51 protein-coding genes, 1 other RNA gene and 1 pseudogene (1 of these 53 running past the window's edge) are annotated in these 57,671 nt (G+C 63.5%); 8 read left to right on the forward strand and 45 right to left on the reverse strand.

Translation table 11 applies throughout. The features are described 5' to 3' along the window. The first annotated feature begins 69 nt into the window (after positions 1-69). From D002_RS13285 to D002_RS0102960, 3 genes are all read left to right on the forward strand, one after another. Positions 70-1,247 (forward strand): IS3 family transposase gene (locus D002_RS13285; protein ID WP_155996075.1). Its coding sequence is split into 2 segments (ribosomal slippage): positions 70-337 and positions 337-1,247, totalling 1,179 coding nucleotides; the frame shifts between segments, so codons are not numbered across the junction. 252 nt (positions 1,248-1,499) lie between these two features. Further along, positions 1,500-4,970 (forward strand): transcription-repair coupling factor, encoded by a 3,471-nt coding sequence (gene mfd, locus D002_RS0102955; RefSeq protein WP_018140421.1) that lies wholly within the window; start codon positions 1,500-1,502, stop codon positions 4,968-4,970. Further along, positions 4,971-5,660 carry a CsiV family protein gene (locus D002_RS0102960; protein WP_018140422.1) on the forward strand — a complete coding sequence of 230 codons (690 nt, stop codon included), beginning with the start codon at positions 4,971-4,973 and terminating at the stop codon, positions 5,658-5,660. Positions 5,661-5,712: 52 nt separating this feature from the next. Here the strand turns inward: D002_RS0102960 and D002_RS0102965 are convergent, their stop codons facing one another. The 3 genes from D002_RS0102965 to D002_RS0102975 are packed head-to-tail and all read right to left on the reverse strand — an operon-like array spanning position 5,713 to position 8,361. Beyond that, positions 5,713-6,678 (reverse strand): S49 family peptidase, encoded by a 966-nt coding sequence (locus D002_RS0102965; RefSeq protein WP_018140423.1) that lies wholly within the window; start codon positions 6,676-6,678, stop codon positions 5,713-5,715. A gap of 10 nt (positions 6,679-6,688) precedes the next feature. Then, positions 6,689-7,387, reverse strand: a complete 699-nt coding sequence (locus D002_RS0102970; protein ID WP_018140424.1) for an HAD-IA family hydrolase — start codon at positions 7,385-7,387, stop codon at positions 6,689-6,691. After that, positions 7,384-8,361 carry an RluA family pseudouridine synthase gene (locus D002_RS0102975; protein ID WP_026181475.1) on the reverse strand — a complete coding sequence of 326 codons (978 nt, stop codon included), beginning with the start codon at positions 8,359-8,361 and terminating at the stop codon, positions 7,384-7,386. The genes D002_RS0102970 and D002_RS0102975 overlap by 4 nt, the downstream gene beginning before the upstream one ends. A 435-nt stretch (positions 8,362-8,796) precedes the next feature. Between D002_RS0102975 and D002_RS0102980 the strand changes: the two genes are divergently transcribed. After that, positions 8,797-11,754 (forward strand): Rne/Rng family ribonuclease, encoded by a 2,958-nt coding sequence (locus D002_RS0102980; protein WP_018140426.1) that lies wholly within the window; start codon positions 8,797-8,799, stop codon positions 11,752-11,754. Positions 11,755-11,889: 135 nt separating this feature from the next. Here the strand turns inward: D002_RS0102980 and D002_RS0102985 are convergent, their stop codons facing one another. Further along, complete coding sequence (locus D002_RS0102985) at positions 11,890-12,381, reverse strand: low molecular weight protein-tyrosine-phosphatase (RefSeq protein WP_026181476.1); 492 nt, start codon at positions 12,379-12,381, stop codon at positions 11,890-11,892. Positions 12,382-12,503: 122 nt separating this feature from the next. Here D002_RS0102985 and D002_RS0102990 point away from each other — a divergent pair, with 122 nt between their 5' ends. Both D002_RS0102990 and D002_RS13025 read left to right on the forward strand, forming a co-directional pair. Beyond that, positions 12,504-13,775 carry a flagellar hook-length control protein FliK gene (locus D002_RS0102990; RefSeq protein WP_018140428.1) on the forward strand — a complete coding sequence of 424 codons (1,272 nt, stop codon included), beginning with the start codon at positions 12,504-12,506 and terminating at the stop codon, positions 13,773-13,775. Positions 13,776-13,779: 4 nt separating this feature from the next. After that, positions 13,780-14,136: an EscU/YscU/HrcU family type III secretion system export apparatus switch protein gene (locus tag D002_RS13025; protein ID WP_018140429.1), complete on the forward strand. Its 357-nt coding sequence runs from the start codon at positions 13,780-13,782 to the stop codon at positions 14,134-14,136. On the opposite strand, the gene D002_RS0103000 is transcribed toward D002_RS13025, so the two are convergent. The 34 genes and pseudogenes from D002_RS0103000 to purL all read right to left on the reverse strand — a co-directional run bounded on the left by D002_RS0103000 (position 14,131) and on the right by purL (position 48,632). After that, entirely contained in the window at positions 14,131-14,568 is a 438-nt protein-coding gene (locus D002_RS0103000; RefSeq protein ID WP_018140430.1) for a DUF2802 domain-containing protein, read from the reverse strand. The genes D002_RS13025 and D002_RS0103000 overlap by 6 nt on opposite strands. A gap of 135 nt (positions 14,569-14,703) precedes the next feature. Beyond that, on the reverse strand, positions 14,704-14,892 hold the full coding sequence (locus tag D002_RS13290) for a hypothetical protein (protein WP_081610804.1): 189 nt from the start codon (positions 14,890-14,892) through the stop codon (positions 14,704-14,706). A 58-nt stretch (positions 14,893-14,950) separates the two neighbouring features. Further along, positions 14,951-15,409: a chemotaxis protein CheW gene (locus D002_RS0103005; protein WP_155996102.1), complete on the reverse strand. Its 459-nt coding sequence runs from the start codon at positions 15,407-15,409 to the stop codon at positions 14,951-14,953. A 138-nt stretch (positions 15,410-15,547) separates the two neighbouring features. Beyond that, positions 15,548-16,234, reverse strand: coding sequence for a chemotaxis protein CheW (locus tag D002_RS0103010; protein ID WP_018140432.1), 687 nt, complete (start codon positions 16,232-16,234; stop codon positions 15,548-15,550). Further along, positions 16,231-17,031: a ParA family protein gene (locus D002_RS0103015; protein ID WP_018140433.1), complete on the reverse strand. Its 801-nt coding sequence runs from the start codon at positions 17,029-17,031 to the stop codon at positions 16,231-16,233. Before D002_RS0103015 ends, D002_RS0103010 begins: the two co-directional genes overlap by 4 nt. Further along, the gene (motD, locus tag D002_RS0103020; protein ID WP_018140434.1) at positions 17,028-17,930 is read right to left on the reverse strand and encodes a flagellar motor protein MotD; all 903 of its coding nucleotides are present in this window, start codon (positions 17,928-17,930) and stop codon (positions 17,028-17,030) included. The genes D002_RS0103015 and motD overlap by 4 nt, the downstream gene beginning before the upstream one ends. A gap of 7 nt (positions 17,931-17,937) precedes the next feature. Further along, on the reverse strand, positions 17,938-18,681 hold the full coding sequence (locus D002_RS0103025) for a flagellar motor protein (protein ID WP_018140435.1): 744 nt from the start codon (positions 18,679-18,681) through the stop codon (positions 17,938-17,940). A 1-nt stretch (position 18,682) separates the two neighbouring features. Further along, complete coding sequence (locus D002_RS0103030; protein ID WP_018140436.1) at positions 18,683-19,795, reverse strand: chemotaxis response regulator protein-glutamate methylesterase; 1,113 nt, start codon at positions 19,793-19,795, stop codon at positions 18,683-18,685. Positions 19,796-19,797: 2 nt separating this feature from the next. Then, positions 19,798-21,888, reverse strand: a complete 2,091-nt coding sequence (locus D002_RS0103035) for a chemotaxis protein CheA (RefSeq protein WP_018140437.1) — start codon at positions 21,886-21,888, stop codon at positions 19,798-19,800. A gap of 44 nt (positions 21,889-21,932) precedes the next feature. Next, on the reverse strand, positions 21,933-22,709 hold the full coding sequence (locus tag D002_RS0103040) for a protein phosphatase CheZ (RefSeq protein WP_018140438.1): 777 nt from the start codon (positions 22,707-22,709) through the stop codon (positions 21,933-21,935). Between the two features lie 110 nt (positions 22,710-22,819). After that, positions 22,820-23,200, reverse strand: a complete 381-nt coding sequence (gene cheY, locus D002_RS0103045) for a chemotaxis response regulator CheY (protein ID WP_018145741.1) — start codon at positions 23,198-23,200, stop codon at positions 22,820-22,822. Positions 23,201-23,241: 41 nt separating this feature from the next. After that, positions 23,242-24,009, reverse strand: coding sequence for an RNA polymerase sigma factor FliA (locus D002_RS0103050; RefSeq protein WP_018140440.1), 768 nt, complete (start codon positions 24,007-24,009; stop codon positions 23,242-23,244). Next, on the reverse strand, positions 24,006-24,830 hold the full coding sequence (locus D002_RS0103055; RefSeq protein WP_018140441.1) for a MinD/ParA family protein: 825 nt from the start codon (positions 24,828-24,830) through the stop codon (positions 24,006-24,008). Before D002_RS0103055 ends, D002_RS0103050 begins: the two co-directional genes overlap by 4 nt. A 168-nt stretch (positions 24,831-24,998) precedes the next feature. Then, positions 24,999-26,064 (reverse strand): annotated as a pseudogene (gene flhF / locus D002_RS0103060) (flagellar biosynthesis protein FlhF); the annotation flags it as partial. A 105-nt stretch (positions 26,065-26,169) separates the two neighbouring features. Then, entirely contained in the window at positions 26,170-28,272 is a 2,103-nt protein-coding gene (gene flhA, locus D002_RS0103065; protein WP_018140443.1) for a flagellar biosynthesis protein FlhA, read from the reverse strand. Further along, positions 28,272-29,423, reverse strand: a complete 1,152-nt coding sequence (gene flhB, locus D002_RS0103070) for a flagellar biosynthesis protein FlhB (RefSeq protein WP_018140444.1) — start codon at positions 29,421-29,423, stop codon at positions 28,272-28,274. Before flhB ends, flhA begins: the two co-directional genes overlap by 1 nt. Before the next feature lies 1 nt (position 29,424). Beyond that, entirely contained in the window at positions 29,425-30,198 is a 774-nt protein-coding gene (gene fliR / locus D002_RS0103075; RefSeq protein ID WP_018140445.1) for a flagellar biosynthetic protein FliR, read from the reverse strand. After that, complete coding sequence (gene fliQ, locus D002_RS0103080) at positions 30,199-30,468, reverse strand: flagellar biosynthesis protein FliQ (protein ID WP_018140446.1); 270 nt, start codon at positions 30,466-30,468, stop codon at positions 30,199-30,201. Between the two features lie 9 nt (positions 30,469-30,477). Further along, positions 30,478-31,230: a flagellar type III secretion system pore protein FliP gene (gene fliP, locus D002_RS0103085; RefSeq protein WP_018140447.1), complete on the reverse strand. Its 753-nt coding sequence runs from the start codon at positions 31,228-31,230 to the stop codon at positions 30,478-30,480. Next, positions 31,230-31,673: a flagellar biosynthetic protein FliO gene (gene fliO, locus D002_RS0103090; RefSeq protein ID WP_018140448.1), complete on the reverse strand. Its 444-nt coding sequence runs from the start codon at positions 31,671-31,673 to the stop codon at positions 31,230-31,232. The genes fliP and fliO overlap by 1 nt, the downstream gene beginning before the upstream one ends. A 2-nt stretch (positions 31,674-31,675) precedes the next feature. Then, entirely contained in the window at positions 31,676-32,287 is a 612-nt protein-coding gene (gene fliN / locus D002_RS0103095) for a flagellar motor switch protein FliN (RefSeq protein WP_018140449.1), read from the reverse strand. A gap of 11 nt (positions 32,288-32,298) precedes the next feature. After that, positions 32,299-33,273: a flagellar motor switch protein FliM gene (gene fliM / locus D002_RS0103100; RefSeq protein WP_018140450.1), complete on the reverse strand. Its 975-nt coding sequence runs from the start codon at positions 33,271-33,273 to the stop codon at positions 32,299-32,301. 10 nt (positions 33,274-33,283) lie between these two features. Beyond that, positions 33,284-33,778 carry a flagellar basal body-associated protein FliL gene (gene fliL / locus D002_RS0103105; protein ID WP_018140451.1) on the reverse strand — a complete coding sequence of 165 codons (495 nt, stop codon included), beginning with the start codon at positions 33,776-33,778 and terminating at the stop codon, positions 33,284-33,286. Between the two features lie 288 nt (positions 33,779-34,066). Next, on the reverse strand, positions 34,067-35,161 hold the full coding sequence (locus tag D002_RS0103110) for a flagellar hook-length control protein FliK (RefSeq protein WP_026181480.1): 1,095 nt from the start codon (positions 35,159-35,161) through the stop codon (positions 34,067-34,069). A 65-nt stretch (positions 35,162-35,226) separates the two neighbouring features. Continuing rightward, on the reverse strand, positions 35,227-35,700 hold the full coding sequence (gene fliJ, locus D002_RS0103115) for a flagellar export protein FliJ (RefSeq protein WP_018140453.1): 474 nt from the start codon (positions 35,698-35,700) through the stop codon (positions 35,227-35,229). After that, a complete protein-coding gene (locus D002_RS0103120; protein WP_018140454.1) occupies positions 35,697-37,076 on the reverse strand; it encodes a FliI/YscN family ATPase in 1,380 nt (459 codons plus the stop codon). The genes fliJ and D002_RS0103120 overlap by 4 nt, the downstream gene beginning before the upstream one ends. Next, entirely contained in the window at positions 37,073-37,786 is a 714-nt protein-coding gene (locus D002_RS0103125; RefSeq protein WP_018140455.1) for a FliH/SctL family protein, read from the reverse strand. The genes D002_RS0103120 and D002_RS0103125 overlap by 4 nt, the downstream gene beginning before the upstream one ends. Then, positions 37,783-38,793, reverse strand: a complete 1,011-nt coding sequence (gene fliG / locus D002_RS0103130) for a flagellar motor switch protein FliG (protein WP_018874743.1) — start codon at positions 38,791-38,793, stop codon at positions 37,783-37,785. The genes D002_RS0103125 and fliG overlap by 4 nt, the downstream gene beginning before the upstream one ends. After that, positions 38,783-40,447, reverse strand: coding sequence for a flagellar basal-body MS-ring/collar protein FliF (fliF, locus tag D002_RS0103135; protein WP_018140457.1), 1,665 nt, complete (start codon positions 40,445-40,447; stop codon positions 38,783-38,785). The genes fliG and fliF overlap by 11 nt, the downstream gene beginning before the upstream one ends. A gap of 32 nt (positions 40,448-40,479) precedes the next feature. Further along, the gene (fliE, locus tag D002_RS0103140; RefSeq protein WP_018140458.1) at positions 40,480-40,818 is read right to left on the reverse strand and encodes a flagellar hook-basal body complex protein FliE; all 339 of its coding nucleotides are present in this window, start codon (positions 40,816-40,818) and stop codon (positions 40,480-40,482) included. A 112-nt stretch (positions 40,819-40,930) separates the two neighbouring features. Beyond that, complete coding sequence (locus tag D002_RS0103145) at positions 40,931-42,301, reverse strand: sigma-54 dependent transcriptional regulator (protein WP_018140459.1); 1,371 nt, start codon at positions 42,299-42,301, stop codon at positions 40,931-40,933. A gap of 378 nt (positions 42,302-42,679) precedes the next feature. Next, positions 42,680-44,056, reverse strand: a complete 1,377-nt coding sequence (locus tag D002_RS0103150) for a sigma-54-dependent Fis family transcriptional regulator (RefSeq protein WP_018140460.1) — start codon at positions 44,054-44,056, stop codon at positions 42,680-42,682. 79 nt (positions 44,057-44,135) lie between these two features. Further along, positions 44,136-44,672 carry a PilZ domain-containing protein gene (locus D002_RS0103155; protein ID WP_018140461.1) on the reverse strand — a complete coding sequence of 179 codons (537 nt, stop codon included), beginning with the start codon at positions 44,670-44,672 and terminating at the stop codon, positions 44,136-44,138. An 84-nt stretch (positions 44,673-44,756) separates the two neighbouring features. Next, positions 44,757-48,632, reverse strand: a complete 3,876-nt coding sequence (purL, locus tag D002_RS0103160; RefSeq protein ID WP_018140462.1) for a phosphoribosylformylglycinamidine synthase — start codon at positions 48,630-48,632, stop codon at positions 44,757-44,759. 402 nt (positions 48,633-49,034) lie between these two features. Here purL and ssrA point away from each other — a divergent pair. Continuing rightward, positions 49,035-49,395, forward strand: a transfer-messenger RNA (tmRNA) gene (ssrA, locus tag D002_RS13295). A gap of 59 nt (positions 49,396-49,454) precedes the next feature. After that, positions 49,455-49,874: a secondary thiamine-phosphate synthase enzyme YjbQ gene (locus D002_RS0103170; protein ID WP_018140464.1), complete on the forward strand. Its 420-nt coding sequence runs from the start codon at positions 49,455-49,457 to the stop codon at positions 49,872-49,874. Between the two features lie 8 nt (positions 49,875-49,882). On the opposite strand, the gene rlmM is transcribed toward D002_RS0103170, so the two are convergent. From rlmM to D002_RS0103205, 7 genes are all read right to left on the reverse strand, one after another. Next, complete coding sequence (rlmM, locus tag D002_RS0103175; protein ID WP_018140465.1) at positions 49,883-50,959, reverse strand: 23S rRNA (cytidine(2498)-2'-O)-methyltransferase RlmM; 1,077 nt, start codon at positions 50,957-50,959, stop codon at positions 49,883-49,885. 118 nt (positions 50,960-51,077) lie between these two features. Continuing rightward, a complete protein-coding gene (gene soxB, locus D002_RS0103180) occupies positions 51,078-52,817 on the reverse strand; it encodes a thiosulfohydrolase SoxB (RefSeq protein ID WP_018140466.1) in 1,740 nt (579 codons plus the stop codon). 425 nt (positions 52,818-53,242) lie between these two features. Further along, positions 53,243-54,247, reverse strand: a complete 1,005-nt coding sequence (locus tag D002_RS0103185) for a class I fructose-bisphosphate aldolase (protein WP_018140467.1) — start codon at positions 54,245-54,247, stop codon at positions 53,243-53,245. Between the two features lie 158 nt (positions 54,248-54,405). Further along, positions 54,406-55,602 (reverse strand): NAD(P)/FAD-dependent oxidoreductase, encoded by a 1,197-nt coding sequence (locus D002_RS0103190; RefSeq protein WP_026181481.1) that lies wholly within the window; start codon positions 55,600-55,602, stop codon positions 54,406-54,408. A 55-nt stretch (positions 55,603-55,657) separates the two neighbouring features. Beyond that, complete coding sequence (locus D002_RS0103195; RefSeq protein WP_018140469.1) at positions 55,658-56,230, reverse strand: RDD family protein; 573 nt, start codon at positions 56,228-56,230, stop codon at positions 55,658-55,660. Between the two features lie 22 nt (positions 56,231-56,252). Beyond that, the gene (locus D002_RS0103200) at positions 56,253-56,732 is read right to left on the reverse strand and encodes an SgcJ/EcaC family oxidoreductase (RefSeq protein ID WP_018140470.1); all 480 of its coding nucleotides are present in this window, start codon (positions 56,730-56,732) and stop codon (positions 56,253-56,255) included. 349 nt (positions 56,733-57,081) lie between these two features. Continuing rightward, positions 57,082-57,671: the 3' end of a phospholipase D family protein gene (locus tag D002_RS0103205; protein ID WP_018140471.1), read on the reverse strand. The gene runs 976 nt beyond the window's last position; 590 of the gene's 1,566 nt are visible here — the last part of the coding sequence; the start codon falls outside the window, past its right edge; the stop codon is at positions 57,082-57,084.

Genomic DNA, 57,671 nt, shown 5'->3' on the forward strand with positions numbered 1-57,671 from the left:
GTGAGCTGGTCTAATTTCCGTGGACACCTCGTTAGGTGGGACGATACCCCCTGGACGAGGAGAACAACCATGGCACGCAAGCGCCGAAGTTTTTCAAGCGAATACAAGGAGCGCGTGGCCCGGATGGTGGTCGATGACGGTCTGGAGGTCTCGGTCGTATGCCGGGATCAGGATCTAGGCGAGACGGCCGTTCGCCGCTGGGTCGATCAGCTCAAGGCGGAGCGCAAGGGGCAACCGGGCGAGGGTCGGCCGCTGACGGCGGAACAACAACGGATCCGCCAGCTCGAGGAGGAGAACCGGCGGTTGAAGGAGGACAAGGAGCTGTTAAAAAAAGCGTCGGCCTTCTTCGCCCGGGAACTGAAGTGATGCATCGCTGCATCACGCGGTTGAGCGGAGAAGGCCCTGTCCATCGTCTTTGTCGGCTGCTGGGAGTGAGCCGGGCCGGCTATTACGCGGCGCGGGCGCGGGCCGAACGTCCAAGCGTGCCCTGCGCCGCTGGCGCTCACCTTGAGCGGGTGTTCGCGGCTTCCGGGCGAACCTACGGCAGCCGGCGTTTGGCAAAAGCCTTACAGGCGGATGGCACCGCCATGGGCCGTTACCGGGTGCGGACGCTGATGCGCGAGCGCGGCCTGCGGCCCGTCTGGCGGCGGCGCTTTGTGACCACCACGCAACGCGACGACCGGGCCCCTGTCGCCGAAAACCATCTCAACCGCGAGTTCACCCCGGCCGGACCGAACCAGGCGTGGGCGTCCGACATCACCTATATCCCAACCGCGACCGGCTGGAGCTACCTGGCGGTCATCCTCGACCTGTACTCGCGCAAGGTCATCGGTTGGGCCCTCGATCGGCAGATGCCGGCGAGCCTGACCTGCGAGGCGCTGCGCATGGCGCTGGAGCAGCGCCAACCGGAGCCGGGACTGCTGCTGCACTCCGACCAGGGTTGCCAATACACCAGCGCCGCCTGGCGGCGGCTACTGGCCCGGCACCAGATCCAGGCGAGCATGAGCCGCCGGGGTAACTGCTGGGACAATGCCGTCGTCGAGCGCTTCTTCCTGAGCCTCAAGACGGAACGCGTCTGGCAGCGCCGCTACGCGAACCACGGCGAGGCGCGGCGGGATATCGCGGACTACATCGCTCGGTTCTACAACACCGTTCGCATCCACTCGACGCTGGGCTACCTGCCTCCCAGCGTCTACGAGCAACCAACGGCAGCCAATCCACCTAACGCGGTGTCCGAAATCACTTGACCGCCACAGTGGAGGGCCGCATAGGTCTACTGCTGGCGCCGTGCATCCGCAGCGCTCACCCGCCAACTCTTCACCCTAAAACCCTTCCCGCCTTCCAAACTTCCTGTAAATCGCGGTTGACCTCGCCCTTCTCCGTGACCTCCGTGTCCTCTGTGGTGAATCACCCTTGACCTTCACATGGCCGATCGCGCACCTGTGGGGCGGAATCCGTATAATCTCGGCCCTTCTCCGCAGCCCCCAAGCACACGAAACATGTCCGATCCACGGCGAAATCCGCTCCATCCTGGTCGTTTGCCCGGCTCCGGCTTCGAGGTGTGGTCAGGCCTGAATCCCTCCGCGGCCACCCTGGCCCTTGCCCACAGCGCAGCCGAATTCAGCGGACCGATACTGGTCATCACCGCATCCAACGAGGCCGCCGATCGCTGGCAGGAAGAGTGGGAGTTCTTTGCCGGGCATCACGACCTTCCGCTGATGCGCCTGCCGGACTGGGAAACCCTGCCCTTCGATGTCTTTTCCCCGCACGAGGACATCATCTCCGAGCGCCTGCGCACCCTGTATCACCTACCGAGCCTGGAACGCGGGATCGTACTGATGCCGGTTTCCACGCTGATGCAGCGCCTGCCCCCACGAGACTGGCTGACCACCCAGGGGCTTTCGCTGCGCACCGCACAGCGTCTGGATCGCATGACCCTGCGCGAGAATCTTGCCAACGCCGGATACAGCGCCGTCCAGCAAGTGATCAGCCATGGTGAATTCGCGGCGCGAGGCGAGATCCTCGACCTGTTTCCGATGGGGGCCGACGAGCCCGTCCGGATCGAGTTCCTGGACGACGAGATCGACTCCCTGCGGCGCTTTGACACCGAATCCCAGCGTTCCACGGAACGGGTAGAACAGCTCGAAATCCTTCCCAGCCACGAATTTCCGCTGAACGATGAGTCCATCCGCGAGTTCCGAACCCGCTATCGGGCCCAGTTCGCCGGCGACCCCTCCAGCCACCCAATCTACCGTGACATTAGCGAGGGACTGGTCCCACCGGGTATCGAGGCCTACCTCCCCTTGTTCTTCGAACACATGGACACGGTTTTCGACTACTGCCCCAAGGCACAGGTCGTCCAGGTTGGAGACATTGCAGGCGCTGCGGAAGACTTCGCGCAGGAGATTCGGGACCGCTTTGAGCAACTCAGCCATCAGTACGACCGCCCCCTGCTGAATCCAGAGCGGCTGTATCTGGATACCAATGGGCTCGGAAGCGCCCTGCGCGAGTACGCCGGGATTGCCTTGGGCGATCCTGCAGCCCCCCTTCCGGCCGAGCGCGGCGCGAATATTCCATTCGATTGCACCCCACTTCCCGAGTTGGGGCTTCAGCAGGGCAAGGACGACGCGGCCCAGCGCCTGAAGTCGTTCGCCAGCGAGCAACCGCGCCTGCTGCTAACGGCCGAATCCGCCGGCCGCCGCGAGGCCCTGCTGACCTTACTGCGGGATCAGGGCGTTGCCCATCACTCCGTCGATGACTGGGCGCACTTCCTCACCGCCGAACCCGGTCTGTATGTCACCGTGGCGGCGCTAAGCGAGGGATTCGTACTGCCGGATGGCATCGCGGTCGCTCCAGAGGCCGCGCTGCTTGGAGAGCGGGCGCGCCAGACGCGCGGGCGTAACCGCAGCACCCGTGATGCCGATGCCGTCATCCAGAACCTCAGCGACCTGACCATGGGCGCACCGGTGGTCCACGAGGAACAAGGCGTCGGCCGTTACCTGGGACTGCAGACGCTCGATTTCAATGGCCAACCTGCGGAGTTCCTGACCCTCGAATACGCCGATGGTGCAAAGCTCTATGTCCCGGTTTCGTCCCTGCACCTGATCAGTCGTTACACCGGCGCGGACGCCGAGCATGCCCCCCTGCATCGACTGGGCAGCGAGCAATGGGACAAGGCCCGCAAGAAGGCTGCCGCGAAAGCACGCGATGTCGCCGCCGAGCTCCTGGACATTCATGCCCGACGCGCTGCCAAACAGGGAACGGTTTTCGCAACCGACACCTCCGAATATCACGCGTTTGCGGCCGGCTTCCCGTTCGAGGAGACCCTGGACCAGCAACAGGCAATCGACGCGGTTTTGGACGACATGGCCGACACCCGTCCGATGGACCGCGTCGTCTGCGGCGATGTGGGCTTCGGCAAGACCGAAGTGGCCATGCGCGCCGCCTTTGTCGCGGTACAAAACCAAAAGCAGGTCGCGGTACTGGTCCCCACCACGCTGCTCGCGCAACAACATCATCAAAATTTCACCGACCGGTTCGCGGACTGGCCGGTCGAGATCGAATCACTGTCGCGCTTTCGCAGCAGCAAGCAACAGGCAGCCGTGCTGGAGGGGCTCAAAGACGGCAAGGTCGATATCGTAATCGGCACCCACAAGCTGCTGCAGGCGAATCTGAATTTCTCCAACCTGGGTCTGGTGATCGTGGACGAAGAACAGCGCTTCGGGGTCCGTCACAAGGAAGCGCTCAAGAAACTGCGCGCCGAGGTCGACATGCTGACCCTGACCGCCACCCCGATCCCGCGCACCCTGAACATGGCGCTGGCCGGCCTGCGCGACCTGTCGGTGATCACCACACCGCCGCGCGAACGCCTGGCGATCAAGACCTTCGTCAATGAATGGAACGATGCGATCATCCAGGAGGCCTGCCTGCGCGAGATCCGCCGCGGGGGCCAGGTGTACTTCGTGCACAACGAGGTGAACACCATCGAACGCACCGCGCAGCGTATACAGGAATTGCTGCCAGGAGCCCGCGTGGGTATTGCACACGGGCAGATGCGCGAACGTGAGCTGGAACAGGTGATGCTCGATTTCTATCACCGACGCTACAACATCCTGGTGTGCACGACCATCATTGAGACCGGCATCGACGTTCCCACCGCCAACACCATTGTGATGAATCGGGCGGACAAGCTGGGGCTGGCCCAGATGCACCAGCTGCGCGGTCGCGTCGGACGCTCCCACCACCGCGCCTACGCTTACCTGGTTACGCCACCCGAAAAGGCGATGACCGCCGACGCGAAGAAGCGCTTGGAGGCCATCGCGTCACTTGAGGACCTCGGGGTGGGCTTCACCCTGGCCAGCCACGACCTGGAGATCCGCGGAGCCGGCGAACTACTGGGCGACGAGCAGAGTGGCCAGATTCACGAGGTCGGCTTTTCGATGTACAACGACTTGCTCAACCGCGCGGTGAACGCCCTGCGCTCCGGCAACATGCCGGAACTGGACGCGCCTGAGGCTACAGGGACCGAGGTCGAACTCGGATTGCCCGCCTTGCTGCCATCGGCGTATGTCCCCGACGTGCATACGCGCCTGATCCTCTACAAGCGGATCAGCTCGGCGGCCTCATCCGAAGCGCTGCGCGATCTGGAGATCGAACTGGTGGATCGTTTCGGGCTGTTGCCCGATGCCGCCAAGGCCTTGTTCGAGGCCGCGCGTCTGCGTCTGAAACTGACGCCGCTCGGCATCCGCAAGCTGGAGCTGGGCCCCGCCGGCGGACGCCTGGTTTTTGGTCCCAGTCCCAATCTCGACATCGCGGCCCTGATCCAACTGGTGCAATCCGATCCACAGGGGTACAAACTGGATGGCCAGAAGGCCTTCCGCTTCTTTGCCGAGATGGAGACCCTGGAGGCCCGGGCGCAGGCCGTACTGCGTCTTTTAAATACCATTAGCCCCGAACAACAGGCCGCCTGAATGTCCGACCACGCCCCGAACACCCCGAACCCTCTGCGCCGCCGCGTCCTCGCGGGCCTCACTGCCCTCCCCGTCGTCGGCTTGGGAAGCCCGGCGATGGCCCAGGCCGGTCGCGAATACCGTATCGAACTGGTGATCTTCGAACACCGCACCGATGAAAGCCGCCGGCTGCAGATGGAGCTGGCCGCTCCCCGGGAGCCCCGTTTCGGAGAATCCGAGCTCGGCGGTCGCGTCTACCGTACCTCGCGGCGGGGCTTCGAACTGCAACGGGCGGCGGGCCGAGTGGAGGATTCCGGCACGGGTCGCGTCCTCGCGCGTCTGGCTTGGGACCAGACCGGGCGCGACCACGCCTCGTCACCGTGGCTGCGTGTACAGGAAGGGCGTCGTCTGGGGGCACGCACATTCGTGCAAGACGAGCCCGGCCCTCTCACCCCACGCGCCCTGGTGGAGGACCAGCACGCTCGATTCGAGCTGGAGGGACGGTTGCGCATCTGGGTCGGACGTTTTCTGCACCTCGAAACCGACCTGATCTATCACGTCGATGAACCGCGCGACGATCAGCCACCACGCTCCGTCGTCGTGCGCGGCAGTCAGCGCATGAACTCCGGGGACGACCTCTTCTACCTGGACCACCCCATTATCGGCATGATTGCGCGCGTCACCCGTATCGACGAGGGGCGTCGCAGCTAATAGAAGCGAGCGATCCGCCCCGCTTTGGGGCGGCGTACCACTCGATGACGCGTCACCGCCACTGCGGCGTGGTTTCCCAGCTCATCCATTGCTGGAACGCGGCCATCCCCAGATCCTCAAACAACAGCTGCAAGGCAGTTCGCCGCGGCTTGAAGACCACCAGCTTCTCCACACCAACGACGTCTCGGGCCACACTGCGGTCCGTCCCCAGGCCGTCAATCAGCCCCAGCTCCAGCGAGCGATCCCCGGTCCAGATCAGGCCATTGAACAGGTTGTCGGACTCGTTCAGGCGGTCACCGCGACCACTGCGCACGACGTCCACGAATTGTTGGTGAACGCCCTGCAGGACACCGTCGAGGTGGTCCACATGGTCGGTGTCGAGCGGCAGAAATGGGTCCAGGAAGCCCTTGTTCTCGCCCGAGGTGAACAAGCGGCGCTCGACGCCGATATTCTCGATCAGGTCCACTAACCCAAAGCTATCCATGCGTACACCGATCGAGCCGACCATGCTGGCCTGGCTGGCGTAAATCTCGTCGGCCGCGACCGCGATGTAGTACGCCGCCGAGGCGCCCACGTCACCAATCACCGCATAGACCGGGATATCCGCGTGCTTCTCCTTCAGGCGCAGGATCTCGTCATGGATATTCGCAGCCTGGACCGGGCTACCACCGCCGCTGTTGATGCGCAGCATCACCGCCTGGGTGCCCTTGGCCTCGAAGGCCTCGTTCAGCACCTTGGAGATGTCTTCCGCATTGGCCGAGGCACTGGAGGCGATCAGCCCTTCGACCTCCACGACCGCCACATGGTCGCTCGGCTCACGATCGCTCTCGAACAGGCCGGCCAGGCCCATGTCGCCGCCGCGTACAAGAATCAGAAGCGCGACCAGATAAAAGAAAAACAACAGCTTGAAGAAGATCCCCCAGCGCCGTGCCCGACGCTGCTCGATCACCTGGGCCTGAACCAGCTTTTCAAGCGTTTCACGTTCCCAGCCCGGTTTGTTCTCGTTCGCCCAGCCCATCTTGATTCCTTTATTCGGTTTCGCCTTCGGCCTGCCGGAAGACGTCTAACAGGGATTCCAGATCCGGTTGCATTCCCAGCGGCGCTTCCTCGCGTAGCCGTTCCGGCGAATGCACCCCGTGGGTCACCGCCACTGCTGGCACCCCGGCATGACGCGCCATCTGCAGATCATAAACGCTATCACCGACCATGCGGGCTCGCGCACGGTCGACGCCCGCGCGATTCATCACATGTTCCAGCATCGCCGGGTTGGGCTTCGACGGGTGTTCGTCACCGGTCGCCGTCGCCACGAAGCGACGTGCCAGACCGGTTGCCTCCAATGCCTGATCCAACCCGCGGCGCGATTTGCTGGTCGCCACAGCCAACAGGACATCGCGCGCCTCCAGCCAGTCGAGGAGCGGCGCCACTCCCGGAAACAGCGGCGTCTCCGGCGCATCCTCGGCGCCCAGGTAACATTCGCGATAGGTCTCCGCGAACTGGCGCACGAAGGCATCATCCGCCTGTGGATAGAGCTCGCGTACGGCGGCGTCCACACCAAGGCCGATGATGTTGCGCAGCGCAGCTTCATCTCGCACGGGCGCCCCGATCTGCCCGGCAGCCCGCTGCAGGCAGTGGACGATCCGGCGGGGCGAATCCATCAGGGTCCCGTCCCAGTCGAACACCACCAGCCGCAGGGCATTCTCCGCTGGTGGCAGGAGAGGTGTATTCATGCGTCGTCGTCGCCCGCGTCCAGGCTCGCCAGAACCGCCACCAGCTCGTCCGGCAGCGGCGCCGAAAAGATATGTTGTTCGCCATCCGCTGACTGGTACCCCAATGCCTGGGCATGCAGAAACAGGCGCTTCAACCCGTGCCGCCGCAACAACCGATTGGCATCCGGGAGGCCGTAGTCGTGATCCCCTACCACCGGATGCCCGATCGCCTGACCATGCACGCGAATCTGGTGGGTACGTCCCGTGCCAATGCAAACCTCGGCCAGCTGGAACGCCCCATGGGTCTCCAGCGGCACAAAGACGCTTTGCGCCTCGCGTGGACGCCCGCCCTCGCCTTCAGGCTCGCCGGCGCTCATGCGGCGACGTCCGTCGTCCTGGCGGCCGCTGGTGATCGGGGCCGCACATTCGATCGGCTGGTCCTTGTCAAAACGGCCAACCAGCAACGCCAGGTAACGTTTCTCCACCCGCCCCTCGCGCAGCGCTGAGTGAAAGTCCTGCAGCGCCGCTCGGCGTTTCGCCAGCAGGAGACAGCCGCTGGTCTCCCGGTCCAGGCGATGGCCCAGCTCCAATTCGCAATCCGGCCGCAGCTGACGCATCGCCTCGATGATCCCAAAGGCCAGCCCACTGCCCCCGTGGACGGCGAGACCGGAGGGCTTGTCCAATACGAGAACATCGTCATCTTCAAAGATGATCGCCTGGCGCAGCCGTTCCAGCACCTTGGGCGGGATCTCGGCGGTGGCCGTTTCCGGCCGATCCAGATCGGGCACCTTCACCTCATTGCCCGCTACCAGCCGCTTGTGTGCCTTGGCACGGCGCCCATCCACCCGTACCGCCCCTTGGCGCACCAGGCGATAGATCAATCCTCGCGGCACGCCCTTCAGCTCGCGGAGCAGGAAATTGTCGAGCCGTTGCCCGTCACCCCGTTCGGTGACCTGCAAAGTACGAGGGCCGGAGGATTCACGCCTTGCATTCATGGCGCGGGATGCTACCCGAGCGGCGCGTCCCGGGCTACAACACACACCACACGCAATACCGAAAAAACTTGCCCATACGGGGGGTTATGCCCTACATTGGCGCACGGTACGTAGCCGCGTGAAGCGGGCCAAGTACCTCGAATCATCCGCCACTTCGACCCGCGAGCTGACAGCAGCTTCCGGTCGGAGGGCCATCGCCGAAAAGCGACACTGTGACACTATTTCTTCTAACCCAGTCCTGTCTCCCCGGCTTCGCCTCCCGCAGGCGACTAAACCCGTGGTTGCTGGTGAATACCTGGCTGGCGCGCTGGCTTGCGCTACGCGCCGCCGCTGCGAGCACGCGTGCGCAAGCGTTGCCGTGCCGCCGCTCCATCACCACTTCACGGGCTTTTGCTGTTACCGCCGGCTGGCAGGACGGCCTACCGAGTCCAATGCATGAAACGGATCCTGATCAATGCCACGCAGCCCGAAGAGCTGCGTGTCGCCATGGTCGACGGCCAGCGGCTGTACGACCTGGACATCGAACTGCCTTCGCGCGAGCGCAAAAAGGCGAACATCTACAAGGCCAAGATCACCCGCGTCGAACCGAGCCTCGAGGCTGCGTTCGTCAACTTTGGTGCTGATCGTCACGGCTTTCTACCGTTCAAGGAAATTGCCCATTCGGCGGTGGGTGGTCCCGCCGACAGCGACAAGCCGATCCGAGACTTCCTGAAGGAAGGCACCGAACTCCTCGTACAGGTCGAGAAGGAAGAACGCGGCAACAAGGGTGCCGCGCTCACCACCTATATCAGCCTGGCGGGCCGCTATCTGGTCCTGATGCCCAACAATCCCAAGGCCGGCGGCGTCTCGCGCCGCATCGAGGGGGAAGATCGTGCCTCCCTGCGTGACGCCCTCTCCGGCCTCAACATGCCCGAGGGCATGGGGGTGATCGCGCGCACGGCCGGGGTTGGCCGCAGCACCGAAGAACTCCAGTGGGACCTCGACTACATGACCGCCCTGTGGGCCGCCGTGACCGAGGCCGCCGAAAAGGCCAAGGCGCCGGCACTGATCCACCAGGAAAGCAACGTCATCATCCGCGCCCTGCGCGATCACATGCGCAACGACGTCGGCGAAGTCATCATTGATGACAACGACGTCTACCAGCAGGCCGAGGAATTCGTGAGCCTGGTGATGCCGAACAGCCTGCGCAAGCTCAAGCGCTACGACGACCCGGTCCCGCTGTTCAATCGCTATCAGATCGAGAGCCAGATCGAGAGCGCCTTCGATCGAGACGTCACCCTGCCCTCGGGTGGCGCCCTGGTGATCGATCACACCGAGGCCCTGATCTCCATCGACGTCAACTCCGCCCGCTCCACCAAGGGCGGCGATATCGAAGAGACCGCCTTCCACACCAACCTGGAAGCGGCCGAAGAGGTCGCCCGTCAGCTACGCATCCGCGATCTGGGCGGCCTGATCGTGATCGATTTCATCGATATGAACGCCAACAAGCACCAGCGCGAGGTGGAAAACCGGCTGCGCGAGGCGCTGGAGATGGACCGTGCACGGGTCCAGGTCGGTCGCATCAGCCGCTTCGGTCTGCTGGAGATGTCGCGCCAGCGCCTGCGCTCCTCGCTCGGTGAGTCCAGCCAGAACACCTGCCCCCGCTGCGAGGGCCATGGCCAGATCCGCAGCGTCGAATCTCTGGCTCTGTCGATCCTGCGCCTGATCGAAGAAGAGGCCATGAAGGACCGTACCGGTCTGGTCATGGGCCAGGTTCCGGTGGATGTCGGCACCTTCCTGCTCAACGAAAAGCGCGAATCGATTACCGATATCGAAGATCGCCACAAGGTCGACATCAGCATCATTCCCAATCCTCACTTCCTTACCCCTCGTTTCGAGGTCCGCAGGGTGCGGGGGGACGAGCGTGAGGAGGCCATCAGTGATCGCGGCTCCCACGAGCTGGTGGAAGCCGTCGAGGAAGAGACCACTCCGCACCACGAACGCCGTAGCAAGGTCGAAAAGCCGCTGGTGAAGGGTGTCAAGATGACGGGTCCCGCACCGGTCAGCGATTCCGCGACGGAAACGCCGGAACCGGAAGCGCGAGTACCCCAACCGGGCTTCTTTACCCGCATCTGGTCTTCTTTGTTCCCCAACGCCCGCCCAACCGAAGACGAACGCGAACCGGAAGCGTCCGGCAAAGCCGGTGGCCGACGCGGCGGTCCCAAGGGCGAAGGTGGCGGCGCCGGCAAATCGGGCGGCCGAGGGCGCGGTGGTAGCCAGAAAAAGGCAGCCGACAAGACCCAGGCTTCCAGCGAAGAGGCGGGCAATGCCAAAAAAGGTGCGTCCGACAAGCCTGAAGGTGGTGGCAAGGGGCGTTCTCGCCGCGGCAGCGGGGCGGCCAAGAAGGACACCAACGGCCGCAACGAGGCCGCAAAGGAGTCGCAGGACCGCAAGCCGGCTGCGAACGCCAAAGTCGACGACAAGTCCGCGGGCAAGCCAGCCGCACTTCAGGCCGACAACAAGTCGGCGGCGGAGCCCACAGGCGACAGCCCGTCCGAGCCCAATTCCAAGGGGCCGGAGAAGACCGAGGACGACGACGCCAACAAGGGCCGTACACGCAGCCGTCGGTCCCGTCGGGGCGGACGCCGTCGCGGCGGCCGGGGTCGTTCTGGGGGGGATCAATCCGGTGAAGCGGGGTCTGAGGCCGGGAATAGCAATCATCAGGACAACGATTCCGCGAATTCGCCGAATCAAGAGGCCCGCAAACCGGAATCCAACTCGGGCCCCGCTGCGACACCTGAAGCCACGAGCCCCAGCGACAACGCACCCGAGCCACGAGCCAAAACGAACGTGGCCGATAGTCCCGATCAGGCCTCTAGCCCCGAGGCATCGTCCGGCGAGCCCCCCAAGGGCGACGACACCGATGCGACGGGACCGGCCTCGCCGCGTCGAAGCCGAGGCGGCCGTAGCCGGAAGCCGGCGGCCGACAAGGCCCCAGCAGAAGCTCGCTCGGATGCGTCCGACACGTCTGCCGCGGCAGCGGACCCGGCTTCGGGCCAGAAAGCCGAACCCGCGTCCGTAACCGGAGCGGGTGCCGCGAGCGATCCGGCCTCGGAGAAGACGGGCAGCGCCGGCCCTGATGCCGCTGACACTCCAGCGAAGCCCCGCCGCTCACGGGCGAAGGCCCCGGCACGTGATGCCGATGCTAGTGCACCGTCGAACCAGTCCGAAGGCCAAACGCCGGGACCCAGCCAGCAGGCTGACCCTTCCGGCGATGCACCGAGCCCTTCTGGCCAGAAAGATCGTGATTTGGCGTCTACTACGGAGAGCAACGAGAAGCCCGCACAACGCGAGCCTCGCTCCGAACCGGCCGCCGAATCGTCCGATCCAGGGGAGCGCAAGGGCGGCGACTAAACGCCCGTCCAAAACGCAAAAGGGCCCGGCAATGTGGCGGGCCCTTTTGTTTTCTGAGCAGGTTCAATGACCACGAGTGGCGCCGCACTGCGCGGGCCGCGCAACCGTTCAAGCCCGGTTGTACACCCCCGTCCGTCAGGAAGCCTTCAGGGCACGATGGGTACGAATATGCTCCAGCAGGCCATCGGCCGCAGCCTCGACGAGATCCATCACGTGAACGAAGCCCTGATCGCCTCCATAGTACGGGTCCGGAACCTCGTGTTCGTCAAACTGCGGCGCAAAATCCAGAAAGCGCAAGAGCTCCGCACGCCCACCAGCGGGTCGAATATCTTCCGCATTCTGGTAGTTCGCATCGTCCATCGTCAGGATATAGTCGAACTCTTGAAAATCTTCGGGCTCAAGCTTGCGGGCCCGCAGATGCTCCAGGTCATAGCCTCGGGAGCGAGCCTCCTGGCGAGCTCGGGGGTCTGGCTTGGCCCCGATGTGATAACCCGCCGTACCGGCCGAGTCCACCTCGATGACATCCTCCAGGCCGTGTTCACGCACACGCGCCTCGAATACCCCATGCGCCATGGGTGACCGGCAGATATTGCCCAGACAAACCATCAATACGCGTATCTTCGCCATACATCCACACACCCGTCTCGAACGAGTGCTCAGGATAGCAAACCGACCGATCCCGAGTTCCCGTGCTTCTTGCACCACCCTTCTGTGTGCGATGCTGGAGTTTTCCATCGGCGGAGCATGCCATGGCCGACCTGAGCGGACCCCGTGTACCCGGCTGGATGGTGCCAGGCGCCAGCCCGGCAGGAACGGCGGCCAGCGAGCGGCTGAATCTGACCACCGGCACACGGGTTGAAGTCCGGGTGATTGAGGTGCTGGCTGATCGCGCGGTGCGGCTTCGGCTCGAGGCGCCCACGACACGCACGGGTCCTGGCACGCCATCAAAGCCCGTAGTCACTGCACAACTGGCGGCGGGCGCCCTACCTGACGCCCTGCTCAATCGAAGCGCGGCGGCGATACGCGCCCAGCCCATGCTGGCCGAGATCACCCGTACGGAACCCCGCCTGGAGGCACGCCTGATCCCGCTGGCCGCCGACCGGACCGAACCTCGGCCGAGCAGGAACGTAGCGGCGAATCCGGCCCAGCAATGGCTGGGCCAGGAGCTGCGCCATCAGTTGCCGGGCGCCCGCCCCTTGGCACAGGCCCTGCAAAGCCTGCTACCCAGCGCACTGGCGGCGGCGCGCCCCGATGGAGGCGCGGCGCCTGCTCAGCCCGCTCCACCCGCATTGCAGCGAATCCTTGAACAGCTCCCGGGCCCGGGGCAACTCGTGCAGCCGGACAAGCTCCGCCACCAGGTGCAACAGTCCGGTCTGTGGATGGAGGCGATGTTGGGACAGGCCGTACGCAGCACAGTCATCGCGCCCCAACTTGCCACCGATCTCAAGGTTCAACTCCTGCGTGCCGCCGATCAGCTGCGCCAGACACCGCCCCAGCCACGCATGGCAACGCCGACGGCTCCTGCAACACCCACGCCGGCAGTGACCACGACCCTGCCTTCCTTTACGGGGCTCCTGGAGGGATTGCTCAAGCGCGTGACGTCACTGCAACTCCAGTCGCTGCAGTCCTTTGCCAGTGATGAGCCCGGGAACAACCGCTGGTTCTTCGAACTTCCGTTTCGGGGCGAGCAAGGCATACACGGCATAATGGGCGAAATACGTGAGGGTTCCGGCGCCGAGCAGGAGAGCCAGAACCCCTGGTCCATCGTGCTGACCCTGGATCTGACCGAACTTGGTCCGACGCGGATCGCGGTCGCCTCACGCGAAGGGAATATGAACGTCCATTTCACGGCGAGCGAGCCCAACACGGTCGCGCGACTGCGCGAGCAGATGCCCGAACTCCGGGAACGCCTGGCTCAGAGGGAACTCAAGATTTCCGGGCTCTCGGTGCGCCAGGGCCCCGTCGACACCGACCCGAGACCGGCCTCCGGTGGGCCCCGCATGCTCGACGAACAGGCTTGAGGCCATGGAAGACAACGATTCACGCTCATCGGCCCAGGACTCATCAGGCAAGGGCTCAAACGCCGATCGCACCACCCGCGCAGTGGCCTTGGAATGGGACCGCCGAAAGGCACCACGCATTACCGCCGCCGGGTCGGGGCTGACGGCGGATGCGATCCTGAAGATCGCCGAAGAACACGGAATCCCCCTGCACCAGGACCCCGGTCTGAGCGAGGCCCTTGCGCAGATCCCGCTAGGCAGCGAGATTCCCGAAGAGCTCTATGTGGCCGTTGCGGAGATACTGGCGTTCGTGTTTCTGCTGGCCGGCATCACTCCCGACGACCGAGAAGATGGCTACCGCGGGCCCGGACCGCGATCATGAATACCCGCTTGACCCGCTCCCGGCGGCAGTTCCGGAACCGTGTAGGCTGAACAGGAGATCGAGTTCGGTGGTGGTGAGTCCGCAGCGGCGACGAACCTCTTCCCGCCCCTGCCCCTCCTGGATCAACCGAATCGCCTGCTCATAGGCGCCGCTGTCGCCATCGCGGGCCCGCAATTCGCTGTGCTGGTCATGCAGGCGCTCGAGGGCACGCTGAACCGAGGCCTGTGCCTGACCATGCGTCGCAACCCCCTCGGACAAGGCCTTCATCGCGCCCTGCAATGCCATCACCGAGGTTGCCTGGCGCTGGTAGTCCACGCGCAGCGCGGCCAGCTGCCGGCGCAACAAGATCACCACACCCACTGCGAAGCCAGCCACCACAGTGGCCAACAACGCAATCAATGCAGCCAGCCAGACCAGTAATCCCTCACCCATTTCGCACTCTCTCCTGGCACCCAGGGCTCGACGATTGTCGCGTGAATCATGCCCAAATGACCAGCCATACGGGCGATCGATACTCCACGGGGAATTTTTGGCGGTGAGGATCGGCTCTTACCAGGACAACACCGCTCAGGCGTAGTCGTCGATCAGGCCCCGCCTGGGGGGCGGACGCTCGTCCTTGCGCGGAGGGCGTTGCTGAGTCGGGCGCACAGCGGGCCGGAAGACGGGATCCCGATCATGGTCATCGCTCAGGCGCCGCCCGGGAACGGTTGTGTGAACCGGGCGCACGGTCCGGTCCGGCTGGAGTTCATCGACCATGATTCACCTCCCCGGCTAAACCCGATGGCCCCTATCCAGATGGACCCCGGGTATCGACCTAGAGTTCGCGCAACTGCGCCCACTCCTCGTCCGATAGCAAGCGGTTCAGGTCGACCAGGATGGTCAAACCTTCCTCCGTGCTGGTCACACCCTGAATGAAGCGGCTGCTATCGTCATTGCCGACCTCCGGCGCCGGCTCGACGGAGTCCGGCGAGATTCGTACAACCTCCGAGACCGAATCGACCAGGATGCCAACGTTCTGGTTGTCGACATCGATAATAACGATGCGCGAAGCCTCGTCGGATTCGCGATCATCCAAGCCCATCCGGCGGCGGGCGTCGATCACGGTCACCACGTTACCCCGCAGGTTAATGATCCCGAGGATGTAGTCCGGCACGCCAGGAACCGGCGCGATCTCCGTCACCTTGAGGACCTCCTGTACCTGAAGGACGTCAATGGCATAGGTCTCGCCCGCCAGACTGAACGTCACATACGGGGCGGTATCGGCATTGGCCATGGCTTGTACGTCTTGTGCGCTGCTCATGTCGTCCTCGTCATTCCGTACAGGTACAGACTGCCCTGTAATATCGTCCTGCCCAGTGTATCGGCCGCACATCCGGATGCTTGAACGGACATGACAATCGGCAGGCCTTGATCACTCCCAGGCCCCTTCATCCAGGGTCCGGTCGAGTGCCTCCAGATCCAGCAAAGTGGCCATCTTTTCGCGTTCCACGCCGGCCAACCAGGGAAGGCGCCGGCGGTGGCTGCGCCAGCGCAGCGAATCCGGCTGGATCACACGCGTGCCATGGACTGCGCGGCAGGCAAGGGCAAAACGCGAGCCCGCGACAAAGACCACCTGGCGGGCGGTGTCGGCCTCGTATTCACGATCCTCGGGGGTTACCACCGCCGCAAGATCAATCAGCTGCACCCGGCCCTGCTTCGTATCCGCGAGCCCAAGGTACCAGACCGAGTGATTCGGAGTGGGTCGCACCTCCAGACTGTCCAGCGGGGCAACACCCCCAAGCGCATGCAATGGCGCCAGCAAGGTCAAATTGCCGGCCTCGATCACCAGGGCCGAGAAGGACTGCTCGGGACGCGCGTACTCGCGCTCACCCGGCACGGTCGGTGGCGGAACCACTGGCGCCTCGGCGGCCACTCCGACCTCGCGCATCGTGGTTTCCACCTCCACGACAGGCTCCGCCACCACGGACCGCGGCTCCAGGATGTCCGGGCGCAAGAGGGGGCGAGCCGGTGCCGGATCGTCCAACAAGCTGCCGAAATAGTCGTCCAGCGCTTCCGGTTCCGCCTTCAGGGCGAGATTATCTGCCTTGGATGGGTTCATCCGCGTCGCCTCCGCTCATGGGGCTCGGACAGCCTTCCTCCGATCGCCTCCAGCAGGTCCGAATAGGCCAGCACACCACGGGCATCCGGGATCATAAAACAAAGCGGCTGCCCGGCACTGGATGCATCGCGAAATTTCGTGTCCACCGGGATCACGCCAGGCCAGACGTCATCGTCATACAGGCGACGCAACTCGGCCAGCGCCTCGTGCGCCGCACGCGTACGGCGGTCGAACAAGGTGGGGATAATCCGATACTTGAGTTCGGCCTTACGCGACTTCTGCACCATCTTCAGCGTGTTGATCATCCGTTCAAGCCCCTTCAGGGCGAGGAATTCGGTCTGCACCGGCACCAGCAACTCGTCGCAGGCCGCCAGTGCATTCACCATCAGTACCCCGAGCATCGGCGGGCAATCCAGCAGCACGTAGTCGTACTGGTCTTCGATCTTTTCCAGGGCCTGCCGCAAAACCAGACCCATGCCGCTGCGGGTACCCAGCTGACGATCCAAAGTCGCCAGCGCCGTACTGGCCGTCAGCAGATCCAGCCCGGGAAAACGACTCTCGCGGATCAGGCCCGTCGGGTCAGGCGCTTCGCCCTCCGCGCACTGGCTGAACAGCTCGTACACGCCTCGGGTAGCCGTCTCCGGATCGTGGCCAAAATAGGCGGTCAGCGAGCCATGCGGGTCGACATCCACCAACAGCACACGCTGCTCTGGTCCGGACAACAGGCCACCGAGGGTCACCGTCGTCGTGGTCTTCCCCACGCCCCCCTTCTGGTTTGCTACCGCCCAGACCTTCATGGTGTGTCTCCATCCGTTGAGAGCGGTGCGGGTGCCAAGTCGTCGCGCAGGCGCTCCGGCTCCTGTGCGCCTTCGGCACGTGGTCGTGCCCCAGGCAGCACCACGATCGAGACACGCCGATTCTCTGCCCGGCCGTCCGCCGTATCGTTGCTCGCCACCGGGCGATGTTCGCCATAGCCCAGAGCCACCAGGTTTTCGGGATCGACGCCGGCCACTTCAAACTCGTTCACTACGGCCGCCGCCCGCCCGGAAGAGAGCTCCCAGTTGGAAGGATAGACGGCGGTCTGGATCGGCACATTGTCCGTGTGCCCCTCTACATGGATGCGCGAGACACGCGGCGCAAGGATCACCCCGACTTCACGCAGCAACGCCGTTGCCTCCGCATTGAGCGTTGCGGACCCGGAAGGGAACAACAACCGGCTCGTGATCTCGATCTCCAGCCAATAGGCCTCACGGGTGACGCGCAGATCGCCGTCCTCGATCCACTGCGCCATAGCCTGTTCGATCTCCCTAGCCGTATCCGCCAGGTCGTCGAGGAAGGCCTGCATTCCATCAGCCTCGGGGGTATCGTCCATCAACCCGCTCAACGCCATATCGATCGGCTGCGGCCCATCCTCAACCAGCCCCGGTTGCACCTCGATCGGCACCAGGGCTCGCAGATCCTGTGGACTGCGCTCCCGAGCCACGGTCGGCTCCCCCACCTGGATCGGATCGGCTTGCATGGGTGCGCGGAACGCATCCACAAGCGACTCCGAGAGGACTCGGTATTTCCCGTCATCCACCGAGGAGATTGCGTACATCACCACAAAAAACGCGAGCAGCAGCGTAACCAGATCCCCGTAGGGAATGGCCCAGGCCTCGTGATTCTCGTGTTCCTCCGCCCGCTTGCGTCGTGCCATGGTGACCTCACTCGTGGATGAAGCCACTCAGCTTGCTTTCGATGTTCCGGGGGTTCTCGCCCTCGGCAATCGCAATCAGCCCTTCCATCAACATTTGTTGATGTTGCGAGCGATTCTGAATAATTGACTTTAATTTGTTTGCCACCGGAAGGAACAACAGGTTCGCCGATGCAATACCGTAGATCGTGGCCACGAACGCCGCCGCTATCCCCGCCCCCAACTTGCTCGGATCGGCGAGGTTCTGCATCACCGCCATCAACCCCATCACCGCACCCACAATGCCCAGAGTCGGGGCATAGATCCCCATACTCTCGAAGACCTTGGCCCCTTGCAGGTCAAAGTGCTCGCGGTTGTCCAGGTCGGCCTCCAGGATCTGTCGAATGGTTTGAGGCTCACTGCCATCAACCAGCAGCTGCAACCCCTTGCGCGCAAACTCGTCGCTTTCCTCGTCGGCCAACGTCTCGAGACCCAGCAGGCCCTCTTTGCGCGCGACATTCGACCACTCGACGATCTGCTCGACCATCGCCCGGTTATTGATCTTGGGTGGCTTGAAGGCCCAAGGCAGGATGCGCATCCCATGCAAAAACACCACCATCCGCGCCTGCACCAGGGTCGCCCCCAGGGTCCCCAGCACCACGATCACGAAGGCAGCGGCGTTCCACAGCGCACCCAGACCACTGCCCTTGGCAATACTTCCGCCCAAGACGGCCACCAGCCCCAGCGTGATCCCGACGAGGCTCAAGATATCCATGTCAGCAGATCCCCTTTACCAGGGCCGGTCCGATCTCGGGCAACGGATACACGTGGTCCGACAGCCCCGCCTCGGCAACCGCCGCGGGCATCCCGTACACCACACAGGTCGCGGCATCCTGCGACCACACCTGAGCACCAACCGCCTTCAGAGCACGGGCCCCTTCACGGCCATCCGCACCCATACCGGTCAGCACCACGGCCAGGACCTGCCCCCGCAGGGCATCAACGGCAGAAGTAAACGCCGCGTCCACGCTTGGCTTATAGATCGTCCCCAAAGGGCTCTCGGAAATACGAACTTGCGTCTGGCTTCCGCGCTCCAGGGTGGTTTGCATACCACCTGGCGCGAGAAGGGCCACACCCGGCTTCAGGACATCACCGTCCTTCGCCTGGCGCACCTCGATATTGCACATTGCATTCAGGCGCTCGGCGAAGGCCGGGGTAAAACTGGCCGGCATGTGCTGCACCAGCAGAATCGGGAGTGGAAAGCTCGCTGGCAGCGGCTTCAGAACTTCCTGCAAGGCGACTGGGCCACCGGTTGAGGTCCCAATCAGCACCGCGCGCATTTGCCGCAGCGGCGTCTTGGGACGCGTACTGACAACTGGGGGAGCCTGCTTGCGGGCGTCGGCCGCAACCCGGTCGGCCTCCTCCCGGCGCGCGTTGGGCCGGGCCTCGCGAGCAGGCGCACTACTGCCCGGTGCACTCACCGAGCGTGCCCGGCTGCGCGACAAGGAACGCACGCGCCGGCGCAACAGCATGCGCGCGCTGTCTTCGTCGCTGGCCATGTCGCTGAAACGCTTGGGCAGGAAATCAACCGCCCCCGCCTCCAGCGCATCCAGGGTCGCCTGCGCACCTTCGGTGGTCAGGCTGGAAAACATCAGGATCGGCCGCGGGTTCTCGGCCATGATCTTGCGTACAGCGGTGATGCCGTCCATTACCGGCATCTCGATATCCATCGTTACCACATCGGGATCCAGCTCCCGAACCTTGGCAATCGCCTGTTCACCATTCTCGGCTGAACCGACCACCTCGATGCCGGAATCGGAATCGAGAATCTCCGCAATTCTTCGACGAAAAAATCCGGAATCATCGACCACCAGGACCTTGATCGGCATCCTCAGCCCTCGCTCGACCGCACCGCGCGGCGCGGCCGACCGGACATCTGCAGTTGCCGCATCAAGATGGTCACCAGGTCCGAGACGTCGAGGATCAGCGCGATTCCACCATCCCCCGTAATGGTCGCCCCCGCGAGGCCCTTCACCCCCTGCAGATTCTGACCGAGAGGCTTAATCACCACCTCTTCCTGTCCCACCAGGTCGTCCACCACCAGCCCCACCTTACGGTCGGCAGTATGCACCACAACCACATGGGCTTCCTTGCTCGGCTCGGGCTCGTGGCTAGGCTTCAGCCAGCGCTTGAGGTAGTGAATCGGGAGCGCGTGCTTGCGCACGATGATGACCTCCTGGTCATCCACGTAGTGCGTCTTGGTCAGATCCAGGTCCAGGATCTCCGAAACCGAGGCCAGGGGGATCGCGAAACGGCGCCCATCCAGAATCACCATCAAGGCCGGCAAAATCGCCAGCGTCAGCGGCAGTTTGACGCGCAGCGTGGTCCCGACACCAATCTCGGACTCAATGTCGATCATGCCGTTGAGTTGCGAGATCTTGGTCTTGACCACGTCCATGCCGACCCCGCGGCCGGAGACATCGGAGATCTCCGTCTTGGTCGAGAAGCCGGCCATGAAGATCACGTTAAAGGCCTCGCGATCCGTCATGCGCTCAGCCATGGCGGGCTCCATCAGGCCTTTCTCCACAGCCTTGCGACGCAGGGCATCAGGATCCATGCCACCGCCGTCATCCTTGATCAGGAGTGCAATATGGTCGCCTTCCTGCGCCGCGCCCAGCACCACGGTGCCCTTGCGCGGTTTGCCGGCGGCCTCGCGCACCTCGGGGGTCTCGATACCATGGTCTACCGCATTTCGTACCAGGTGGACCAACGGATCGGAGAGCGCCTCGACCAGGTTTTTGTCGAGGTCAGTATCCTCACCGAAGATCTCCAGTTCGATCTCTTTCCCCAGATTGCGCGACAGGTCGCGAATGACTCGGGGAAAGCGATTGAAGACCTTCTTCACCGGCTGCATCCGCGTCTTCATCACCGAGGTCTGCAGGTCCGAAGTCACCAGCGCCAACGAACTGATCGCCTTGCCCAACTCGTCGTCGACATGCTGCGAGCGCAGCATACTCAGGCGATTGCGCACCAGCACCAGTTCGCCAACCAGATTCATGATCTCGTCCAGGCGCTCGGTGTCGACGCGGACGGAGGTTTCGCCCTGCGGGGCCGAGCGGCCTCCAGCCTCGCCGCCCCCGCCTGCGCGGGCAGCACCACCACCCTGCCCTCCAGAGCCGACCTCCGCTTTGGCAGGCTCTTCGGCCGGGGCACTGGGGACCGGCTCTGGCGTTGCGGGTTCGCGGGTTTCGCTTGTGGGCGTCGCCACAGGGCCTTCGCCCCGGGACTGCAATTCATCCAGCAGATTCTCGAATTCGTCGTCGCTGATCAGGTCGCCGCTCGCAGCGGTATCCACATCACCGTCCGTGGCACCGGCCGGATCGGACTCCGAATCCTTGGCCAAGGGTGCGGGCGCAGAGTCCCCATGCAGGGTATCCAGAAGCGCTTCGAACTCGTCGTCTGTGATCTCGTCACCAGCCCCCACCATTCCGTCCGCAGCCGAGTCCTTGGGCTCGGGTTCAGGCTCAGGCTCAGGCTCAGGTTCCGGTTCCGGTTCCGGTTCCGGAGGTGATGACGGAGCCGCGGCCACATCTTCGTTTCTGGCCATGCGGCGCAGATCTTCGACCAGATCCGCTTCTGCCGGCGTCGGATCGACACCGGAGCGCAGATCCCCGAACATGACGTTCAGGCTATCCAGCACCCGAAGCATGGTGTCCATCAGGTGGCTATCCACCCGACGCTCGCCATTGCGCAACAGATTGAAGACATCTTCGGCGTGGTGACATACGGTCACCAGCGCGTCCAGGCTCAGGAAGCCGGCACCGCCCTTGATCGTATGGAAGCTGCGAAAGACTGCATTCAGAAGCTCCCGGTCGTCCGGGTTCTGTTCCAGGTCAATGAGTTGCTCGTTGAGCCCCTCAAGAAGTTCCCCGGCCTCGATCAGGAAGTCCTGAAGGATTTCGTCGTTGGGGTCGATGGCCATTCAGTCTCTCCAATCCCGTGGCGCCAGTCGCATGAGGGGTGCTGTCAAAAGCCCAGGCTCGACAACAGATCGTCCACCTCGTCCTGTCCTTGAACGACATCTCCGCTGGAATCTTGAGTCTTTGGCACACTCGGGCCATGCCCTTTGCGGTCGGCTTCGCGGTCGTCCTTGCTCCGCTCGATGGAGGCCTCGGCCGCTTCCACCTGCTCCATGCGGCCACTGGACAGCCGGATCAGGGACACCAGGTTCTCCTCCAGGTCCGTCACCAGCTGGATCACACGACGAATGACCTGCCCCGTAATATCCTGATAACTCTGGGCCATCAGCACTTCGGAGAGCAGTCGCCGAAGTTCTTCCGTATCGGTACCAGCCTGGGCAAAGAAGCCATCCAGATCCCGCGCGAAATCCCGGAACTCATCCACCGATAGCTGGCGGTTACGAAACCGTGTCCATTTTTCGGTCAGCTCAGCGGCCTGCTGGCTGAAGGATTCGGCGATGGGAAGACTCGACTCGATCGCATTCATCGTGTCGTGTGCCGCCTGTTCGGTCATCGTGACCACGTAGTTCAGGCGTTCCTTCGCATCGGGGATCTCGGCCTGCGTCAGCTCGACCAGTCTCGAGTCGCCCCGGAAGCTCTGCAAGGCCTCGTGGAGGTCTCGAGTCAGTTTGCCCAGTTCATCGAAGAGCTCGCGGTCATAAGGACGCGCCAAGTCCTGGACCAACGCCCGGGCACCCGTGTCGTCACCGGCTTCCAGTCGCTCGACGAGCTTGCGGGCGAGATCGAGCTGACCGTCACGCGGCGGATGTTCCTGTTCAGTCATGAAAAGCCTCTTGCTGAAACCCCGCCGCCAGGATATGACTCCCGGCGGCGTTAACAGGCGAACCGGTCCACTTTGGCGCCAAGCCAAAATGGACCGCTATCGGCACCAAGTTATCCTTGCGCCTCAATACGTTCAAAGATCTTATCGATCTTTTCCTTTAGGGTTTCAGCGGTAAACGGCTTGACCACATAGCCATTCACACCTGCTTCCGCCGCCTCCACGATCTGGTCGCGCTTGGCCTCTGCCGTCACCATCAGCACCGGCATCGACTTCAGATTGGCATCCGCCCGGACGGCCTTGAGCAAATCGATGCCCGGCATGTTGGGCATATTCCAGTCCGTAATCAGGAAGTCGAAGTCACCGTTTTGCAACATCGGCAACGCGGTACTCCCATCGTCGGCTTCCTGGGTATTGTTAAAGCCGAGATCGCGCAAGAGGTTCTTGATAATGCGCCGCATCGTGGAAAAGTCGTCCACGATGAGAATTTTCATTCCCTTGTCCACACGTCACTCCGGGATTCGTAGGGTGGGTTTTAGAATAACTGCAAAGCCGTGCCGTCTTCGAGCCACGACCCCATGCGCGCGCGCAGGCGGATCACCGCCTGACTGCGGATTTGGCTGACACGCGACTCGGTCACGCCCAACACCGCACCGATCTCGCGCAAATTCAGTTCCTCGATGTAGTACAGCGAAAGCACCAGACGCTCGCGTTCTGGCAAGTCGCCCAATGCCTCGGCCAGTTCCTCGCGGAACTCGCCCGCTTCCATATTCCGCGCGGGCGAAACCTCCTGACCCTCGATCACCCGATCGGCGCCATCATCGCCGCCGCCGAGGTCGTCCAGCGCGAACAAATGGGCACCGGCGTGATCCTGAAGCATCTCGTAATACTGATCGATGGGCACTTCCAGTTCCGCCGCGACTTCGCTACCGCGTGCGGCCCGGCCTTCGCGCGCCTCGACCGCCTGAATCGCGGCGGCGATGCGGCGGCTATTGCGGTGCACCGAACGCGGCGTCCAGTCACTACGGCGCAATTCGTCAATCATCGCACCGCGAATACGGATCCCGGCATAGGTCGCGAAAGTGGCGCCCTGGCCGCCCTCAAACTGCCGCGCGGCCTCCAGCAAACCGATCATTCCCGCCTGAATCAGGTCATCCACCTGGACCGAGGACGGCAGGCGGGCCATCAAATGATGGGCGATCCGGTGCACCAGTTCGATGTGATCAGCAATCAGCTGTTCGTGCCCACCGGATGCAGTGGACGTTGTTTGGTAGCCGGAAAGTCGATTTCGGGTCGTCATCATGCACTCTGGAGCATTCGTTCCACGAAAAACCCGACGCCCCCGTGGTCACCCTTACCGACCGGCCAACGATCAACCGTCCGGGCCAGCTCGGCGAAGGCCTTGCCCGCCGGGCTGCCGGGATACTGCTGGACCACCGGCGCGCGCTTCTGCACCGCCTTGCGTAGGTGCTCGTCCATGGGAATATAGCCGGCCAGGTCCAGGACAACCTCCGGCAAATAGTTGCCGCAAACGGTATTCAGTTTCTGCATCAGGCGGTCGGCACCTTCGCGCCCGCTGACCATGTTGGTCACCATGCGGAAACGACGCATGCCGTGGTCCCGGTGCAGCACCTTGATCAGGGCGTAGGCATCGGTAATCGATGCCGGCTCGTCACAAACCACCACCAGGGTCTCTTGAACCGCGCGACAGAACGAGGTCACGGACTCCTGCAGCCCTGCTGCGGTATCCACGATCAACACATCCAACGGCTTGCTATAGGCGCTGAAGGCATGGATCAGCCCAGCATGTTCGGCCGGGGTTAGGTTCGCCATCGCGGCGATGCCGGAAGCCGATGGCACCACCTTCACTCCGTCCGGCCCCTGGACCAGCACATCCTCCAGGCTCTCCACCTCGCCGGTCACGAGGTCGTGCAGCGTTCGTTCCGGCCGCAGGCCAAGCAAGAGATCGACATTGGCGAGGCCTAGGTCCGCGTCGAACAGCATCACTTCGCGCCCCAGCCGAGCCAGGCCCACCGACAGGTTGACCGAGACATTGGTCTTGCCAACGCCACCCTTGCCGGAGGCGACTGCGATGACCTTCAAGGGTTTGTTAGTGCGTGGCATAACGGCCCTTTCCAACCGGGTGAATCAGTTCCAGGCTCGCGGGTTCGGCACTGGTGGCCGGACGCGGTTGCGAGCGCGCTCGGCGCGGCGGGTCCATCTCCGCCAGGCGCTCGGCGGCCCAGGTCTCGCGGGCGTTTGCTTTCGCCATTGAACCATCCGCGTCGTCATCCAGTGCCAGGTGGGTCAGATGGCCGGTATCCACGCGATGGAAGTCTTCCGCGACGCGCTGACCATCGCTGACGAATCCCAGCCCCAGATGTTGATCCAGCAGCACTGACAACACCTCGCCTAATTGTTCGGCCTCGTCCAGCTTGGTCAACACCAGCGCCGAAGGCTCTGCCTTGCGGAAGGCCTCGAGCACCCGCCGCAGGGTGTTGCCCTGAGTAGTGGCCGATACCACCAGCCAGCTCTCGGCGCGAATGCTCGGCGGCAGATGCGCAAACAACGACTCCTCTTCCACTGCGTTCGGAGCCTGCCCCGCCGTATCCACCAGGATCAGGTGTCCATCCTCCACCCGCCGGGCCAGGTCACGCAATTCGCGCGCATTTTGCAACGCACGGACCGAGACCCCCGCCATCTGGGCAAAGGCCTGCAGCTGCCGCGTCGCGCCGATCCTTTGTGAGTCCAATGTAACCAGCGTAACCGAATCCGGGCCCATGCGACGGATTTGGCGCAATGCGATCCGCGCGAGGGTGGTGGTCTTGCCGACACCTGTGGGTCCGACCATTGCCAGCAATCCGCCTTCGTCGAGGATGGTTGGGCGATGCGTCGCGATCGCCCCCGACAAGCGGGCACGCAGACGCTCCCATGCCTGCTCCGGGGAGCTGTCATCCAGAATGCTGCCCGCAAGACTCCGTGCCAGGGATTCACTGAAGCCCCGGTCCATCAGGCGCGCCTTGCACTCGGCTGCCAGCGGGTGGCGCGCAGCCCATCGGGCCTCTTCGCTCTCGGCGTACTGGCGATTCATCAGGCTGCGCAGGTCGCGGAGCTCCTGACGCATCGCCTTCAGCTCCGGATCGGCGGGCCAGGAAGGCGCCCCCTGCTCCGGGGCTCGTTCGGCGGACGGGCGCGCGGGGCTGCTGGAGCGTGTCCTTTCCGGCTCGTGCATCGGCTCGGAGGATTCACCGTCTTCCAGCGCGGCGACCACCTCCAGCCAACCATCGACGCGCCGGCTGGACAGAATCACCGCATCTTCGCCCTGCTGCTCGCGCACCTGACGCATCGCGTCACGCATGTCCCGGGCCCGATATCGTCTGACGTTCATGCTTTATCTCCTGTGCCGCTTGCGCGACGGAACCCTTTTGCTCGTTCTTCGGCGCTTGTTCTCAGGCGCTCACGTTCAGGCCGGCTGTTTCTGTGACTCTTCCTGGCCCACGGTCGCCACCACCCGAATCCGACGGTTGTCCGGGATCTCGGTGAAGGCCAGCACCGTCAGGCTACGAACCGCGCCGCGCAGCCACCCGGCAATCCAGGACCGGATCTCCGGTGCCACCACCAGGATCGCCGCTTGTCCGGCCATCTCCTGACGGCGGGCCGCATCGGCCACCGAACGCTGCAACCGTTCCGCCAGTCCGGGCTCCAATCCAACCGTCCCGCCCGAGCTGCCTTGCAGGGACTTATGCAAGAGCTGTTCCAGCGAGGGGTCCAGTGCGATCAATGGCAGCTCATCCTCCGGTCCTACAAGGTCCTGGACGATCGAACGCGACAATGCGACGCGCACGGCGGCAGTCAAAGTGCCGGGATCCTGACTCTTTACACCCTCGTCTGCCAGGGTTTCGGCGATCGTTCGCAGATCGCGAATCGAGACCTGTTCGGCCAGCAGGTTCTGCAACACCTTCAGCACGATCGACAGCGACAGCGTCTTGGGAACGAGGTTCTCCACCAGCTTCGGAGAATGCCGGGCCAGCTGGTCCAGCAGATGCTGAGCCTCTTCGTGGCCGATCAGGCGGTGAGCGTTCTCGCGGAACACCTGCGACAGGTGCGTGGCAATCACGGTCGAACAATCCACCACGGTATAGCCCGCCCCCTGGGCCTGGTCCCGATCCGCCGGATCGATCCACAGGGCGTCCAGGTTGAAGGTCGGATCCTTGGTGGGCGTACCCGGCACCGTTCCAAAGACCTCGCCCGGATTGATCGCCAACTCGCGATCGGGGAACACCTCGGCCTCGGCCACGGTGACTCCGAGCAGACTGATGCGATAGGCATTGGGGCTCAGTTCGAGGTTGTCGCGGATATGCACCGGCTGCAGCAGGAAACCCAGTTCCTGCGACAACTTGCGCCGAACCCCCTTGATGCGGCCCATCAACTGTCCGTCCTGGGTGCGATCCACCAGTGGAATCAGGCGGTAGCCGACCTCCAGGGACACCAGATCCACCGGTGGCACGTCTTCCCAGGTCAGATCGCGATCCTCCGAGCGGGTTGCAGACTCGGACTCCGGTGCGATGCGTTCAACCTCCACCTCTGCCTGGCGGCTCTGCCGCCTGAGCAGGTAGGCCCACCCAAAGATCAGCGCGGCCAGACCCAGAAACACCGCATTCGGCATACCCGGTACGACGCCCAGTGCGGCAATCACCCCACCCGCGACATACAACACGCGCGGATTGGAGAACATCTGGCCGTAGACCTGCTGGCCCATGTCCTGGCTGCTGGTCACGCGGGTCACGATGATTGCGGTGGCCGACGACAGGACCAGCGAGGGGATCTGGGCGACCAGGCCATCGCCAATGGTCAAAAGCACGTAGTTGGTGGCGGCGTCGCCAAGGGACATCCCGTGCTGCACCGCACCAATGGTCAGGCCACCGATGATGTTCACGAACAGGATCAGGATGCCCGCGATCGCATCCCCGCGAACGAACTTGGAGGCACCGTCCATCGAGCCGTAGAAATCCGCCTCGCTGGCGATCTCTTCGCGGCGCTTGCGCGCCTCTTCCTGGCTGAGGATGCCGGCATTCAGATCGGCATCGATCGCCATCTGCTTGCCAGGCATGGAATCCAGCGTGAAGCGCGCGCTGACCTCGGACACGCGCCCAGCCCCCTTCGTTACGACTACGAAGTTGATAATGATCAGAATCGCAAACACCACCAGGCCGACGGTGTAGTTCCCACCGACCACGAAATCACCAAAGGCCTGAATCACCTTGCCGGCGGCGTCCGTTCCGGTATGCCCTTCCAGCAGGATCACGCGCGTGGATGCGATGTTCAGCGCCAGGCGCAGCAGAGTGGCAACCAGCAAAACGGTTGGGAATACGGCGAATTCAAGCGGCCGCGGTGTGTACACCGCCACCATGATCACGACCAGCGACAACGCGATATTGAAGGTGAACAGTACGTCCAATGCCAACGGCGGCAATGGCAGTACCATCATCGAGAGCATCGCGACCAACAGGATCGGCGCGCCCAGCCCCCATTTGCCCACGTTCCCGAGGCGGTCGAAGAAGGCCATCAGCGATTCCTCCGATTACCGCGTTGCTTGTCGGGATCCAGGTAGTCCTCGGGTACCGGCAGGTCACCTGGCATTTCGGCATCCGCGTCGGCGCGCTTGAGCTGGTAGACGTAAGCGAGAATGCGCGCCACCGCCACAAACAGCCCGTTCGGGATCTCCTGATTCAGATCGGTGGTGAAGTAGATGGCTCGTGCCACGCGCGGGGCCTCGACACGGATGATCGCGTGCTCATCAGCCACCGCGCGGATCGAGGCCGCCACTTCATCCGCGCCCTTCGCCACGACCTTCGGCGCCGCCATGCGCGAGGCCTCGTAGACAATCGCCACCGCATAGTGGGTCGGGTTGGTGATCACGACGTCGGCCTTGGGCACCTCCTCCATCATCCGGCGCTGGGCCATCTCCTGCTGCAACTGACGGACCTTCTGCTTGACCTCGGGCTTGCCGTCGGTCTCCTTGTATTCGTCCTTGACCTCCTGGCGAGTCATGCGCAGCTGCTTTTGGTGGTTCCACATCTGGAACGGGGCATCGATCGCCGCCACCAAGATCAACGCCGCCGAGACCGCGATGAACGTTCCCAGGACCAACTGCGCGGCATGCGCAATCCCCTGATGGAGCGGCTCGTATCCCAGCATCAGCAGTCGATCCGAGAACGTGGCCAGCACCGCCACCGCCACGCTGGAGATCAACACGAACTTGGCAAAGGTCTTGCCGAACTCCATCAAGCCCTGCCAGGAGAAGATCCGCTTGAGGCCCTTCAGCGGATTCAGCTTAGAGGCCTTCGGTGCCGCCGCCTTCCACGAAAAGTTGGCCCCACCAATCACGATCGGCGCCAGCATCGCGGCGACAATGAGCACGCCAAACAACGGGAACAGCATGCGCAGCGTCCGAAAGATCTCCTCCGCCAAGTACGGCAGCAACAAGGAGGAGTCGTACACCATCTCGCGTTCAATATCGAAGCGGTTACCCGTCTGATCCGCGAGCTGCGCGCCCATGTGCGGACCGAACATCAACATGAAGCTCCCAGCCGCCATCAGCACCAGGAACGTGCTGAGTTCACGCGAGCGCGGTACCTGCCCCTTCTCCTTCGCCTCGCGCAGGCGTTTCGGAGTCGGCTCTTCACTTTTTTCTTGTCCGCTCTCGTTCTCGGCCATCTCAGAAACCCATCCGCGTCTGCATCAGGTGGAAGCCTTCGAACATCAACTCCCCGAAGCGCTCCGGCAGCCCGGGCAAGGTGAACATCAGCAGCACAAAACCCATCAGGATCATCATCGGGAAGCCCACCGCGAAGATGTTGAGCTGCGGCGATGCGCGGGTGATGACCCCCATGGAGATATTCACCAACAACAGCGACGCGACCGCCGGCAAGGCGACCAGTACCGCGCCGACAAACATCATGGAGCCGAACGCCGCCAACGCATGGAACGCCTCGGCATTCAGACCCGTCGGCGCAATGGGCATGGTCTCGAAGCTGGTTAGCATTAGTTCGAGGGCAATCAGGTGCCCGTTCATGGCCAGGAACAGCAAGGTCGAGAAGATTACGAAGATGGTCGACACCACCGGGACTTGCACCCCCTGGGCTGGATCCACGATGGACGCAAAACCAAGACCCATGCCCAGTGCGATCACCTCGCCCGCCTGGGTCACGGCCGAGAACACCATTTGCAGGATGAAACCCATGAACACACCAATCGCGATCTGATGCAGGGTGACGACGACCCCCTCCAGGCTGAGCGGGTCGATGTCCGGCAGCACCGGACCCTGCATCGCGACGAAAATCGACAGGAGGAGCGCCAGGCCCATGCGCACACGGACATTCACGGTATCGGCGCCAAAAATCGGCATGGCCACCAACATGGCGCCAATGCGCGCGAACGGCCACAGGACCGCCCCCACCCACAGCACCAGCTGTTCGGCCGCCAGGGTCACTTAGCCCACCATCCCCGGCGCGCCCTCGTAGAGCCGCTCGGTGTAGTCAATCAGCAACGCCAGCATCCAGTGGCCACTGATCAGCAGGGCCGCGAACATCGCCAATAGCTTCGGGATGAACGACAGCGTCATTTCCTGCACCTGGGTAGCCGCCTGCAACATGCCGATCGCCAGGCCCACAGCCAAGGCGGTTAGCAGCGGTGGCGCCGCCAACAGCACCACGATAGTCAGGGTCTCGCGCCCCACATCGACAACCAGTTCGGGTGTCATCTGGATCTCCTAAACAAAGAAACTGGTGGCGAGGGTGTTCATCATCAGGGCCCAGCCATCGACCAGAACGAACAACATCACCTTGAACGGCAGAGAGATGATCAGCGGTGACAGCATGACCATCCCCATCGACATCAGGACGGATGCGACCACCAGATCAATGATCAGAAAGGGAATCAGGATCAAAAAGCCGATCTGGAAGGCGGTCTTCAGCTCGCTGGTGATGAAAGCGGGTACCAACAGGCTCAAGGGGATGTCCTCGGCTTCCTCGAAGCCGTCGATCCCGTTGATCTCGGCGAACATCGCGATATCGCTTTCGCGCGTGTGCGCCAGCATGAACTCGCGCAGGGGCTGCACGCCCGCCTCCAGCACCTCTTCCGTACCCATCTCCTCGTTCACATAGGGCACGAACGCAGTCTCGTAGATCTCGTCGAACACCGGTGCCATCACGAACAAGGTCAGGAAGAACGCCAGGCCAATCAGGATCTGGTTGGATGGGGTCTGAGTCGTCCCCAGGCCCTGACGCAGGATCGCCAGCACCACCAGGATGCGGGTGAACGCGGTCATCATGATCAGGATCGACGGCAGCAGGGTCAGCAGCGTCATCAGCAGGATGATCTGCAGCGTGACCGAGTAGGTCTCGCCCCCATCCCCGTTGGTGGTCACGGTCAGGGCCTCGATGCCCTGTGCGACCTGAGCACCCGCCAGACCCGGCAAGGCCAACAGACCCAAGGCCATTGCGATTCGCATAACCCGCGACATCACGGATTTCCCCGTTCGCTGGCGGGCGCGCTACGGCGGCTCACGGCGCGCTTGAGTGCGCTGGAGAAATCCGGGGTCTCGCCCACCGCCGCCGTCACCGGCTCGTTCATTGTGTGCAGGGTGCGAATCCCGGAGGGCGCCACGCCGACCAGGACCTGCTCATTCCCGACCTGAACGAGCACCAGACGCTCTCGGGTCCCCACCGAGCGTGCCGCTACGATCTCGATCGCCTGCGATCCCCGGTTCAAGCCACCCTGTGTGCGACGAAGGACCCACCCCAACACCACGATGGCCCCAATCACGAGCACCAACCCGCCAATCAGTTGGGCCAGATAGCCCGCCGCACCACCACTGCCACTGTCGGCAAGGGCGTTGAGTGGCCAGAGGCTCCCCGTGACGGCCGCCAAAATGGTGGCCGATATGCGCGTATAACGTTGATTCATGGCTATTTAAGCTTTCGGATCCGCTCGCTGGGGCTAATCACGTCGGTCAGGCGGATACCAAACTTTTCGTTGACCACCACCACCTCGCCATGGGCGATGAGCGTGCCGTTTACCAGCACGTCCAACGGCTCACCGGCTAACCGGTCCAGCTCCACCACCGAACCCTGATTCAACTGCAGGAGGTTGCGGATCGGGATTCGGGTACGGCCGATCTCCATGGAGATGGTGACCGGCACGTCCAGCACCATCTCCAGATTCATCTCTTCGCCATCGCCCTGAACGACTCCCGACAGCTGTTCGGGCTGCAAAGCCTCGGCGCTTTCGTCAGGCTTGTGCTTGCGCTCTCGCTTCTCGACTTTCTCTGCTTTCTCGGCCTTCGGGGTATCCTCTGCCACCGCCTCGGCACTGCTGCCACCCTGTGCCTCGTTCAACAGGGCGTCCGGGTCGGCGGCGCCTTCGTCGTCCTCGTCCTTCTGTTGAGCCAGAGCCGCCGCCCATTCATCGGCCAGGGCTTGGTCATCGGAGCCACCTTCCGTCGAATCCGTGGCCTCGTTTTCCGTGGCCTCTTCATCCGGGGTTGGAGTGTCCTGTTTGGGATCGTCGGTGTCTGCCATGTTGCGGCCCTCTATCGTTTGATAATGCGTTCCGAAACCTGGAGCGCATTCATGCCATTGGATACGCCGAACTTCCCACGGAACATCGGGATGTCTTCGACCTGCAAGGTGATCGTGTCGGGGAGATCGACCGGGATAATGTCTCCGGGCTGGATATCCAGCAGTTCACGCACCGTGACCTCGGTCTCGGCGAGCATGGAGCTGATCTCGACCTCCGCGGTCTGAATCTCCTCCTGCAAGGCGTGCATCCAGCGCTGATCCACATCGGAACGGTCGGACTGGATACCGGTATCCAGCTGCTCGCGTATCGGCTCGATCATCGAGTACGGCAGGGTTACGTGCAGGTTGCCGCCCCCACCGTCGAGCTCGATGTGAAATTCGCTGATCACCACGATCTCGGTGGGCGAGACGATATTGGCGAACTGGGGATTCACCTCGGAGTTCAGAAACTCGAACTGGAGCTCCATCACCGGCTGCCAGGCCTTCTGCATGTCCTCGAAGGCACCCTGAAGCACCCCGTGTACGACCTTCATCTCCATCGGCGTGAAATCACGCCCCTCGATACGCGTGTAGTAACGCCCGTCCCCGCCAAAGAAGTTGTCGACCAGGATGAACACCAGCTTGGGATCGAACACGAACAGCCCCGTGCCATGCAGCGGGTGCGCGCGCACCAGGTTCAGGCTGGTAGGCACGAACAGCGAATGCATGTACTCGGAGAATTTGGTGATCCGGGTGCCCACCACCGAGATCTCGGCGGACCGCCGCAACACGTTGAACAGACGGACCCGGAGATGACGCGCAAAGCGCTCGTTGATCATCTCCAGCGTGGGCATGCGCCCACGGACGATCCGATCCTGGGTCGCGAAATTGAATTCCCGCGCCTGCCCATCACTGGGATACGGGTCTTCGACCTCGACTTCGCCCTCGTCTACACCGTGCAGGAGGGCATCGATCTCGTCCTGGCTGAGGATATCCGTCTGTGCCATGACGAGGCTCCTACTGCATCACCAGTTCGTTGAACAACACGGCCTCGACCGCGTTCGGGGCATCCCGCGAGCTCAGAATTTCCCGGATCGCCTCTTTCAGCTCCTCCGCAAGTGTCTCCTTGCCCGACCGTGTGTTCAGGTCTTCATAGCGCTGCTCGCCCAGGATGCCGAGGACGTCGTTGCGGATCGCCGGCATATGTCGCTCAAGCGCCGCGGTGACGTCCGCGTCGTGCGTCACCAAGCTCAACTCGGCCCGCAGGTAGCGAATCCGGCCTGGGGCCTCGATGTTCACAGTCATCGGCTCCAGGCTGGTGTAGAAGCGTTCCGGCGGGCCGGTTTCGACTTGCTCGTCATTGCCGTCTCCGGCGAGGAAGAACCAGGCCGCTCCCGCAGCCCCGCCGATCAATAGAACGGCAACCAGCAGCAGGACAATCAGTTTGCCCATGCCACCCTTCTTCGGGGCGCCGTCTTCACCGCCATCCAGATTGACTTCCTTCTCTGCCATTTCGCACCCACTGTCCGGTTAAACCAGGAATTCCCTCTTGGCCAGGACCATAGCAAGCTGGATGCCAGAGTTCGATTTTCTTCGAACTATCCGACGGTTATGACACAAATAAGGTATTGAAGAGGGCGCGGACGCGCCCCTGGAGACCGGATAACGTCAAGAATCGGCCGTCACAGCGCACCGAAAGACGGGATCTTGGCGCCCATCAGAAGGGCCGGCCAGAACGTCCAGAGGGACTCTGTACATCAAGGTAGAAAAGGGCCCAGGGCCACTGCCCGGGCCGGCAGTTCAGGCAAACAGGTCCAGGCGACGGTTCAGCATCGAAAGCGTGCTGCCTTCGTCGTCATCGTTGGCCTCATCCATGAGCTCCGCCTCGGCATCAGCCGCCGCCTGCTGCGCATCCTGCTCGGCCTGTTCTTCAGCCGCCTGATCGGACACGGTTGCATCCTCGAGCGTCAGCCCGCTCTCCGCCAGACTATCGCGCAAGCGGGGCATGGCGGCTTCGAGAACTTCGCGGGTCACTGGATTGGCACTGATGAACTGGATGCTGGTGCGATCACCATCCACCAGCACGCGCACATCCAGGCTCCCCAGCTGTGGGGGGTGCAGCTTGAGCTCGGTACGTCCACCCTGAGCCTGCGCGAGCATCCGGACCTGATCGGCCAGCTCCCGCGCACCGTTCGGCTGTTGCAACAAACGGGTCAAATCCAAGCGTGGCAGCGCTCGCGCCGACTCACTCGCTTCGGATTGCCCGGCCAGAGCCGGCAACACACCCTGCACCGTATCCGCTCGGGAGCGCCGGGCATCATCACCGCCCTGCGTCATCCATTGGGTCAGCACATCCAGCACATTCTCGCGAGTCAGGCCCACAGGTGCACCCAGCACCTCAGGTTTCAGGTTGGCCCCGCCCCCTGAGGCCTGGCTGGCTTCGATAAAGAGACGCATCACGGCCGCCGGCAACGGCTTGACCGGAAGCGCCTGCGCCTCGCCACCGGAACGGCCCGTTACCGGAGTCGTTTCGCTCCGTCCGGAGGCATTCGAGCCGGCATCCGATACTGCCGCCATCAAACCGGCGAGCGGCAAACCCTTGCCATCGGCCTCTTCCTGGCCGGCGAACTCCTGCCCGTCCAGCAGATCCTGCAAGCGTGAGAGCATCGCCTCCAGGTCCAGCCCTTCAAGCTCGTCCGCTGGGACCCCGAGATTCGCCAACAAGGCCTCCATCTGCGGTTCAAGCACCGCCAGGAAGCTTTCGCCACCCTCACCCTTCAAGCCCGGCAAGCCGCCTTCCATGCCCTTCAGGCCATCCAGGTCCTGCAGCGATCCACCGCCCAACAATTGCAGCAGCGGCAGCATCCCTTGGCCGGCGTTTTGTGTCGCGATCATGTTCGGATCCTCTTCGTGCCGGGGCATTCCCCGCGCGCTCGCCTCATTCGATACTCAGGGTCCATTCAAGAACCCTGCCAATCTGTACTTTCCGAATCCTGACTGCCTCCGGCCGCGCCCTCGCGGGCATGAGCCTGACGCGTCGCCCACATGTCCTGTTCGGTCTGTTGACGGCGCGCATCGGCCTGCGCAGCCTCGGCCCGCCGCCGCTCCACCAGCTTCTCCAGCGACAGGCAGTTGCGGTGTCGCTCCAGCCATGCCTGGCGGGCGGTCTCTACCTGTGACTCCGCGGCCTGAATCCGCAAATCCTGCTGTTCCAGAGCCGTACGCAACTGATCACGCATCCCGGCCAGCCATTTCAGGGCATTGGCATCATCGGGCAACGTCGCCTGCAGGTACTCGTGCTGATAGCTTTCAAGCCGATCGCGCTGGTCCGCGATCCCGTCGAGTTGTTGCAACCGCTCGCCCAGCTGCCGCGTGGCCTCGCTTTCCTCGATCCGGCGCAGCCGCAACAAGCGCTCCAGCCGCTTTGGATTCATGCGCCACCACCCACCAGGGCTAACAGGTCATCGCGGGCGCGATCAAAACCGATCGCCTCGTCACGCCCCTGCCCCAAGTACGCCTCCAGGCGCTCGTGCATCGCCACCGCCTCGTCCAGGTGCGGATCCGCCCCCTTGCGATAGGCGCCTACCGCAATCAGGTCGCGATTGCGCATATAGGTGGCGGCCAGGTCACGGAAGCGTCGCGCCGCGCGTTCGTGCTCCGGTCCAATCAGAGACGACATCACGCGCGAGACCGACGCGCCGACATCAATCGCCGGATACCGTCCGGTCTCCGCGATCTCGCGGGAAAGCACTACATGGCCGTCGAGGATGGCCCGCGCCGCATCCACGATCGGATCATTCTGGTCGTCCCCCTCGGCCAGCACGGTGTAGAAAGCCGTAATCGAGCCACCCCCGACATCGCCATTGCCCGCGCGCTCGACCAACTGTGGCAACCGCGCAAACACCGACGCCGCGTAGCCCTTGGAGGCTGGTGGCTCGCCAATCGCCATGGCGATCTCGCGGGCCCCCTGAGCAAAGCGGGTCAGAGAATCCATCAGCAGCAGTACATGCAGCCCCTGATCACGGAAATGCTCCGCGACCGCAGTGGCCACCCACGCGCCATGCTGGCGCAGCAGCGGCGACTGGTCGGCCGGCACCGCCACCACCACGGTCCGGGTCCGTGACTCCTCATCGAGGATCTCGTGGATAAACTCGTTTACCTCTCGCCCACGTTCACCAATCAGCCCCACCACGATCACATCCGCGGTCGTGTTTCGGGTCATCATCCCCAGCAACACACTCTTGCCGACCCCCGAGCCCGCGAACAGACCCAGACGCTGACCACGCCCCACGGACAACAAGCCATTGATGGCCCGGATCCCCACATCGAGTGGCTCGCGCACCGGGGCCCGCAGCAGCGGGTTGATCGGCCGACCGGCCAAGCCCCCAAATTGATGGGTCCGAATCGGCCCCTTCCCATCCAGCGGCTCGCCGTTGGCGTCGATCACCCGCCCTAACAGGCCGTCGCCCACCGGAATCTGGCGCTGATTATCCAGCGGTTCGATTCGCGAACCCGGGGTCAAACCCGCGGCCAGCTCTTCCGGCATCAGGAAGGTACGATCGTTCTGGAACCCCACCACCTCCGCCGGCACCGGCGGGCCGGTCTCACCGTGGATCAGAGCGCGCCCGCCAATCGGAAGCCGCAGGCCTTCGGCCTCCAGGGTCAGCCCCGTAAGGCGGGACAGATGCCCCTCTGCCTGCGGCAGATTGACCCGCTCCACGCGCCCGCGCGATTGCTGCAGCCGATCCAGGAGGCCGCTGCCAAGTCGTTCCCGCCCCTTGCGGCGGACCTCGTCGATTGGGGTGCTCACAAATCCTCCGGGCGCGCGCGATCATCCGCCTGTGCCGGGTCGACCGGCGCCGGCGAAACCTCGTCCGGATAGTCACCGTTCCACAACGCCTCCACCGCATGCTGCAGGCGTCGCTCCAGACTGGCATCAACCGTGGCCGCACCCGCCTCGACCCGACACCCGCCGCGTGCCAGCGCGGGGTCTGGAACCCAGGTGATACGGACATCTGAACGTTCGCCGTAGGCCTCGACCAGTGCTTGGTCCTCAGGGTGCAAGTGAACCCGAACCTCCTGGTTACGACCCGGAAGCTGGGCCAACGCCCCCTGGAGCACCGTCTTGATCTGCTCCGGACGGGCCTCCAGTTCGCTCTGAACCACCTTGCGCGCCAGCGCCGTCACCAGGGCCAGCAACTCGGGCTCCAGGGCATCCACCCCGTCTGCCAGCGGATCGGCCAGGCCTCCCGCGATGGTCTCCAGCTCGGCTACTGTCGCCCGCAGTTTCTTTTCCTCGCGGGCGCGCGCGGCCTTTTCGGCCTCCCGCTGGCCCAGTTCATGCCCTTCGGCATAACCACTCTCGAAACCATTCTTACGGGCCTCTTCTTCGATCGACTCGATCTCGGAGGCCGTGGGAAGCCGCCGCGGAGGATGCACACCATCGTCGCCGATCTCCGGGGGCTCCCAGAGCGACGCCGATGCGTCGGTGTACAACCGGGCCGCGGGGCCGTCGGTCACAGCATGGCCTCGCTACCACCACCGCCCAGCACAATGTCACCGCTTTCGGACAGACGCCGGGCAACCGTCAGGATCTCCTTCTGCGCGGCCTCAACCTCGCTCACACGCACCGGGCCCTTGGCCTCGAGGTCCTCGCGCAGCATCTCGCCCGCACGCTTGGACATGTTGCGGAAGATCTTGTCCTTGAGGTCGTCGTCCGCGCCCTTCATCGCCAGAACCAGCGATTCGGTCTGGATCTCGCGCATCAGGGTCTGGATGCCACGGTCGTCGATCTCCACCAGGTTCTCGAAGACGAACATCTCTTCTTCGATCTTCGAACCGAGGTCGGAGTCCGACTCCTTGATGGCTTCCATGATCTCCGCTTCGCGTGAGCCTTCCATCAGGTTCATGATGTTGGCCGCCGAGCGCACCCCACCCAACAGGGAAGTCTTGCTCGCCGCATTCCCGGACAGCTGGCGGTCCAGGATGTCGTCGAGTTCCTGCAGGGCCTGCGGCTGTACCCCATCCATGGTGGCAATACGCATGACGATATCGGACTGCACGCGGGACGGCAGATACTTCAGGGTATCCGACGCCTGATCCGAATCGAGATGGGACAACACAATGGCAACGATCTGGGGGTGTTCATTGCGCAGCATGTCCGCAATGGCACGCGGATCCAGCCACTTCAGTGCCTCGATCCCCTTGGAATTGCGCCCTAGAAGAATCCGGTCAATCAAGCCCGAAGCCTTGTCGCCCAAGGCGCTCTCCATCACGCTGCGGACATACTCGTCCGCGCCCACTCCCAGCGCCGTCTGCTCCTGCACATGGGAGGAAAATTCGTGCAAGGCGGCGTTCACGTCGCTACGCGAGATGCGATCCATGGAGGCCATCGCGGTGCCGATCTTTTGCACCTCCTTCGGTCCCATGTGACGCATAACCTCGGCGGCTGCATCTTCGCCAAGGCTCATCATGAACACGGCGGCGCGCTCGGCGCCTTCCAGCTTGGAGTTTTTTTCAGCGGCCATCATCACCCAACCACGTCTTCATCACCTGAGCCACCCGCTTCGGATCCTCGCGGACCATCTCGCGCACCGCCTCCAGATCCATCTCCTGTTGATCCGGACCCTTCGGACCCGTCAGGGCCGCTACCGCCGAACCCTCGCTCCCTTGGCCGAGGCCCATACCTGCCGCGCCGGATTCATCGGTCAACGCCTCCTGCTCTTCCCGTCGCGGCGGCGGCGGACGCTTCATCAACTGTTTCATCGCCGGGCGCACCACGGTTAGCAAGATCAGTAGCGCCAGCAGCAGGGCCGCGACGATTTTGACCACCTCAAGGAACCAGGGTTGCTCCCAGAACGCGATTTCCTCAGCCGGAAGCTCCTCGTCCACGGCCTCGAACGGGGCGGTCACCACATTGATCGTATCCCCCCGCGCGGCATTGAAGCCAACGGCCTCGCGGACTAGCGCCTCGATCCGCTCCAATTCCTCCGCATCCCGTGGCACCTGCACGGTCTCGCCGTCTTCGTTCACCTCCTGGCGGAAGTCCACGACCACGGCGGTGGAAACCCGTTGCACACCACCCGGCATCTCGCGGATGTGATTGATGCGACGATCCACTTCGTAATTGCGCGTCACGTTGGTACTGCGGCTGCCGGGCAACGGGGCGGGCTGAGCCACGCCTTCCTCGCCCTCCGCCCCAATGGCCCCGCCATCCGGCGGCTGATTGGTCAAGGCACCGGGCACCCCACCAGCGCCCCCATCAGCACCCGTGCGCTCTTCTTCGCGGGACTGTTCGGACCGCAGGGCGATCGTCTCGGGGTCATAGAGCTCCTCGGTACGCTCGACGCTCGAGAAATCGATATCGGCATTCACCTGCACTCGCACCTTGTCACGCCCCACGATCGGAACCAGCAGATCGCGGACACGGTCGGTGTAGCGGTTCTCCACATCGCGAGTGAAGCCCAGGCGATCCCCACTCCCGCCCATGCCGGCGGCGGCACCATCCTCTGTCAGCAGGGTCCCACGCTGATCAACGACGGTGACGCGGTCCGGGTCCAGGTCGGAAGTACTGGAAGCGACCAGATGCACGATGGCCCCCACCTGCGACTCGCTCAGGGAGCGGTTGCCGCGCAAGTGCACCACCACTGACGCGCTCGCCGGGCGTCGATCACGCACGAACACGGACTGTTCACCCTCGGCGATGTGCACGCGCGCCCGGTCGACCGCATCCAGCGAAGCCACGGTACGCGCCAATTCGCCCTCCATCGCTCGATGGTGACGCGCGCCTTCGATCATTCGGCTGGTGCCAATCCCGGTGTCTTCTTGCAGCAACTCGAACCCCATGTCGCCGGAGCGCGGCAGCCCCTCACCGGCAAGCTGCAGCCGGGCATTGGCCACGTCGCCCTGCGGAACCTTGACCTGCCCGGTGGTGGTGTCGACCTGATACTGAATCCCGGCCTGTGTAAGGACCTGCACCACCTCCGCCGCATCTTCGGCGTCCATGCGCGGAAACAGCGGCACATAGGTCGGTCGCAACGCCCAATAGAGCAACGCAACAATCACAACGATGGCGCCGGCCACCATGCCCATCAACGCCAATTGACGGCCCGCGGGCATCCCATTGAATTCCTTGATCCCGCCGGTTACCACCGCGGGCAGGGATTGTGCATTCTCGGCCATCGTCCGTTCTCTCCTTCAGCCAGCGCGGCCGATCAAACCTGCATCCGCATGATTTCCTGGTATGCCGTCAACAACCGGTTACGTACCTGGTTGGTTGCCTCGAAGGCGATGCTCGATTTGCTCATCGCCGTCATGACCTGCGGCAGGCTCACGTTGTCGTCGCCAAGCTCAAAGCGAGTCTGCAGGTCGGTCGCCTCCTGCTGCACCTGGTTCACACCTCGCAGCGACTCCGTCAACACGTTCTGGAAGTCCGCACCGCCGACCCGCTGAGGCTCACGGTTTTGCTGCGCCGGGTTGGTATTTTCCACCCCACTCGCCTGCGTCAGCTGACGCATCTGCTGCAGGACGTTCTGAATCTGCATCTCGCTCATCATCTTTATCCCCAAGGCGTGCCGTGATCCGAATCACCAGCTGTTGCACGTCCTCTGCTAACGCGTTACTCGCTACCAAGCATCAAGCAATCCATATGCCAGTGCGCAGATTTCAACCCGATGCGGGAACCGCGAAGCCGTGTTCGCGCAACCGCGCGATCTTGTAACGCAATGTTCTTGGACTAATTCCCAGCCGGTCGGCCGCCTCTTTCCGGCGCCCGCCCGATTCTCGAAGGACGTTCAGAATCACCCGGCTCTCCTGCGTCTGGAGGGTTTGCTCCAACATCGGCGTCGGGTTCTCGTCGCCCACGGTGGCGTCCGCCGCGTATGCGTCGGTTCCTTGCTCTGAGTCGCCACCGGTGGACCAGGGACTGAGCATGTCCGCATCCAGCCAAACCGCCTCGGCGGACACGCATTCGCCCTCGCCTTCGTGGAGCGTGATGGCCCGCTCCATAACGTTGGCGAGCTCGCGCACGTTGCCCGGCCAGTCGTGTTCGTTCAGGCGCCGCTGTGCGCCTGCGTCCAGGTCGCGCAAGTGCCCACCACTAAGCCGGCGCAAAAGTGCTTGCGCCAAGGGAACGATATCCTCGTGGCGTTCCCGCAAAGGCGGGATACAAAGGGGGAAAACGTTGAGCCGATAGTAGAGGTCTTCACGCAACAGCCCGTCACTCACGGCGGTGCGAAGGTCTCGATTGGAGGTCGCAACGACGCGCACGTCGACCCGCTGTGTCTGCCGCGCCCCCAGGGGCTCCACCTCTCGCTCCTGCAGCGCGCGCAAGAGCTTGGCTTGCAGATGCACCGGGATCTCGGTGACCTCGTCCAGCAGCAACGTGCCGCCATGGGCCCGTTGGAACTTACCCGGGCGCGCCTCGACGGCACCGGTAAAGGCGCCCTTGGCATGCCCAAAAAGCATCGCCTCCAGCATGGCCTCGGGCAATGCGGCGCAGTTGATCGCCTCGAACGGTCCACGGTTGCGCGGCGAGCGCAGGTGCAGCTGGCGTGCGAAGACCTCCTTCCCCACACCCGATTCACCCGTCACAAAGACCGTGGCCGAGCTGCGCGCGATACGCGAGACAAACCGATCCAGACCGCGCATTGCCGCGCTGCGAGCCACCAGGGCTGGGGCTTCAAACCCATGTTCTGGCTGGATGAGCGGCCGCAGCCACTGCGCAAGGCCATCGGCCATCTCCGGCAATCCAAAATGGGCCTGAACCCCGGCGCGCATCGCCTGCAGAGCGCGCTCCTGAGTCGATTCCAGGCTGACGGCGGCCACCGCCGCGGTCGGTTCCGGAAGCGCATTCAGATGCAATTCATCGAGTCGGTGAACAAGAATCGCCGCGGGGCGGCTTGCCTCCAGCATCCGCGGCAAGTCGGCGGCCGTACTGGCCTGCAATCGCACCCGAGGGATCTTGGCCAGGACCGCGACCACCGCTTCGCGCAATGCAGGGTCGGCATCCACCAACAGGATTGTGGCTCGCGACATGAAGGTCTTCCCATAGAGATTCGGGAGACATTCAGCAAAAAGCGCGCCATCTAGATACTAGCCGTATTTACATGGACTTACGAAAGATCCAATCACGAGTCCGTCAAACTCATGGCGCTAATCGAGCCCGATCCACAACCACCCGGTGACGAGATCTCGACCTTTCCCGCATGACGACCCCCACGTAACCATCGGGCTTGGGGGGACGCCCCGCTAGCCATGAATGACACAACAGCTACCGACCACGCACACACCGCATGGAGAACGAACGAGTAGGTTTCGGCTCACGATGGGTGCCAGGCCGCGTCGAATAAAGACGGGTGAACTCTATTCGGTGCGAATCGACCTCGAGCCGAGTGTCGCAACGTCCACTACGAGCTACTTACCCAAGCCAAATTTGCGCATGCGTTCGACCAGGGTAGTCCTGCGCATACCCAGTCGACGTGCGGCGCGCGCCACCACGTGTCCGGTTTCGTCCAGGGCCCGGGTGATCATTTCGCGCTCCAGATCATTGAGGAAACTGCGCAGATCCACCCCTTCAGGCGGCAGCCCTCCCACCAGAATGTTGCTGTCCGCGCCATTCCCGGCGCTCGACTCTTGCTGGGAAGACGGCCGCAGTGCCAGGTCCTCGATTCCCTCGGGACGCACACGCTGCGGGAGTTGCGCCAGATCCACCGGCAAGTCTGGATACATGATCGCGAGTTGTTCCAGCAGGTTCGCCAGTTCCCGGATGTTGCCGGGCCACGCGAGCTGCCCCAAATGGGCAATCACGGCAGGCGTCAGATGGGCCGGCATCATGCCCTGGTCACGCAACCGCTCCTCCAGCGCAACGATCAACTGAGGCAGATCGCTGGTGCGCTCACGCAAGGGGGGCAACTCGATGGGGAACACACTCAGACGGAAAAACAGATCCTGTCGGAAGCTACCCTCCGCCACGGCATCATCTAGATTGCGGTGGGTCGCGGCAATAATGCGGGCGCGGGCCGGAATCGACTTGTTCGAGCCGACCCGCTCGAACACCCGTTCCTGGAGAACGCGCAGCAGCTTCACCTGCATCGGCAGCGGCATATCACCAATCTCGTCCAGGAACAGCGTGCCGTCCTCGGCCAGCTCGAAGCGCCCGGCGCGGGCCGTGAAGGCCCCAGTAAAGGCCCCCTTCTCATGGCCGAACAGCTCACTCTCCAGCAGGTCACCTGGGATGGCGCCGCAGTTCACCGCCACGAACGGCTTGTCCGCACGGTCCGATGCGTTATGGATGGTGCGGGCGACCACTTCCTTGCCGGAACCCGTCTCGCCCAGGATCAGTGCGGTGGCATCGGTGCGCGCTACCTGTCCCACCAGCCGCTTCACGGCTTGCATGGTGGGATGTGCACCCACCAGGCCCGGCATGTCGTCATAACCGGGTTCGCGGCCGAAACGCAGCCACTGCAGGACCTGCGACACGCCACCAATCGACAGCGGATGGTCGACGACGCAACCGATACCGTCCGCCTGAACCTCTCCACCATCGGTCGGCTGCACCACGATCGGCGCCACCTCACCGCGTTGTTCTCGCAGACGGGCTTCGAGCTCTGCCGCCGGGCCACAAAGCCACACGGCGGCGGCTGGAGTGCCGTCGGTCAGGTCTTGGGGGTTGCTGTGGGTTTCGGCCTCGTATCCCAGGCAGTTCAGGATCGCCCGCGTGGCATCCGCCGCGCCGGCGTCGCCACTGAGTGCAATACGCATGTTCTGCTGCTTGTCGCCCGAATCCTGCATACCGCTGTGCCCCGATGGCCGAAACCGGATGCCAAGGAAGGCCGCATCCGATGATGTGATCGAGTTCGCAGTATCCCGTCTAATCGCGACCGGCGTCAACTTTCTGGCGTTTTTCCGCCACGTCACGGCGATGCAGGCGGAAAATCCAGCGCCCGATGGCCTCTTCCAGTGGACCCTCGATCCCGGTCCAGCGAGTCATTTGCTGGCTTCCACGCGTTGTCGGAGTCTCGACACCCAAGACGCAGGGTTGGGGCAGCAACCGGCTGAGATAAACCTCCACACGGTCGCAAGCTTCCGGCAACGTTCCCGCCGGTAGTGCAATCCCGTGGCTACTAAGCGTTGCTTCAACAGGATCGGGGCGCTCGGGGTGAAGCGACTCCGCCACCAGGTGCAGCAAGAGGTCCAACTTGTGCTCCAGGCGTTGCACCTCGGGTGAGGATTCGTCCTCGTGCGGCATCGCGCCACGCGGATGCGCATCGTCGAACAAATCCAGACTCTCAATGAGGCGCTGCGCCAGGACCGGGTCGGTCGTGGGACGTGTCGACGGCCCGATCATCAACCCCGTCGTTACACGCAGTTCGTCACCGAGAAATTCGTCCTGATTGGCGTCATCCATGCCCGCTCCCGCCTCTCATGTTGTCCGCGCGAATGGCCCGGTTATACACCATTGATTAACGTAACGCTGCGGTCGCATCCAGCCTCAGCCGACGAACGCGCGGGCGTTGCGGAACAAACGCAACCACGGCCCATCTTCGCCCCAATCCTGTGGATGCCAACTGTGCTGAACACTTCGGAACACGCGTTCGGGGTGCGGCATCATGATCAGGGCGCGGCCGTCTTCGCTGGCGAAACCCGTCGCACCGCCCGCGGACCCGTTCGGGTTGGCCGGATACAACTGTGCCGGCGAATCGTCCGCCTCCACGTAGCGCAATGCCGCCTGGTCATGCACGGGCGTCCCGTCCGCGTAGCGGATCCGCCCCTCCCCGTGCGAGACCACCACCGGCAATATGGACCCGGCCATGCCTTCAAGCAGCGCCGAAGGACCGGGCTCAATGCGGACCTGCGACAGCCGGGCCTCAAATTGCTCCGAGCGGTTACGCACGAACCGTGGCCAGTGACCCGCACCGGGAATCAGTGGCGCCAGGTGGGACAACATCTGACACCCATTGCAGACGCCAAGCGTGAACGTCTCGCCACGCTCAAAGAAGCCCTGGAACGCGTCCCGCAGCGCGGGATGATTCAGGATCGTCTGGGCCCAGCCACCGCCCGCGCCCAGCACGTCCCCATAGGAAAAGCCACCACAGACGGCCAGACCCTGCATCGAACCGAGGTCCTGACGCCCATCCAGCAGGTCCGTCATATGCACATCCACGGGCGCGAAACCCGCACGCTCGAATGCAGCCGCCATCTCCAACTGCCCGTTGACACCCTGCTCGCGGAGGATCGCCACACGTGGGCGCTCGCCGCGGGCGATCATCGGTGCAGCGATGTCTTCCGCCGGGTCGAACGTCAGGCGCGGCTGCAGACCGCCGTCTTCCCTCACGCGAGCCAGCTCTTCATCGGCACACTCAGGATCATCACGCAGGCGCTGCATCCAGGCCGACGTCTCCTGCCACTGGTGTTGCAGGTCCGCGCGGGACGCGGCCAGGATTTCGCGTCCATCTTGATGGATCAACACCTGTTCGTCATCGCGCAATCGGGCAACCGGGTGCAGATGAGCTTCCAATCCGGCTTCGGCCATCGCATCTCGCAAGGCCGATTCAGCCCCCGCCGCCGTCTGGACCACGACCCCCAGTTCCTCGTTGAACAGCCAGGCCATGGGCGATCCATCGGCCGGCACCTCGACATCAAGGCCACAGCGCCCGGCAAACGCCATTTCCAGCAGCGTTGTGATCAGCCCGCCATCGGACCGATCATGGTAGGCGCGCAGAAGGCCGTTGCGCCGCAGCGTGCCGATTGCGTCGAAGAAGTGGCGCAGACGCCCAGCGTCGACCACGTCTGGCGTCGTCTCGCCCACATGCCCGTAGCTCTGAGCCAGCGCCGAGCCGCCCATGCGGGTACGCCCCTCGCCCAGATCAATCAGCCACAGACGTTCATCCGCATCACGCTTTGGTTCCGGGGTCAGCGTGCGCCGCGCATCCGCGACCGCCGCAAAACCGGACACGATCAGCGACACCGGTGCGTGCATGTGGCGCGCCTGGCCGTCAGCGGTTTCCCACACCGTCCGCATCGACAAGGAATCCTTGCCCACTGGAATCGAGATCCCCAGAGCCGGGCAAAGATCCTCGGCGATGGTGCGCACGGTATCGAACAGATTGGCATCTTCACCCGGCACGCCGGCCGCGGCCATCCAGTTCGCGGAGAGTCGAATCGACGCCGTCCCGTCAATATCCGCGGCTGCAAGGTTCGTAATCACCTCGCCAATCGCCATCCGGCCGGAGGCCGGGGCCGACAGCATCGCCAACGGCGTGCGCTCGCCCATGGCCATCGCCTCACCGGTGTAACGGTCGAAATCCGTCAGGGTCACCGCACAATCCGCCACCGGAACCTGCCACGGCCCCACCATCTGATCCCGTGCCACCAGGCCGCCCACGCTGCGGTCGCCAATCGTGATCAGAAAGTGCTTGGACGCCACCGATGGCAGGTGCAGCACGCGCGCCAGGGCCTCTCCCAGCGGCTGGGCCTCCGGATCGAACGCTGACACCGGCGGCTCTAGACGCCGGTCCTCGCGGGTCATCCGCGGAGTCTTGCCCAATAGCATGCCCATGGGCATGTCCACCGGTGGTTCGTGGAACAGGCGATCCTCAACCTTGAGATGCCCGGTATCCGTGGCCTCGCCCACCACCGCGAACGGGGCACGCTCGCGTTCGGCCAGCGTGCGGAAGGTCTCCAGTTGATCCGCCGCAATCGCGAGTACGTAGCGCTCCTGGGCCTCATTGCACCAAAGCTCCATGGGCGACAAGCCCGACTCCGCGGTTGGCAGATCGCGCAACTCAATCACGCCACCGCGTCCGGCGTCGTCCAGAATCTCCGGGATCGCATTGGAAAGCCCGCCCGCACCCACGTCATGAATCGACAGGATCGGATTGCCGGCACCCAGGGCCGTACAACGATCAATGACCTCCTGGCAGCGGCGTTCCATCTCCGGATTGCCGCGCTGGACCGAGGCAAAGTCCAGGTGTTCGGCGCTCGCACCGCTGGCCATGGAGGAGGCCGCACCGCCGCCCAGGCCAATCAGCATCGCTGGACCACCCAACACCACGATCGGAGTACCCGCTGGCACGTCCTGCTTGTGCACGTGCTCGCCGCGGATCGAACCGACCCCGCCTGCCAGCATGATCGGTTTGTGATAGCCGTAAAGCGTCTCGTCGCCGTTCGCGTTGGGCACAGCGAGCTCCAGCGTCCGGAAGTAACCCGCCAGCGCCGGGCGCCCGAATTCGTTGTTGAATGCCGCCGCCCCAATCGGCCCATCCAGCATGATTTGGCGCGCGCTCTCGATTCGGCCGGGCCGCCCAAAGTCCCGCTCCCAGGGCTGTTCATGCCCAGGGATCTGCAAGTTGGACACAGAAAACCCGGTCAACCCCGCCTTCGGCTTGGAGCCCTGCCCGGTCGCGCCTTCGTCGCGGATCTCCCCACCGGAACCGGTCGCGGCCCCCGGGAAGGGCGAGATCGCGGTCGGGTGGTTATGCGTCTCCACCTTCATCAGGATCGGTAGATCCAGCGTCTCACGCTGGTATTCGCCGGTAATGGCATTCGGCATCAGGCGGGTTCCCTGATGCCCGGCGATCACCGAGGCGTTATCACTGTAGGCCGAGAGCACACCCTCTGGATGGCGCGCGTGTGTCTGCCGGATCATGCCGAACAGCGTACGATCGTCCGACGCGCCATCCAATACCCAGGCCGCGTTGAAGATCTTGTGGCGGCAGTGCTCAGAGTTCGCCTGCGCGAACATCATCAGCTCGGCATCCGTGGGCGCACGTCCCAGGGCCGAGAACCCGTCCGCCAGGTAGTCGATCTCATCCGGCGACAGCGCCAGCCCCAGTTCGCCATTGGCACGTTCCAGCGCGGTACGCGCGTCATCGCCCAACGCCACGCGCGTAAGCGAACGCGGCGTTTCGCTATGAAAGAGCTGTACCGCGGCCGCCGGGTCTTCGATGACCGTCTCGGTCATGCGATCGTGCAGCACGGCCGATAACGTTTCGAGGTCGGCACCCTCGGCCGCCTCGCCACCAATCAGCCAGTGCACACCCCGTTCAATACGCTGGACCGCCCCTTCCAGGCCCGCGTGATGGGCGATCTCCGTGGCCTTCGAGGACCAGGGGCTGATGGTGCCAAAGCGCGGAATCACCACCAATTCGCGTGCGACCGTGAACCCCGGAGAAGCCCACGCCTCGCCCTCACTCAACAGCCGCTCCAGCACGGCGTCCTCTTCCGTGCTTAGCCGCCGGCGCGTCTCGACAAAATAGACGAACCGTGCCGCTAGCGGGCCCGCACCCGATACGCTTGTCCGCAGACCTGCCTCCAGAGCCTGCAGCCGAAACGGCGAGACCGCCGCGCCCCCTTCCACAACCCGCATTGCGTATCCTCGAAACCGGACGTGCCAAAAGCAGCGCATTGTACCGGACCCGCCCCCCGCGCGGGACCTGCAACCCGGCGCATCTGCTCCATTCCAAACCGAACTACGGCATTTTCACCACGAAGCACACGAAGGCACGAACCAATTCAAGGACGACCGACAGGAAGACAGGAAGCTGGCGAAGATCATCTCATCAATGGCCCGATTCCCTGACCTCGTGATTCCAAAGCAATCCATCCAAACCCTTCCCAAGCTTCCCGGCTTCCTGTGGACCGCTCTTGACCTGGCCCTCCTTCGTGCCTTCGTGTGCTTCGTGGTAACCCCGCCCTTGGCCTTCGCCCCGCCGAAGAACCACATGGCCCGGGAACTCGCGATGCGTTACCATGTCTATGAAAGTACTTGGGGGGCGACTTGGCTTCGACGTGGGTCGCGAAACCTTAGGTGCATGCCGAGGATGTGGTGAACCTCGTAAAAATCACTGCAAAAAAATAGTTGCCAACGACGACAACTACGCACTCGCCGCTTAAAAACCGGTAGATGCCGTCCGACTGGAGCCGTGCTTATGCGTCCAGTATCGGGCGTCGACTCTCATAAGCTCGTGGTGAAGCGCGCCCGGCGTGGATCCATTAAAACTCAACCGGGATCGCCAGTTACATTCCCTGCCTGTCGGGTAGTCGCTGGTTAAATTAAAAGACAGAATAAGCATGTAGAGCCGAAGGCGGAGGTCCTGCGGACGCGGGTTCGATTCCCGCCGCCTCCACCAATTTAGATCGACCAATCAAGCGCCTACGGGCGCTTTTTTGTTTGGATTCGAGGTAACGAATGGCCGTCTACCAGGACACCCTCACCCAACGGACTCAGGGTCGCGGCACGATCAACATCACCGAAGCGGTGGAGCACATCGTACGCGCCTCCGGTATCACCACCGGTACCTGCCACGTGTTCCAGCATCACACCAGCGCGTCCCTACTCGTCACCGAGAATGCCGATCCCGACGTGCGCCACGATCTCGAAACTCTGATCGCCCGCATGGCCCCGGACGGCGACCCCGAATACCGCCACGACATGGAAGGCGACGACGACATGGCCGCCCACGCCCGCGCCATGCTGACCCACAACGACCTGACCATCCCGGTCGGACAGGGGCGCCTGATTCTGGGCACCTGGCAAGGCCTGTTCCTCTGGGAGCACCGCTACGCCGCCCACACCCGTCGCCTGACCGTCACCGTCCAGGGCGAATAGCCCCGGGCTCAGTCCAGCTTCACGTGGGCCGTGATCTCCTCGCGGTCGTGATAGAGCTGCCGCGCCCTCAGCCGGAACCGCACCCGCTCGTCCAGCAGGCGCTCCTCGATGTGGTCGAGGCAGTCGTACACGGTCTGCCAGCGCTGTTTCATCGGCAGCTTCAAATTGAAGATGACCTCCCGGCACCAGCCCGCCTCCAGCCAGTCCGCCATACGCGCGGCGACCTTGGCTGGCTTGTCCACGATGTCGCAGACCAGCCAGGTCACCGACTTTGGCGGAACCCACGAAAAGGCATCTTCACGGTGATGCTCTACCTGGGTGGTGGCCATTAAACGTGCATCCATCGGGCCATTGTCGACCGCGTGCACGTACATCCCCCGATGCACCAGCTGCCAGGTCCAACCACCGGGAGCGGCACCCAGGTCCACCGCCTGCATCCCCTGTGCCAGGCGTGTATCCCATTCGTCCCAGGGGATGAAGGTGTGCCAGGCCTCCTCGAGCTTCAGCGTGGAACGGCTGGGGGCCTCGCGCGGCGAGCGCAGATGAAGTACCCCGCCGGGCCACTCACTGCGCCGGCCCGGACGACTGAATCCCAGTTGCACCCGATCACCGGCCTGCCAGAACACATGCAGCCGCTGCCCCCCGGCATCCGAACACAGCACCCCACGCTTGCGCAGCACCGCTGCCAGAGGGCGTTCCACGGCCTTGATCAGACGCCGCAGACCTTTACCTTCGTTGGTATCCGGCGTTTCGTGCCAAACCGAATCCACGCGCCACCCGGCCGCGACAGCCTGTTCAATGATGGGCGTCAGGCGATCCGCCCGGTCCAGATCCGCCAGGACCGGTAGCGCCGGGAACACCTGCCGGGCAAAGATCAGCTCTGTCAGCGGCAAGGCCCGAATCAGCTCCTTCAAACTACAGCCCGCCGGTTCAAAGAACACGTGTCCCGCGCCAGCCTGCACTCGTGCATAACCGCCTAAACCGGCACGGGCGGCCCGCTCGGTCAGCTCCGCCGTCAGATCCGCCTCGAATCCCGCGCGGCAGTACAACAGCAACCCCGCAAAGTCCGCCCCGATTCCCTGCATTCCGTATCCCCTGTGACAGGCACTACCCGCCAATAAAAAACCGCCGCACACTCCTCGAAGTGTACGGCGGCTGCGAGAGTACCCGGCCCGCGTGCGCGGGCCAAGCCGGCTGGATCGCTTAGCTGGAGCGCGCCATACCGGGATCGCCTTCCACGTTCTTCAGCTTCGGCAGATACGGCTTGCCGGGGCTGATCGTGTCGTGCTCACGCAAGTAGCTGGCTACGACATCCCACACCGGATCGGTATCCAGCGGCTCATGCACATTGGCCCAGCCGGCCACCACGTACGACTTGTCCGGATCCACCGGTTCGCCGTTGATGTGCATGTCGCTGATGCGGCTCCCCATCGACTCGTGCGGATCGATGGTGTACTCGATTCCGGAGGTCCGCACCATGTCTCCACCGCGGTGGTGGTAAGGATTGGCGTTGAAGATCGAGTTGGCCACATCCTCCAGCGCATTCTTCAGCTGTTCACCACTCATCTCGTTACGCTGGGTCTCCGAGTAGGTCGTGGCCGTCTGCGTCATCAGCTCCTCAAAGGTGATCGGCGCCCCCGGCAGCACGCTAATACCCCAGCGGAAGCCCGGAGAAAGCGCCACCTCGGCGTCCATCTCCTTGATCATGGCGTCCATGATCACCTCGTCGAAGGTGCCGTTGAAGTTGCCGCGGCGGTACAGCACACCTTCAGTCACAGCCAGCTCTTCGTTCAGCTTGTCTTCGTACGGCTCACGCACCTTGCGGATGTGTTCTTCCATCTCCGCATCCGCTTCCAGCAGGTTGGAGAATACCGGCAGCAGCGTGAACTTGTAATCGCGAATACCGCTGTCGGTGACGTCCAGGTCCATCACACCCAAGAACTTGCCGTTGGAGCCCGCGTTGGTCACCAGGGTCTTCTCGCCACCGGCATTCTCGATCTCCATGGCACCCGGCACCGCATCGTGCGTGTGACCGCCCATGATGATGTCGACGTCGCGCAGGCGGCGGGCCATTTCCATATCCGTGACCATGCCGTTGTGCGACAGGATCGCCACCACCTTGGCGCCCTTCTCGCGGCATTCGTCGATCATGCGCTGCATGTGTTCGTCGCGGATGCCGAAGGACCAGTCCGGGAACATGTAATCCGGGTTGGCCACGGAGGTATACGGGAACGCCTGCCCGATCACCGCGACCGGCACGCCGTTCATCTCGCGGATGGTATAGGGATCGAATACCGGGTCACCCCAGTCACGGTCCTCGACGTTTTGCGCCAGGAAGTCGATGTTGTTGGGCTTGAAGTCATTCTCGATGATCTCCATCACCCGCTCGTCACCGAAGGTGAACTCCCAGTGGCCGACCATGATGTCCACACCCAGCAGCTTCTGGGCATCGACCATGTCCTGGCCATTGGTCCACAACGAGGTCGCGGAACCCTGCCAGGTATCACCGCCATCCAGCAGCAAGGAGTTCGGACGTTCGGCGCGCAGCTTCTGGACCAGGGTGGACAGGTGCGAGAACCCACCCAGCCGGCCATACTTCTCGGCGGCGTACTTGAAGTCCAGGTGCGTCACGGCGTGCGCGAGCGGCGTGCCCGGCTCGATGTCGAAGTACTCGAGCATCTTCTCGCCCGCCAGTACCGGCGGCTTGCCCTGCATGTCGCCCACACCGATATTCACATCCGGCTCGCGGAAGTGCACCGGTTTCAGCTGCGCGTGGCAGTCCGTGTAGTGCAGCAGAGAAACGTTGCCAAACTTCGGCAGGTCATACATATCCGACTCGGCCGGGCGCCAGGACCCTTTTTCACCGGCCCAGGCATTCATGGAAAAGCCGGCGGCACTGGCCGCAACCATGGCTTCCAGAAACTCTCTGCGCGTCAGGCTCATTATGGATCTCCTTGGTGGTTTGAATATTTTCCAGGCACGAGAAGCGCACCTCCTACCTGCATCACGACGCTCTCCATCCAGGAATGTTCCATACCCCATCACGGAAAACGGCAGGCCAAACCCGCGATTTCGCGCTCAATGCACGGGTTTCGCGCGAGATCGTACCGATTTATCGCCTGTTCACAATTTTCCAGAAATTTGGGAAAGGCTTCACATTTCCCCGCGAAGCGGGCACAAAAAAGCCTGCTATCCGGAGATAGCAGGCCAAGACGCGACATACACCGTCGAATACGAGGGTCTGGCACGCACGTTGGGGGCTCGTGCATCCCTTGCCAGACCACGGGTCGAATCCGACGCCCTCAGGCTAGTAACGGCCGACCCGCTCGTTCTTGATCCAGATCAACAGACGATGCAATTCGTGAGCATCAGGCGGCGTATTTGCCCTGGGCCGCCAACCCGTTGTCGCGCGCACGTTCGTACACGGTCTGCTGCGCCTTCTCGAAGTTGTTGGCCATGTCCTTGCCCCAGAGCTCCATCGCGGCCTGCTGCATACCACGGCCATAGGAGAACGACAGCGGCCACGGGGTACCCCCAATGCGGTTCATCGCATCCAGGTGGTTCGTGGCATCGGCATCGCTCTGACCACCGGACAGGAACACGATCCCCGGCAGGATCGCCGGCACCGCGGATTCCAGGCAGCGCAACGTGGCGTGCGCCACATCCTCGACGCTGGCCCTTTCGGGGCAATCCTTGCCAGGGAGCACCATGCTGGCCTTCAGGATGGTGCCCTCCAACAACACGTGGTGTTCGTACAAGGCGCGGAATAGCGCCCGCTGCGTGGCCTCGGTCACGCCATAGCAGGTCTCGATATCGTGGCTGCCATCCATCAGAACTTCCGGCTCCACCATCGGCACGATCCCCTGCTCCTGACAAAGCGCGGCGTAGCGCGCCAGGGCATGGGCGTTCGCCTCGATGCAGGTATCGGTGGGCATGGTTTCGCCAATTGTGATGACCGCGCGCCACTTGGCGAAGCGTGCACCCATCTTGGCGTATTCCTCGAGCCGTTCGCGCAGGCCATCCAGGCCTTCGGTCACCTTTTCACCAGGGAATCCGGCCAGATCCTTCGCACCGGTATCCACCTTGATGCCCGGCAGAATGCCGGCTTCGTTCATCACATCCACGAACGGCTTGCCGTCGCGAGTGGACTGGCGGATGGTCTCGTCGTACAGGATCGCGCCGGAGATATATTCATTGAGCCCCGGCGTCGTCAGAAGCAGCTCGCGGTAGGTACGGCGATTCTCCTCGCTGTTCTCGACACCGACCGCTCCCAGGCGCTTGGCAATCGTCCCGGTGGATTCATCGATCGCGATGATCCCCTTTCCGGGTGCCACCATCGCTTCGGCCGTTTCTACCAACTGATCAATCTTCATACGGGCTCCTTGCATTTCTGCGTGGGACTGCCTTCGGAGAGTAGTCACCCTCCGCAGGTTCTTCCAACCTGACAGACAGAACCCCAACACAGTTTCCGGAAATGCACGAAAGGCCTTTGCGCCAGCGCTTGATCGGACTTACCAGCACTTGATTGGACTTAAACGTATTCGCCCGCCGCGTGCCCCGAGGCCCAGGCCCACTGGAAGTTGTGGCCCCCCAGATGCCCGGTCACATCCACCACCTCGCCAATGAAATACAACCCCGGCGCGCTGCGACATTCCATCGTCTTCGACGAGAGGGCATCGGTATCCACCCCGCCCAGCGTCACTTCCGCCGTGCGATAGCCCTCGGTACCCGCGGGCCAGACCGTCCACGGCTGGCAGGCGGCCACGACCTGATCAATATCGGCATTGCTCAATTGATCCAGCGGGCGATTCCCCACCCATAGCTCGCACCAGCGCTGCGCCACCCGGCGCGTCAGCTGCTCCCCCAGCACACTCTTGAGCTCCACCTTCGGACGTTGTTCGCGCAGCTCCCGCAGGTGCGCCGCCAGGTCCAGCTCCGGGAACAGGTCGATCTCCACCGGCTGCCCCTCCTCCCAGTAGGACGAGGCCTGCAGCACCGCCGGACCGCTGAGCCCGCGATGCGTAAACAGGATGTTCTCGCGAAACCCGGCCCCACCGGCACGGGTCATGGTGTCGAGCGAAACGCCCGACAGGCCCTCCAGTTCCTCCAGGGGCCGCCCGCTGAGGGTGAATGGCACCAGCGCCGGGCGCGTCGGTCGTACCGGGATGTTCTGCGAACGCGCAAGGTCCAGCCCAAAGCCGGTGGCCCCCATACGCGGGATGGAATAGCCACCCGTGGCGATTACCAGCGACTCGCAGCTCACCGGCTGCGAACCCGCCATCAATCGGTGCGGCGCACCCGGCTCCACCTGCGTCACCGCCGTATCCGTGCGCACCGTCACCCCGGCCGCCGCACACTCGTCCAGCAGCATGCGCACGATGTCCTTGGATGAGCCATCGCAAAACAGCTGGCCGAGCTTCTTCTCGTGGTAGGGGATCCCGTGTTTCTCCACCAGGGCGATGAAGTCCCACTGGGTGTAGCGGCTAAGCGCCGATTTTACGAAATGCGGATTCGCGGAGATGAAGTTCTCCGGCTCGCAGTACATGTTGGTGAAATTGCAGCGCCCACCGCCGGACATCAGGATCTTCTTGCCGACCCGGTTGGCATGCTCCAGCACCAGTACCCGACGCCCACGGGCCCCGGCAGTCAACGCGCACATCAGTCCTGCCGCGCCGCCGCCGACCACCACTACATCAAACGCCTCTACTGTATGCCCCGCCTCGCTCATGGCGGGCGATTCTACCCGAAGCGCTGGCGTCGCCCCCGAGCGGGCAACCGCGCGCTCAGCGCAGCCACTCCTTGCGCACCACTACCGTCTGCGCGATCAGGTCATGCAGGGCCTGCCGGCGCCGGGTAAAGGCCACCATGATGTACCCGATCATCAGGATGATGGCCGAAAGGATGGTGGCGAAGTGGCGCCCCGTTGCGCGCATGAACGAGATCCGCTCACCGTGGTAGTCGACGACCCGCAGCCCGAACACCAGCTTGCCCAGCGTCGCCTGATACTGCGAGCTATGCATGCCGGCCCAGTACAACCAGCCCACCACCACATTCACCAAAAACCAGGCCAGCTCCGCCGGCGGCATTGGGTCACCCGGCTCGCGTGGCACCATGGTCTCCGGGCTAATGACCAGCTGAGCGAGTACTTGTGGCACACCGATAATCACCGCATCCAGCAGGTACGCTCCCGCGCGCACCCAGAAGCCACCATAGGCATTGCGATCCTCTGGCGGGCCGGACGCCCCGACTTCCTCCTGTGGGACCGAGCGGGCCTCACCCGCATCCATCCGGCTACCACAGTGCTGGCAGTACCGGGCATCGTCCGGATTATCCTGACCGCATTCCCTGCAGTTCATCCACTACCTCCTTGTGCTGGATTCAGTACGGCGAAACAGCCGTGTTCTGGGCAAAGCGAATCTGCCAGCCGGCATCCGCGTCCTGCTCCAGAAGGAAACTCATACGGGTATGCAGGATGCCGTCACCCCCATCCGGCAACCCCTCGGGCATCGACTCGATGTTCGAGACCGCCAGCTTGGCCACCGCCAACGCGCGGTCGTCACCCAGCATTTCGATGTGCTCTACCGAAAGATCCAGTTCCGTACCTGCAAAAGGACCCGCAAACACCGAATCATGCCGCTGCGCATTCTCGTCGCGCCCCTCCAAGCGGCTTCCTGCCAGATTCACCACCACGGAATCTTCCTGGTAGTCGCGTGCCCAACCGGCGCCATCCGCAGCCGACCAGGCCGACTCCTTGGCCTTCAGCAGCTGCTCAATCGCCGCCTCATCCCCGGCTACAACCGAACCGGAAAATGCCATCAGCCCAACCATGCCGGTCAGAAACACCATCTTTCGCGTCATACCCAACCCTCAACCGTTAAACCAACCCCCTGTTTACAGGAGACCCCCACCCCACGCCAATCCACTCACCGCATCCGCCCCTTCCCGCTCTCCCTGCCTCCCCGTGAACCGCCCTTGACCTGGCCCCGCCTGCCCTCCTTCGCCTCTTCGTGCCCTTCGTGGTCAACAACCCGCCCTTGACCTTGACCTTACCTGCGCACGTCCTCGTGCCATTACCTTTGGGCCAATCCCATCAACCCCCTTCCCTACCTCCCTGTGAATTGCCCTTGAGCTGGCCCCGCCTGCCCTCCTTCGTCTCTTCGTGCCCTTCGTGGTCAAAACCCGCCCTTGACCTTGAATTAGCCCCGCCTTACAGCAACGGCTCCACCGGCAAAATCCGCGTCACGCCCGCAACAAAGCGCCGCCACAAACTGGCCTTCGGCTCGTAGCGGTACACGTTACCGTCAGCGTCCCGCCACTCCAGCCAGCCCATCTCATCGTGGCTCACGCGAAAAGCCACCTGCGGCCGAATCCCCTGTTGATGCAGAGCCACCAGCCGCTCGACCAGCACCGGATCGCGCAGGAACACACCGGACTCGCTATTGGTATGTGCCGAGCGCGGATCCAGATTGAACGACCCGACAAAGGCCTCCTCCCCATCAAACACCAGCAGCTTGGTGTGCAGGCTCGCCTGCACAGGCCCCCTGGGCGGGTCCCGTTCCAGGCGCGCCCAACGCGGCGGCCCGGTCGGGCGCAACTCGAACAGCTCCACCCCCGCCTCCAGCAGCGCATGCCGTCGGCTCGCATAGCCCGCATGGGTAAACGCCACATCGTTTGCCGCCAACGAGTTCGTCAACACCTGAACCCGGACACCGCCTTCACTCATCCGCGAGAGCTGCGCCGCCCCATCGCGTCCCGGCACAAAGTACGGCGACACAATCAGCAACTCCTCGCGCACGC

This window comes from Thioalkalivibrio sp. ALJ7, from assembly GCF_000376865.1.
GTDB lineage: Bacteria > Pseudomonadota > Gammaproteobacteria > Ectothiorhodospirales > Ectothiorhodospiraceae > Thioalkalivibrio.

What these genes read in the sequence shown, in the direction of transcription:
- D002_RS13025 (WP_018140429.1), top strand. Translation starts at nt 13,780, where the DNA reads ATGGAAGACAACGATTCACGCTCATCGGCCCAGGACTCATCAGGCAAG.
- flhA (WP_018140443.1), bottom strand. Translation starts at nt 28,272, where the DNA reads ATGGCCTTCTTCGACCGCCTCGGGAACGTGGGCAAATGGGGGCTGGGC.
- fliJ (WP_018140453.1), bottom strand. Translation starts at nt 35,700, where the DNA reads ATGAATCCAAAGCGGCTGGAGCGCTTGTTGCGGCTGCGCCGGATCGAG.
- D002_RS0103195 (WP_018140469.1), bottom strand. Translation starts at nt 56,230, where the DNA reads ATGAACTGCAGGGAATGCGGTCAGGATAATCCGGACGATGCCCGGTAC.
- fliG (WP_018874743.1), bottom strand. Translation starts at nt 38,793, where the DNA reads ATGGCCGCTGAAAAAAACTCCAAGCTGGAAGGCGCCGAGCGCGCCGCC.
- fliQ (WP_018140446.1), bottom strand. Translation starts at nt 30,468, where the DNA reads ATGACACCCGAACTGGTTGTCGATGTGGGGCGCGAGACCCTGACTATC.
- D002_RS13290 (WP_081610804.1), bottom strand. Translation starts at nt 14,892, where the DNA reads ATGGTCGATGAACTCCAGCCGGACCGGACCGTGCGCCCGGTTCACACA.
- D002_RS0102985 (WP_026181476.1), bottom strand. Translation starts at nt 12,381, where the DNA reads ATGGCGAAGATACGCGTATTGATGGTTTGTCTGGGCAATATCTGCCGG.
- D002_RS0103170 (WP_018140464.1), top strand. Translation starts at nt 49,455, where the DNA reads ATGGCCGTCTACCAGGACACCCTCACCCAACGGACTCAGGGTCGCGGC.
- purL (WP_018140462.1), bottom strand. Translation starts at nt 48,632, where the DNA reads ATGCGGGTTGTGGAAGGGGGCGCGGCGGTCTCGCCGTTTCGGCTGCAG.
- D002_RS0102975 (WP_026181475.1), bottom strand. Translation starts at nt 8,361, where the DNA reads ATGAATGCAAGGCGTGAATCCTCCGGCCCTCGTACTTTGCAGGTCACC.
- D002_RS0103025 (WP_018140435.1), bottom strand. Translation starts at nt 18,681, where the DNA reads ATGGATATCTTGAGCCTCGTCGGGATCACGCTGGGGCTGGTGGCCGTC.
- rlmM (WP_018140465.1), bottom strand. Translation starts at nt 50,959, where the DNA reads ATGCAGGGAATCGGGGCGGACTTTGCGGGGTTGCTGTTGTACTGCCGC.
- fliM (WP_018140450.1), bottom strand. Translation starts at nt 33,273, where the DNA reads ATGGCACAGACGGATATCCTCAGCCAGGACGAGATCGATGCCCTCCTG.
- D002_RS0103190 (WP_026181481.1), bottom strand. Translation starts at nt 55,602, where the DNA reads ATGAGCGAGGCGGGGCATACAGTAGAGGCGTTTGATGTAGTGGTGGTC.
- fliF (WP_018140457.1), bottom strand. Translation starts at nt 40,447, where the DNA reads ATGGCCGAGAATGCACAATCCCTGCCCGCGGTGGTAACCGGCGGGATC.
- D002_RS0103110 (WP_026181480.1), bottom strand. Translation starts at nt 35,161, where the DNA reads ATGATCGCGACACAAAACGCCGGCCAAGGGATGCTGCCGCTGCTGCAA.
- flhB (WP_018140444.1), bottom strand. Translation starts at nt 29,423, where the DNA reads ATGGCCGAGAACGAGAGCGGACAAGAAAAAAGTGAAGAGCCGACTCCG.
- cheY (WP_018145741.1), bottom strand. Translation starts at nt 23,200, where the DNA reads ATGAAAATTCTCATCGTGGACGACTTTTCCACGATGCGGCGCATTATC.
- D002_RS0103010 (WP_018140432.1), bottom strand. Translation starts at nt 16,234, where the DNA reads ATGAACCCATCCAAGGCAGATAATCTCGCCCTGAAGGCGGAACCGGAA.
- D002_RS0103030 (WP_018140436.1), bottom strand. Translation starts at nt 19,795, where the DNA reads ATGCCGATCAAGGTCCTGGTGGTCGATGATTCCGGATTTTTTCGTCGA.
- fliN (WP_018140449.1), bottom strand. Translation starts at nt 32,287, where the DNA reads ATGGCAGACACCGACGATCCCAAACAGGACACTCCAACCCCGGATGAA.
- D002_RS0103155 (WP_018140461.1), bottom strand. Translation starts at nt 44,672, where the DNA reads ATGGATGACGCCAATCAGGACGAATTTCTCGGTGACGAACTGCGTGTA.
- fliO (WP_018140448.1), bottom strand. Translation starts at nt 31,673, where the DNA reads ATGAATCAACGTTATACGCGCATATCGGCCACCATTTTGGCGGCCGTC.
- fliP (WP_018140447.1), bottom strand. Translation starts at nt 31,230, where the DNA reads ATGTCGCGGGTTATGCGAATCGCAATGGCCTTGGGTCTGTTGGCCTTG.
- D002_RS0103035 (WP_018140437.1), bottom strand. Translation starts at nt 21,888, where the DNA reads ATGGCCATCGACCCCAACGACGAAATCCTTCAGGACTTCCTGATCGAG.
- D002_RS0103050 (WP_018140440.1), bottom strand. Translation starts at nt 24,009, where the DNA reads ATGATGACGACCCGAAATCGACTTTCCGGCTACCAAACAACGTCCACT.
- D002_RS0102960 (WP_018140422.1), top strand. Translation starts at nt 4,971, where the DNA reads ATGTCCGACCACGCCCCGAACACCCCGAACCCTCTGCGCCGCCGCGTC.
- D002_RS0103055 (WP_018140441.1), bottom strand. Translation starts at nt 24,830, where the DNA reads ATGCCACGCACTAACAAACCCTTGAAGGTCATCGCAGTCGCCTCCGGC.
- D002_RS0102980 (WP_018140426.1), top strand. Translation starts at nt 8,797, where the DNA reads ATGAAACGGATCCTGATCAATGCCACGCAGCCCGAAGAGCTGCGTGTC.
- D002_RS0103040 (WP_018140438.1), bottom strand. Translation starts at nt 22,709, where the DNA reads ATGACTGAACAGGAACATCCGCCGCGTGACGGTCAGCTCGATCTCGCC.
- fliE (WP_018140458.1), bottom strand. Translation starts at nt 40,818, where the DNA reads ATGAGCGAGATGCAGATTCAGAACGTCCTGCAGCAGATGCGTCAGCTG.
- D002_RS0103000 (WP_018140430.1), bottom strand. Translation starts at nt 14,568, where the DNA reads ATGGGTGAGGGATTACTGGTCTGGCTGGCTGCATTGATTGCGTTGTTG.
- soxB (WP_018140466.1), bottom strand. Translation starts at nt 52,817, where the DNA reads ATGAGCCTGACGCGCAGAGAGTTTCTGGAAGCCATGGTTGCGGCCAGT.
- D002_RS0102965 (WP_018140423.1), bottom strand. Translation starts at nt 6,678, where the DNA reads ATGGGCTGGGCGAACGAGAACAAACCGGGCTGGGAACGTGAAACGCTT.
- fliL (WP_018140451.1), bottom strand. Translation starts at nt 33,778, where the DNA reads ATGGCAGAGAAGGAAGTCAATCTGGATGGCGGTGAAGACGGCGCCCCG.
- D002_RS0103150 (WP_018140460.1), bottom strand. Translation starts at nt 44,056, where the DNA reads ATGCAGGATTCGGGCGACAAGCAGCAGAACATGCGTATTGCACTCAGT.
- D002_RS0103145 (WP_018140459.1), bottom strand. Translation starts at nt 42,301, where the DNA reads ATGTCGCGAGCCACAATCCTGTTGGTGGATGCCGACCCTGCATTGCGC.
- D002_RS0102990 (WP_018140428.1), top strand. Translation starts at nt 12,504, where the DNA reads ATGGCCGACCTGAGCGGACCCCGTGTACCCGGCTGGATGGTGCCAGGC.
- motD (WP_018140434.1), bottom strand. Translation starts at nt 17,930, where the DNA reads ATGGCACGACGCAAGCGGGCGGAGGAACACGAGAATCACGAGGCCTGG.
- D002_RS0102970 (WP_018140424.1), bottom strand. Translation starts at nt 7,387, where the DNA reads ATGAATACACCTCTCCTGCCACCAGCGGAGAATGCCCTGCGGCTGGTG.
- D002_RS0103185 (WP_018140467.1), bottom strand. Translation starts at nt 54,247, where the DNA reads ATGAAGATTGATCAGTTGGTAGAAACGGCCGAAGCGATGGTGGCACCC.
- D002_RS0103015 (WP_018140433.1), bottom strand. Translation starts at nt 17,031, where the DNA reads ATGAAGGTCTGGGCGGTAGCAAACCAGAAGGGGGGCGTGGGGAAGACC.
- D002_RS0103200 (WP_018140470.1), bottom strand. Translation starts at nt 56,732, where the DNA reads ATGACGCGAAAGATGGTGTTTCTGACCGGCATGGTTGGGCTGATGGCA.
- mfd (WP_018140421.1), top strand. Translation starts at nt 1,500, where the DNA reads ATGTCCGATCCACGGCGAAATCCGCTCCATCCTGGTCGTTTGCCCGGC.
- D002_RS0103005 (WP_155996102.1), bottom strand. Translation starts at nt 15,409, where the DNA reads ATGGCCAATGCCGATACCGCCCCGTATGTGACGTTCAGTCTGGCGGGC.